This window comes from Pseudomonas sp. C2B4, assembly GCF_013359695.1.
GTDB lineage: Bacteria > Pseudomonadota > Gammaproteobacteria > Pseudomonadales > Pseudomonadaceae > Aquipseudomonas.
Genome location: NZ_JABFMU010000046.1, coordinates 1 through 53,200 on the forward strand (window position 1 = coordinate 1; position 53,200 = coordinate 53,200).

The following is a 53,200-nucleotide window of genomic DNA, read 5'->3' on the forward strand; positions in this document are numbered from 1 at the left end:
GTCTTCCAGTCAGTATTTATGGTGCCTGACACTCCGCCTTCGCGAGCAAGCCCGCTCCCACAGGGGGTAAGTGTTGTGCCGCCCCGGTTTACCAGGTCAACACCGCCCCCACCGCGAAGGTATCGGTGTCTTCGTTCTGGTCGCTGGTGTCATGGCCGTTGATTTCGAACTGGTTGTACTCGGCCACCAGCTTCAGGTTGTCGTTGACGTCATGGAACAGCGCAATGCCCCGGGTTTCGTAGTCTGCGCCGCTGCCGACCGCGCCGTTGCCATCGTCCTTGGTCTTGCCGTAGGACAGCGCCAGACGGTTCTTGCCCAGTTTGTAGGAGCCCTGCAACAGGTAACCGTCGCTGTCGACGTTACGCAGGGTCGGCTCGCCGGCGTTGTTGGTGAAAAACGGATTGATGCCCTTGGCCTGGAAGCCGGAGCCGGTCAGGGACAGGCCGCCCATTTTCGCCTGCACGCCGTAACCGACGCCTTTGGACGTCACGGTCTCCACGCTGGAATCGGTATTGTCCGACGTCTGGTAGCTGCCGTTGATCCAGCTGTAGATCTTCGCCCCGGCGACGTCGAACTGGTACGTGATCTCGCTCTCGGTACGCGGGTTTTCCTGGTAGGCCTTGCCGGTCGGGCTGCTGTCGTTGGTGTCCACCGGGTCCATGATCCCCACCGCTACGCGCAGACCGTCCATCACCGGAGTGCGGTAGGTGATTTGCGAGGTCGGGAAGGGATACGGGTAACCGGTGCCGATGTTGCCGAACGACACCCCGCCGCCATCCACCAGCCCCAGGGTATCGCTGACCTGACCGTAGCCGGCGAGCAGTTCATCGAGCAGGATGTTGGAGCGGGCAAACAGGCCGAAGTCCTTGCCGATCAACACTTCACCCCACTGCGGGTTGGCGACGGTGCCGTAGAACTGCCGCACATCGATGGCGGTGTCGGTGCCATTGGTTTCGCTGTCGTTGATCGTCACCCAGAACGAGGCGCGGGCACCGAGCTTGAGGTCGTCGACCTGCTTGCCCATGTTGAAACCCAGGTAGTTGGGCAGAAAACCCATTTTCACCCGTGACTGGCGGCGGTCGAACTGATCACCGGCACGGTCGACATCGCTGTTCACGTAGAAGGCATTGATGTAGCCGTCGGTGGAGAACGTGGTCTGGTCCTTGTCGTACAGCATGATGTCGGCCTCGGCGGTGGAACTCAGGCCAAGGGTGGTCAGGCTCGCAATCAAGGCCGGCAGGAAATGATGCGTGAAGTTCTTATTGTTGTGCATGGCGCGCTCCGCGACTGGGGACGAGTTGTCGGAGGCGATTATCGAAAGCGGACAGGCGGCGCCATACGCTGCCTTGGGGGCGGTTTCCAGGTGCTTTGGAATGGCCGGTGACGCGCGACAGTTACGGCGTAAGACCGCCGGTCTGCAGGGCGCGCCACCAAGGGTGTAAGCCCGACGGCGGATGGACCTGTAGGAGCGAGCATGCTCGCGATGGACGACAACGATAACGCTGGGTACCTGATGCCCCGCTGTGTTCTCGGGTCCATCGCGAGCAAGCTCGCTCCTACAGGAGGAATATCCGGTTTAGTGCGCGGCGTTCATCAGCATATAAACGGCAACCACCAGGCAAACGCTGGCAAACCCCACCTGCAGCGCCCGCGCCGGCACCCTTGCACAGAGCTTTCGGCCGAAGATCATGCCGGTGATGCTGGAGACGATGAAGGCGGCGCCCAGACTGTCGATGCGCACCCCGGCGTGCAAGGCACCGATCACGCCGATGGCCGAGATCAGGCTGATCACCATCAGGGACGTGGCAATGATTCCACGCATCTGCACGTCGGTCAGTTGCTTGAAGGCCGGCACGATCAGAAAGCCGCCCCCTACGCCGAGCAGGCCGGAGACCACGCCCGTCACCGCGCCCAGCGCCGCCAGGGTCGCGGTGCATTTGGCGGTCCAGGAGAAGCGCCCGGTGTGCTGATCGAGCATGCAGTTCTTCTGGCCCCAGTTGGCATGACCGTGATCGCTGGGCCCGTCGTCCTTGCGCTCACGCCGCAACATCCGCGTGGCCACCATGACCATCAGCAGGCTGAACAGAACCATCAGGACTTTTTCCGGCAACTGATGGGCGAAGTAGATGCCCACCGGCGAAAACACCGCGCCGAGCGCCGCGATCAACAGCGCCGCGCGATAGCGCACCAGGCCATGGCGCAGTCCATCGATAGCGCCAACTGCCGCCGCGCTGCCCACGGCAAACAGCGCAACGGGCGCCGCCGTGGTCATGCTCCATCCCAGGCCCAGCACCAGCGCAGGCACGGCTAGAATGCCGCCGCCGGCCCCGGTCAAGCCGAGCACCAATCCCATGACCACACCAAAAAAACTCGCCAGCAACATAGAACGCTCGTAATCCATGACAAAGGCCGGGATCGCCCGGTATCGATTGAGTGACAGGATAGCCCGCACAACTTTTTTCATTCACAGAATTGACGCGGGGCTGGTCAGCGCAGGGAAAATGAAACTAACCTCATGGCGACTCCACCAAGAAACCATCCCCATGCCTGCCCTGATTGAAGCCTTTTTCGACGACGCCTCGTCCACCTACAGTTACGTGATTTACGAAGCCGATGGCGGACAGTGCGCGATCGTCGATCCAGTGCTCGACTACAACCCCGCCGCCGGGCGAACCACCACCGTACAGGCCGACCGGATCATCGCCTTCGTGCGCGACCACCGGTTGCAGGTGCAATGGCTGCTGGAAACCCACGCCCACGCCGATCACCTCTCCGCCGCACCGTACCTGCGCCGGGAACTGGGCGGCAAGATTGCCATCGGCCAGTCGATCTGCAAGGTCCAGAACGTGTTCAAGGCGCTGTTCAATCTTGAGCCTGAATTCTGCATCGACGGTTCGCAGTTCGATCACCTGTTCGCCCCCGATGAATCGTTCCGCATTGGCAACCTCAAGGCCACCGCCCTGCATGTCCCCGGCCATACCCCGGCGGACATGGCGTACCTGATCGACGGTGATGTGATCCTGGTGGGCGATACGCTGTTCATGCCGGACGTCGGCACCGCGCGCTGCGACTTCCCCGGCGGCGATGCCCACCAGATGTTCACTTCGATCCACAAGTTGCTGGCCTTCCCCGCCGGCGTGCGCCTCTACGTCTGCCACGACTATCCACCCGAAGGCCGCGAACCGTACTGCATGACCACGGTGGGCGAACAACGCAAAAGCAATATCCATGTACGCGACGGCATCGACGAAGCCGCTTTTGTCGCCATGCGCACCCGGCGCGATGCCGGACTGGGCATGCCGACGCTGCTGCTGCCGGCGATTCAGGTCAATGTGCGGGCCGGGAATCTACCACCGGCCGAAGAGAATGGCGTGACCTACCTCAAGATTCCGCTGAACAAGTTCTAAACACGTCCCGGTAGGAGCAAAGCTTGCTCGCGATGACGGTGGATCAGGCGCCATCGTTGTTGATTGGACGAACGCCATCGCGAGCAAGCTTTGCTCCTACAGGGCTCGGGGTAATTCAGATATCCAGCGTCAAACCATTGGCCGGCAACGGCAGCGCCGTCTTGTAGCGCACCTGCTTGAGCGCAAAGCTCGAGCGGATGTTCGCCACCCCCGGCACCTTGGTCAGAAAGTCCATCATGAAACGCTCCAGCGACTGGATGCTCGGCACCAGTACCCGGATCAGGTAGTCCGGGTCGCCGGCCATCAGGTAGCACTCCATCACTTCCGGGCGATCGGAAATCGCGTCCTCGAAATGCTGCAGCGCCCTCTCCACCTGCTTTTCCAGGCTGACATGGATGAACACGTTCACATGCAGCCCCAGCATGTCGGCATCGAGCAGTGTGACCTGCTCGCGAATGACACCCAGCTCTTCCATTGCCTTGACCCGGTTAAAACAAGGCGTCGGCGACAGGTTGACCGAGCGCGCCAGGTCAGCGTTGGTGATGCGCGCATTCTCCTGGAGGCTGTTGAGAATGCCGATATCCGTACGGTCCAATTTACGCATGAGACAAAACCACCTGTTTATTTTGCTTATGCAGATTTTTTATCTCTAAATGACCTTTAGCGCAACGAAACAGAGAGAAATATTCTTCTTGGCCGGGCCTATGATTGTTGTAGGACAAGATTTCTTTTACCGAATGAAGTCTGTCAGCTCACTACAAGAAATTCACAAGATCGAGCGTAGAAGCCATGAACCAAGCGTACGAACCGCTGCGCCTGCACGTCCCGGAACCCTCGGGCCGTCCCGGCTGTAAAACCGACTTCTCCTACCTGCATCTGACCGACGCCGGCACGGTGCGCAAACCCCCAATCGACGTTGAACCCGCCGACACGGCCGACCTGGCCCGCGGCCTGATTCGCGTGCTCGACGATCAGGGTAACGCCCTGGGCCCATGGGCCGAAGGCGTGCCGGTGGAGATCCTGCGCAAGGGCATGCGCGCCATGCTCAAGACGCGGATCTACGACAACCGCATGGTGGTCGCCCAGCGCCAGAAAAAGATGTCGTTCTACATGCAGAGCCTCGGCGAAGAAGCCATCGGCAGCGCCCAGGCCCTGGCGTTGAACATCGACGACATGTGCTTCCCGACCTACCGTCAGCAAAGCATCCTGATGGCCCGCGACGTGCCACTGGTCGACCTGATCTGCCAATTGCTGTCCAACGAGCGCGACCCGCTCAAGGGACGCCAGTTGCCGATCATGTATTCGGTCAAAGAGGCAGGCTTCTTCACCATTTCCGGTAACCTCGCCACCCAATTCGTACAAGCCGTCGGCTGGGCCATGGCCTCGGCGATCAAGGGCGACACCAAAATCGCCTCGGCCTGGATCGGCGACGGCGCCACCGCTGAATCCGACTTCCACACCGCCCTGACCTTCGCCCACGTGTATCGCGCGCCAGTGATCCTCAATGTGGTCAACAACCAGTGGGCCATTTCCACCTTCCAGGCTATTGCCGGTGGTGAAGCGACCACCTTTGCCGGTCGTGGCGTGGGTTGCGGCATCGCCTCCCTGCGGGTCGACGGCAACGATTTCTACGCGGTCTACGCCGCTTCCGCCTGGGCCGCCGAGCGCGCCCGCCGCAACCTCGGCCCGACCATGATTGAATGGGTCACCTACCGCGCCGGCCCGCACTCGACCTCCGATGATCCCTCCAAATACCGCCCTGCCGACGACTGGAGCCACTTCCCGTTGGGCGATCCGATTGCGCGCCTCAAGCAGCACCTGATCAAGATCGGTCACTGGTCCGAAGAGGAACACAGCGCCGTCAGCGCCGAGCTGGAAGCCGAAGTGATCGCCGCGCAGAAAGAAGCCGAACAGTACGGCACCCTCGCCGGTGGCCAGATTCCAAGCGCCGCGACCATGTTCGAAGACGTCTACAAAGAGATGCCGGAGCACTTGAAGCGCCAGCGTCAGCAGTTGGGGATCTGACATGAACGATCACAACAACAATATCCAGTTGGAAACCGCCATGACCACGACCACCATGACCATGATCCAGGCCCTGCGCTCGGCCATGGATGTGATGCTTGAGCGTGACGACAACGTCGTGGTGTTCGGCCAGGACGTGGGCTACTTCGGTGGCGTGTTCCGTTGCACCGAAGGCCTGCAGACCAAGTACGGCACCTCGCGGGTGTTCGATGCGCCGATCTCCGAGAGCGGCATCGTCGGTGTCGCCGTAGGCATGGGTGCCTACGGTCTGCGCCCGGTGGCCGAAATCCAGTTCGCCGACTATGTCTATCCGGCGTCCGACCAGATCATTTCCGAAGCGGCACGCCTGCGTTATCGCTCGGCCGGCGAGTTCACTGCGCCGATGACCCTGCGCATGCCCTGCGGCGGCGGCATCTATGGCGGCCAGACCCACAGCCAGAGCATCGAGGCGATGTTCACCCAGGTCTGCGGCCTGCGCACGGTCATGCCGTCCAACCCCTACGACGCCAAGGGCCTGCTGATCGCCTCCATCGAAAACGATGACCCGGTGATCTTCCTGGAGCCAAAACGCCTGTACAACGGCCCGTTCGACGGCCACCACGACCGCCCGGTAACCCCGTGGTCGAAACACCCTGCCGCGCAAGTGCCGGACGGCTACTACACCGTGCCGCTGGACGTTGCCGCCATCACCCGTCCTGGCAAGGACGTGACCATCCTGACCTACGGCACCACCGTGTATGTGTCGCAAGTCGCCGCGGAAGAAAGCGGCATCGATGCCGAAGTCATCGATCTGCGCAGCCTGTGGCCGCTGGACCTGGAAACCATCACCAAGTCAGTGAAGAAAACCGGCCGCTGCGTGATCGTTCACGAAGCGACCCGCACCTGCGGCTTCGGCGCCGAATTGGCCGCGCTGGTGCAAGAGCACTGCTTCCACTACCTGGAAGCGCCGATCGAACGCGTCACTGGCTGGGACACCCCCTACCCGCACGCGCAAGAGTGGGCGTATTTCCCAGGGCCGTCCCGTGTGGGCGCGGCGTTGAAACGGGTCATGGAGGTCTGAATGGGCACGCACGTTATCAAGATGCCGGACATTGGCGAAGGCATCGCAGAAGTTGAATTGTCTCAGTGGCACGTGAAAGTCGGCGACCTGGTCGTCGAGGATCAGGTGCTGGCCGATGTCATGACCGACAAGGCGATGGTGGATATCCCGTCGCCGGTGCATGGCAAGGTGATCGCATTGGGTGGTGTACCCGGCGAAGTCATGGCGGTTGGCAGCATCCTGATCAGCATTGAAGTCGAAGGCGCGGGCAACGTTAAGGAATCGGCTGCGCCAGCGGCGGCTCCCGTTAAAGAAGCGCCCGTCGTCGCCGCACCGAAAGTCGAACCGGTTGTGGCAAGCAAACCGGTGGCGGCACCACGTCCGGCAGCGGTATGCCAGGGACCGATCGTCGCCCGCGAAGCCAACGAGCGCCCGCTGGCCTCCCCGGCCGTGCGCAAACATGCACTGGACCTCGGCATTCAGTTGCGTCTGGTACGTGGCTCCGGCCCGGCCGGGCGTGTGCTGCACGAAGACCTGGATGCCTATCTGGCTCAGGGTCAGTCCACTGCTTTGTCCGTCAGCAGCGCTTATATCCAGCGCAACGACGAAGAGCAGATCCCGGTGATCGGCATGCGCCGCAAGATCGCCCAGCGCATGCAGGACGCCACGCAACGCGCGGCCCACTTCAGTTACGTCGAAGAAATCGACGTGACTGCCGTGGAAGAGCTGCGTGCGCACCTCAACGAAAAACACGGCGCAACCCGTGGCAAGCTGACCTTGCTACCGTTCCTGGTCCGCGCTCTTGTCGTGGCCCTGCGTGATTTCCCGCAGATCAACGCCCGTTACGACGACGAAGCCCAGGTCATCACCCGCCTCGGCGCGGTGCACGTTGGCATCGCCACCCAGGCCGATATCGGTCTGATGGTACCGGTGGTACGTCACGCCGAGGCTCGCAGTCTGTGGGACAACGCCTCGGAAATTTCGCGCCTGGCCACGGCTGCCCGCAACGGCAAGGCCAGCCGCGATGAACTGTCCGGCTCCAGCATCACCCTGACCAGCCTCGGTGCGTTGGGCGGGATCGTCAGCACCCCAGTGCTGAACCTGCCGGAAGTGGCGATTGTCGGCGTGAACAAGATCGTCGAACGGCCGATGGTGATCAAAGGCCAGATCGTGATCCGCAAGATGATGAACCTCTCCAGCTCCTTCGATCACCGCGTGGTCGACGGCATGGACGCGGCGCTCTTCATCCAGGCCATCCGTGGCCTGCTCGAACAACCCGCTACCTTGTTTGTGGAGTAAGGCATGCAGACTTTGAACACCACGCTGTTGATCATCGGCGGCGGCCCTGGCGGTTATGTGACGGCTATCCGTGCCGGTCAGTTGGGCATTTCGACCATTCTGGTGGAAGGCGAATCGTTGGGCGGCACCTGCCTGAACATCGGTTGCATTCCGTCCAAGGCGCTGATTCACGTTGCCGAACAGTTTCATCAAACACAGCGCCACAGCCAGCATTCGGCATTGGGCATCAACGTGTCGGCGCCGACGCTGGACATCGGCAAAAGCGTCGAGTGGAAGGATGGCATCGTCGATCGCCTGACCACCGGTGTTGCGGCGCTGCTGAAAAAGAACAAGGTTCAGGTCATCCAGGGCTGGGCCAAAGTGGTTGACGGTAAAACCGTCGACGTCGGCGACACGCGCATTATTTGCGAACACCTGGTGCTGGCCACTGGCTCGAAAAGCGTGAACCTGCCGATACTGCCGATTGGCGGGCCGATCATTTCCTCTACCGAAGCCCTGGCGCCGAAGTCCGTGCCGAAGCGGTTGATCGTGGTCGGTGGCGGTTACATCGGCCTGGAGTTGGGGATTGCCTATCGCAAGCTCGGTGCCGACGTCAGTGTGGTCGAGGCTCAGGAGCGCATCCTGCCGGCCTACGACGCCGAATTGACCCAGCCGGTGCACGAAGAACTGAAGCGGCTTGGCGTGAAGCTTTACTTGAACCATAGCGTGCAAGGCTTTGATTCAAATGCAAATACTCTGCAAGTCAGTACACCCGACGATCGCACATTGAATCTGGAAACCGATCAGGTGCTGGTCGCCGTGGGCCGTAAACCGAACACCCAGGGCTGGAACCTCGAAGCGCTGAACCTGGACATGAACGGTTCGTCGATCAGGATCGACAACCGGTGCCAGACCAGCATGCGTAATGTGTATGCCATCGGTGACCTGAGCGGCGAGCCGATGCTCGCCCACCGGGCCATGGCCCAGGGCGAAATGGTCGCCGAGCTGATCAGCGGTAAGTCCCGCGAGTTCAACCCTACCGCCATCGCCGCCGTGTGCTTCACCGACCCGGAACTGGTGGTGGTCGGCCAGACTCCGGACGAGGCCAATGCGGCCGGCCTGGACTGCATCGTCTCCAGCTTCCCGTTCGCCGCCAATGGCCGGGCGATGACGCTGGAATCGAAAAGCGGTTTCGTGCGCGTGGTCGCCCGTCGCGACAATCATGTGATCGTCGGCTGGCAGGCGGTGGGCGTCGGGGTGTCCGAATTGTCGACGGCCTTTGCGCAGAGCCTGGAAATGGGCGCGCGGCTGGAAGACATCGGCGGCACCATCCATGCCCATCCAACGCTTGGCGAGGCAGTGCAGGAAGCGGCGTTGCGGGCGTTGGGGCATGCGCTGCATCTTTGATTCAGCGTGATTGATGGCGGTAATGCTGGCCTCTTCGCGAGCAGGCTCGCTCCCACATTGGATTTATGGCGTTCACATAACCCTGTGGGAGCGGGCTTGCTCGCGAATTCTCAAGGACAACACCATTTATCTGCCTGTCATCCGATAGTCCGGGCTGCGAAACAGCCCAAGAATGAAGTATTGTTGTCCCCATCCAAAAAAACGTCAGAAGCCTTGTACCGTTTCGGCGGTTGTTAAGTGATAGAGGGTGTCATGGGTAACGAAAGCATCAATTGGGACAAGCTGGGTTTTGACTACATCAAGACTGACAAGCGCTATCTGTCGTACTTTCGCAATGGCGAGTGGGACAAAGGCACCCTGACCGAAGACAATGTGCTGCACATCAGCGAAGGCTCCACGGCCCTTCACTATGGCCAGCAATGCTTCGAAGGCCTGAAGGCCTATCGTTGCAAGGACGGTTCGATCAACCTGTTCCGCCCGGACCAGAACGCCGCCCGCATGCAGCGCAGCTGCGCCCGCCTGCTGATGCCGCACGTGTCCACCGAGCAGTTCATCGAAGCGTGCAAGGACGTGGTCCGCGCCAACGAACGCTTCATCCCGCCTTACGGCACCGGCGGCGCGCTGTACCTGCGTCCGTTCGTGATCGGCGTGGGTGACAACATCGGCGTGCGCACGGCCCCCGAGTTCATCTTCTCGGTGTTTGCGATTCCGGTCGGCGCCTACTTCAAGGGCGGCCTGACCCCGCACAACTTCCTGATCTCCAGCTACGACCGCGCCGCGCCACAGGGCACCGGTGCGGCCAAGGTCGGTGGCAACTACGCCGCCAGCCTGATGCCGGGTTCCCAGGCCAAGAAAGCGCATTTTGCCGACGCTATCTACCTGGACCCGTTGACCCACAAGAAGATCGAGGAAGTCGGCTCGGCCAACTTCTTCGGGATCACCCACGACAACAAGTTCGTGACGCCGAACTCGCCGTCGGTCCTGCCGGGCATCACCCGCCTGTCGCTGATCGAGCTGGCGAAAACCCGTCTGGGCCTGGAAGTGGTCGAAGGCGACGTGTTCATCGACAAGCTCTCGGACTTCAAGGAAGCCGGCGCCTGCGGTACCGCCGCCGTCATCACCCCGATCGGTGGTATCAGCTACAACGATCACCTGCACGTGTTCCACAGCGAAACCGAAGTCGGCCCGATCACCCAGAAGCTCTACAAAGAGCTGACCGGCGTGCAAACCGGCGACATCGAAGCGCCAGCCGGCTGGATCGTCAAAGTTTGATCTGACGCCCATCCGCTATAAAAAATCGCCGCCCTCGACTTTCGAGGGCGGCGATTTTTTTTGCGCCTTTTGTGGGAGCGAGCCTGCTCGCGAAGGTCGTTGACGATACGCGTTGAACCGGTTGCCCAGCGGTGCACTTGGGTTTTTCGCGAGCAGGGCTCGCTCCTACAGGAACACGGCAGTCATTAAGACCATTTGATGTCCTAATGACTCCACCATTCAAGAGTCAAAAAAACTACACTCCATCTGAAACACCAATGCTTTCAGGGCTCCAGAGTTGGCCTGCTTTTTGGTACGTATCCTGCGAAAGTTCACTTATCAAAAGGGAATCAAGTGTATGAACAACGCTTTTCAGGATCGTCTGGCGGTCGTCACCGGCGCCAGTTCCGGGATTGGTCTGGCCGTCACCGAACGGTTGTTGGCCCAGGGTGCTCGCGTACTGGCGATGTCACGCCAGATCGGAGGCCTCAGTGACTTGGTGGAACGCTTCAAGACCCAGCTCTCATGGGTGCCCGGCGATGTCACCCAACCAGCCGACCTTGCACGATTGGCAAAACAGGCCTCGAGCATGGGCCCCGTGAGTTACCTGGTGCCAAACGCGGGCATTGCGGAACTGGCCGATGGCCTTGATCTGGCAGCGTTCGACCGGCAATGGGCCGTCAACGGCGCCGGCGCGCTGAACACCCTGGCCTGCCTGCGGGGGCAATTGGCGGCGCCCGCGTCGGTGGTGTTTATCGGCACCTTCCTGGCGCAGGTGACCTTTCCAGGCCTGGCCGCCTACATCGCGTCCAAAGCCGCATTGATCCACCATGCCCGTACCCTCGCGGTGGAACTGGCGCCCCACGGCATTCGCATCAACACCGTCTCCCCTGGCCCGACCGCCACGCCGATCTGGTCAACCCTGGGCTTGAAGAATGAAGAGCTGAACGAGGTCGCCAACACCGTCAATCAGCGCTTGCTGGACGGTCAGTTTCTGGAGCCTGGGGCCGTCGCCGACGTGATTGTGTTCCAACTCAGCAATGGTGCGCGAAACGTGATTGGCCAGGATTGGGTGGTCGATAGTGGATACACGTTGCGCTAACGCTGGCGTGTAGAGCAAAGGATCGCTCCCATCGGGACTTGTGAAAGACACCCAATCAATGTGGGAGCGAGCCTGCTCGCGAAGCGATCGGACAAACAACAAAAATGTCCGGTCCCTCCATCAATCATCCCGCGTCAGCACTTCCAGCAATTCAATCTCGAAAATCAGGTTCGAATTCGGCGGAATCTTGCCCATCGTGCGCTCGCCGTAGCCCAGGTGCGCGGGCACCAGCAACTTGCGCTTGCCACCGACCTGCATGCCCATGATGCCCTGGTCCCAGCCTTTGATCACACGCCCGGTGCCTATCACGCACTGGAAAGGCTTCCCTCGACTCCAGGAAGAATCGAATTCAGTACCGTCTTCCAGCCAGCCGCGGTACTGGGTGGTGATCAGCGCGCCTTTGACGGCGGCTTTTCCGTCACCCACCTGAAGATCGATTACCTGAAGGTCGTCATTCATTGTTTTCACTCGTATCCTTATTGCCCGAACGGCTTGATGGGCGTCGTTTTCCCAGATTTGCCGGCAATTGGCAACCATCGCCCCACTTGAGCACGGTTTGAAGCTGTTTGCCGAAATTGCCCTGAACTAAGCTACCCAACATCAACCTCAACGGTTTTCTCCGCCATGATGGCCATCCCGGAATGACTTTGCTCTGGACCAGCGCCGCCAGCGGCTCGGTGATGTTCATCCTGATCATCGTGCTGGTCGTTCGCGAGCGCAGGTTGCGCAAGCAGTTGGCCGAGTACCGCTCGATCATCAACAGCCTGGCCGAGGGCCAGAACATCCACCGGGACGGTGACGCCGAACGGTTCAAGCGCAGCCAGTATTTCGCCCGCATTGGCACCTGGGATTGGGATGTCGACACCGACAAGCTTTACTGGTCCGAGGCGATCTACGGCATGTTCGGTTTCAAGATTGGCGAAGTGACGCCTTCCTATGCACTGTTTTGTGCCTGCGTGCACCCGGACGACCGGGCCAAAGTCCGGGCCGGCGAGTTGCGCTGCCTGGCAACCGGCGAAAACCATGACGAGGAATACCGCGTGGTCTGGCCCGACGGCACTATCCGCTGGCTACGGGAAACCGGCAATGTGGTCAGGAACGACAACAATGAACCCCTCAAGATGATGGGCGTGGTGCGCGACATCACCGAGGAAAAAGCCTCTGCCAGTTACCTGCAACACCTGGCCCATTTCGATCCGCTGACCGGGTTGCCCAATCGCCTGGTGCTGGAAGAACGCCTGTCCGATGCGCTGGAACAGGCGCGTGTCAGTGCGACCAGGGTGGCGCTGGTGTTTGTCGACCTTAATGGTTTCAAGGCAATCAACGATCACTACGGCCACGCCGCCGGCGATCGCGTACTGATCACCACGGCCACGCGCTTGAAGAAAATTCTGGGTTCGACGGACACTGTCGCCCGGATCGGTGGCGACGAATTCGTGGTCATTCTCCAGGGCCTGCCCCCTGGCATCAGCCTGCAGGATGAAGCCCGCACGATTTGTCAGAAAATCTTCGTCGAACTCTCCCCGCCCATGACCATCGGCAACGACCAGCGTCACATCGGCACCAGCCTGGGCGTCGCGGTATTCCCCGACCATGCGCCGAGCATGGACCGTTTGATCCACATTGCCGACCTGGCGATGTATGAGGCCAAGCGCAGCGGGAATAATCAGTATCGGTTGGGAGAGCAGGCAGTGAGCCGTGTGGATTGAACGGCTTCAACATGCATGCTGGGTGACAGGGCCCTATCGCGGGTAATCCCGCTCCCACACTGGATTTGTGTCGCACAGAACATTTCCAATCAACAACAATCCCTGTGGGAGCGAACCTGTTCGCGAAAGCGGTGGGTCGGTCACCATCAATGTTGAAAGTGCCGCCGTTTTCGCGAGCAGGCTCGCTCCCACAGGTTTTGTGCCGTTCACGAATATTGCAAACGACACAAAACCTGTGGGCGCGCGTGGCTGCCCGCGATGACGTCCGCCCCCGCAACACAACGGCATTGATCCACCCCACGCATCAATACATGCCAACTATGCAATTAACATATCGCTGCCCCTGCCCCACTATCCGCCCCAATAAGATCCGTGCACCGCGTCCAGGCGATGCACGTCATAAAAGCGGTGGAGTATTTATCTATGACAGCCTCAATCCCACGCGGACGCTCCCGGGCCAGCGCGATTTTCCGGGTCACCTCGGGTAACTTCCTCGAACAGTTCGACTTCTTCCTCTTCGGCTTTTACGCCACGCAGATCGCTGCCGTGTTTTTCCCGGCCAGCAGCGAATTCGCCTCGTTGATGATGACCTTCGCCGTGTTCGGCGCAGGCTTTTTGATGCGCCCGCTGGGTGCCGTGGTGTTGGGGGCGTACATCGATGACGTGGGCCGCCGCAAAGGCCTGATCGTGACCCTGTCGATCATGGCCAGCGGCACGATCCTGATCGTGCTGGTGCCCGGTTACGAAACCATCGGCCTGTTCGCCCCTGCCCTCGTGCTCATTGGCCGCTTGCTGCAAGGCTTCTCGGCCGGCGCGGAATTGGGCGGTGTTTCGGTGTATCTCTCGGAGATCGCGACACCGGGCAATAAAGGCTTTTTCACCAGTTGGCAGTCCGGCAGCCAGCAAGTGGCGATCATCGTGGCGGCGGCGCTGGGCTATGGCCTGAACCAATGGATGGCACCGACGACCATTGCCGACTGGGGCTGGCGGATTCCGTTTTTCGTCGGCTGCATGATCGTGCCGTTCATTTTCTTCCTGCGCCGCAACCTGGAAGAGTCCGAAGAGTTCGCCGCGCGCAAGCACCGGCCGAGCATGGCCGAAGTGTTCCGCACCCTGGCGCAGAACTGGGTGATCGTGCTCGCCAGCATGCTGATGGTTGCCCTGACCACCACGGCGTTTTACCTGATCACGGTGTACGCGCCGACCTTCGGCAAAACCGTGCTGCACCTGAGCACTTCCGATGCGCTGCTGGTGACCTTGCTCGTGGGCGTCTCGAACTTCATCTGGCTGCCCATCGGTGGCGCGTTGTCGGACCGCATCGGACGGCGCCCGGTGTTGATTGCCATGGCCCTGCTGGCGCTCGCTTCGACCTGGCCGGCGCTGTCGTACCTGGTGCAAGCACCGAGCTTTATCAACATGCTGCTGGTGCTGCTGTGGCTGTCGTTCATCTATGGCCTGTACAACGGCGCGATGATCCCGGCGCTGACCGAAATCATGCCGATAGAGGTTCGGGTCGCGGGGTTCTCCCTGGCGTACAGCCTGGCGACTGCGGTATTCGGCGGCTTCACCCCGGCGATGTCGACCTTGCTGATCCAGTACACCGGCGACAAGGCCGCACCCGGCTATTGGATGAGCTTCGCGGCATTGTGCGCGCTGTGCGCGACGCTGTTTCTCTATCGCCGTGCCAGCGGCCGCCTGCAACCTGCCCTGTCGTGATCCCTGCCGTGATAGAGAACCTACCCATGAAAAAGCTGTTCAATGTAGCGGCCCTGGCGCTGGTGGCCAGCCTCGGCCTGAGCGCCGCCGCCCAGGCCGAAGAGATTCGCGTGATGACCTCCGGCGGCTTCACGGCCGCCTACAAGATCCTCGGCCCGAAGTTCGCCGCTTCCACCGGCAATACCCTCGACACCACCCTCGGCCCGTCGATGGGCAAGGCCCCTGAAGCGATCCCCAATCGCCTCGCCCGGGGCGAGCAGGCAGACGTGGTGATCATGGTCGGCTACGCACTCGACGACCTGATCAAGCAAGGCAAGGTCGACCCGGCATCACGGGTCGAGCTGGCCGACTCGCGCATCGGCCTGGTGGTGCGCGAAGGGGCGCCGAAGCCGGACATCAGCACGATCGACAACCTGAAGAAAACCTTGCTCGGCGCTACGTCAGTCGCCTATTCCGACAGCGCCAGCGGTGTGTACATCGAACAGCAGTTGTTCAAGCGCCTGGGCATCGAGGATCAGCTCAAAGCCAAATCAGCGATGGTCCCGAAAATCCCGGTGGGTTCGGTGGTTGCCACCGGCGATTATCAACTGGGGTTCCAGCAGGTCAGTGAATTGCTGCCCGTACCGGGGGTGAGTTTTGTGGCGAAGATTCCGGAAGCGGTGCAATCGGTCACCCGTTTTGCGGCGGGCATTCCGGTCGGCGCGCAACACCCGGCGGAGGCCAGGGCACTGCTCGAATACATGGCGTCGGCGCAAGCTCAGGCGGATGTGAAAGCGACGGGGCTGGACTCGATCAGTCGCTGAGGGGCGGCGGCAGGACTTTCATTTCCACTACCAAGCGTTCCAGTTCCAGTGCGGCCGGGGTCAGCGTGCGACCCCGGCGCTTGATCAGGCCGACACTGCGCATCACCTGCGGGTCGGTGAGCGGCACCCGAGTCAGGATCGGGTGATCCGCCGCCGGCATGGCCATCAACGGCACCGCCGCCACCCCCAGCCCGGCTTCCACCAGACCGATCATGGTCGTCACATGCAGGGTTTCGCAGATGCTCTGCCGCTGCGGCACCACCCGAGTCAGCGCCTGATCCAGCAGAAACCGGTTGCCCGACGTCTTGCCCAGCGAGATGTAGTCCTGCTGGTAAAACTCGTCCCAGGTCACGCTGGTGCGTCCGGCCAATGGATGATCGCGCCGGCAGGCCACCACATAACTCTCTTGCACGAGCGGTTCGAAATCCACTTCGGCCTCAAGGGTGCCCATGAAACTCAGGCCGAAATCCGCCTCGCCGTTGACCACCGCACTCAGCACTTCGTGGGCACTGGAGTCCAGCACCTTGACCTTGATCCGTGGGAACTGCCGGTGATAGTGGGCGATGACCCGTGGCATGAAGTAGTAGGCCGCCGACGGCACGCAGGCGACGGTGACGTGGCCGAGGCGGGTCGAGGCGACTTCGCTGATGCCCAGCAGGGCCACGTCCAGATCGTCCAGCAAACGCTCGACATTGGGGATGAAACCGCGACCGGCCTGGGTCAGGCTGACCTTGCGTGTCGTGCGCTCGAACAACTTCACGCCGAGGGCGTCTTCCAGTTTTTCGATCCGTCGGCTCAGGGCCGGCTGGGAAATACGCACGGCATCGGCAGCCTTGCGAAAACTGCCCTGCTCGACCACCGCGCGAAAGGCTTGCAGGTCGTTGAGGTCGAAATTGATGGCCATGGTGCGCACTCAGGGTCGGATCAGATTGATCCACTCACGCTATAAATGTAACTAATTAATGCAAAATGTAACAATTTCGCTCTGGAGCAGTCCAGCCTTTATCCTTATCGCCCCCGCCGTACCGAGTTGATGGAGTTTTTCTCATGCCCCATGAAGGCAATCTGTTGCAAGCCGCTGTCGTTTTTCTGCTCGCAGCCGTGCTCACTGTTCCCTTGGCCAAGCGCCTGCAGCTCGGAGCTGTATTGGGTTATCTGTTTGCCGGCGTGATCATCGGCCCCTCGGTGTTGGGTCTGATCCGCAACCCGAGCAGTGTCAGCCATATCTCGGAACTCGGGGTGGTCTTGCTGTTGTTCATCATTGGCCTGGAATTGTCGCCACGCCGTTTGTGGGTGATGCGCAAATCAGTGTTCGGCGTCGGCCTGGCGCAGGTGCTGCTCACCGGCTCGGTGATTGGCGTGGTGGCGCTGTTTCTGTTTGGCCAGCCCTTGAACAGCGCGATCGTCCTGGGCCTGGGACTGGCCCTGTCGTCCACCGCGTTTGGCCTGCAAAGCCTGGCCGAGCGCAAGGAACTGACCAGCCCCCATGGGCGCCTGGCGTTCGCCATCCTGCTGTTTCAGGACATCGCCGCGATCCCCTTGATCGCCATGGTCCCGCTGCTGGCCGGCGTCGATCACAACACCAGCACCGCCGAGGATGTGAACCACGGTCTGCGGGTCCTGGGCAGCATCGCCGTGGTGGTGGTCGGCGGGCGTTATCTGTTGCGTCCGGTGTTCCGCGTGGTGGCGAAAACCGGTTTGCCGGAAGTGTCCACCGCCACCGCACTGCTGGTGGTCATCGGCACCGCCTGGCTGATGGATCTGGTCGGCGTGTCCATGGCCCTCGGCGCGTTCCTCGCCGGTTTGCTGTTGGCGGACTCCGAATACCGTCATGAACTGGAAGCGCAAATCGAACCGTTCAAGGGCCTGTTGCTGGGGCTGTTTTTCATCAGCGTCGGCATGGGCGCGAACCTGAGCCTGCTGCTGAGTGCGCCGATTACGGTGTTGGGCCTGACCCTGCTGTTGATCGCCATCAAGCTGCCGTTGCTGTTTGTGGTGGGCCGGTTGGCCGGTGGTTTGAGCAAGGTCAGCGCCATCCGCCTCGGCATCGTGCTGGCGGCCGGCGGTGAATTTGCCTTTGTGGTGTTCAAGATCGGTCGAGATCAAGGGTTGTTCGAGCCGCGCCTGTACGATTTGCTGGTGCTGACCATCACCCTGTCCATGGCCCTCACTCCCTTGTTGCTGCTGTTGTGCGCACGCCTGGTCAGCCCCAGGGTACAACCGGTGGTGGTGCCGGAAAAATTCCGCGAAATCGACACCGATGCGCCTCGCGTGGTGATCGCCGGCATGGGCCGCATGGGCCAGATCGTGGCGCGTATCCTGCGGGCACAGAACATCAAGTTCGTGGCCCTCGACACCTCGGTGGAAACCATTGAGCTGTCCCGCAGCTTTGGCGGCGTGCCGGTGTTCTACGGCGACCCGATGCGCCCGGAAATCCTCAGTGCGGCGAAAGTCGAGCAGGCCGAATTCTTCGTGATCGCCACCGATGACCCGGACACCAACATCAAGACCGCCGAGCTGGTGCACAAACTCTATCCGCACATGAAGATCATCGCCCGGGCGCGTAACCGTCAGCATGTGCACCGGTTGGTGGACGTCGGTGCCCACGCCGTGCGCGAAACCTTCTATTCGAGCCTGGAAATGAGCCGCCAGACGCTGATCGGCCTGGGGTTGACCCAGGCCCAGGCCGATGCCCGGATCAAGCGCTTCAAGCACCACGACGAACAGGTGCTCGAAGCCCAGCACGCGATCTACGACGATGCGGCGAAGGTGATGCAGACCGCGCAGGAAGCGCGGGCGGAACTGGCGCGGTTGTTTGAGTCGGATCAGCTGGAAGAGCAAGCTGCCAGAAAATGAGGTGAATGGGCGGGCCTCTTCGCGAGCAGGCTCGCTCCCACATTTGAAATGCATTCCCCTGTGGGAGCGAGCCTGCTCGCGAAGAACGATAACGCGGTAGAACAGACAACCCCGACTATTAAGGACACTGCCTTGGCCGACCAATCCTCCCCCGCCCTGAAGGAAATCTTCAACGCCGAACGCCTCAACCACATCGCCACCGAGATGACCGCGGTCTATCCCGAGTTCGATGCCAAGGCGTTCCTGAAACTGGCCAAGACCGGCCTGGCGGAGCTGTCGGTGATGCAACGCATGGCCCGCGTCAGCGAATGCCTGCATGCGGTATTGCCGCTGGGTTATGAAGCGTCGCTGGAGGTTCTGCGCGCCCTCGCTCCGCGCCTCAACAGCGGCTTTGTCAGCATGTGCCTGCCGCACTACGTGGCGACTTATGGCGCTGACCGGTTCGAGCTGTCCATGGACGCGCTCAAGTACTTCACCGCGTTCGGCTCCTCGGAATTCGCCATCCGCCATTTCCTGCGCCGCGACATCGAGCGCTCGCTGGAATTGATGCACGACTGGTCGCTGGACGCCAACGAGCACGTCCGGCGCCTGGCCAGCGAAGGGTGTCGCCCGCGCCTGCCGTGGTCGTTTCGCCTGGAGCCGATTCAAGCCGACCCGACACTGGCCGCCAGGATCCTCGACAACCTCAAGGCCGACAGCAGTCTTTACGTGCGCAAGTCCGTGGCCAATCACCTCAATGACATCACCAAGGATCATCCCGAGTGGGTACTGGACCAGATCGAGGGCTGGTCGCTGGACAACAAGCACACCGCGTGGATCGCCCGGCATGCCCTGCGCAGCCTGATCAAGCAAGGCAACCCGCGAGCGCTGGCGATCATCGGTGCCGGGGGCAAACCTGAGGTCGAGATCGTCGATGTACAGGTCAACCCGCCGGTGATTGGCCTGGGGGAAAAAATCACCCTGTCCTTCGCCGTCAAATCCACGGTCGAGAACAGCCAGCGGCTGGTGATCGACTACGCCATCGATTACGTGAAAGCCAACGGCAGCACCTCGGCGAAAGTGTTCAAACTCAAGGCCCTGACCCTGCCCGGCAATGCCACCGAATCCATCGCCCGTGGCCAGCACATCAAGGAACTCACCACCCGTCGGCACTATGCGGGCAAGCATGCGGTGCACGTACTGGTGAATGGCGAGCGGCTGGCCACTACGGCGTTCGAAATCCTCCCTTGAAACACCCCTCTCCTGTAGGAGCGAGCTTGCTCGCGATGGAGTGTCAGTCAACATCACACTGACTGACACTCCCTCGCAAGCAAGTTCACACCCACCGCCCTGCCGTCTTCAGATTTCATTAAGAAAAGGCCTCGATACTGCTCCCCATCAGCCCCGGGGAGGTGCCTTTCATGGCCGATTTCAACTGGAACATTGCGCTACCGCTGCACTTCGGCCAGGCCGAGACACCGCCAATGAGCCTGGTCCGGGCGCTGCCGGACGACCCGCAACGTCCTGGTTTCGAAGCCTTTATCCAGCACCATTTCCGCCGGGTCCACGGTGCCGACATCCGTCATTTCATGCCGGAACTGTTTGGCATGAACAACCAGGCGGGCGAGCTCTGTGCGGTGGCGGGTGTGCGCGTGGCGAGCAGCGGGCAGCTGTTTCTGGAACGCTACCTCGACGAACCGATCGACCCGCTGATCAGCGCCGCTGCCGACCGCCCGGTGGACCGGGCCGGGATCGTCGAAGTCGGCAACCTGGCGGCCAGCGACACCGGCAGTGCTCGCCTGAGCATCATTACCCTCACTTACCTGCTGGCCATGGGTGGCCTGGAATGGGTGGCGTTCACCGGCAACATCGGCCTGGTCAACAGCTTCCATCGCCTGGGCTTGCAACCGGTGACCCTGTGCGCCGCCGACGCCGAACGGCTGGGCGACGACCGCCACAGCTGGGGCAGTTACTACGAGAGCAAACCCTGGGTCCACGTGGGCGATATCCGCGCCGGTTTCACTCATTTATGCAACATCGGCCTGTTCAGGCGCCTCGGTTTGCCAACGTCCACCGAGGAGTCCATCCATGTCGCCTGAAATGGACCGATTCAAACAAACCCTGCGCAGCCACGCCGAACGCACGCCCGACGCCATCGCCCTGTGGGGCGATCAATTAAAGATGGACTACGCCACGCTGTACGCCGAGGTGATGCATCGCCAGCAACGCCTGCGCGATGAACACGTCAAGGTGATCGCACTGGCGTTGGACAATGGCGTCGAAGCCATGCTCTGGGATCTGGCCACGCTCTTCGAGGGCCTGACCTGCCTGACGCTGCCGCCATTTTTCAGCCCCGCCCAGCGCAGCCACTGCCTGGAACAGAGCCAGGCTGAACGAGTGATTGCCCCGCCGGAACTTGAATGCGAACTGCAAACGGCCGGTTATGAGAAACACGGTGAATTCTGGCGCCGCCACTTCAGCGCCCCGCCCCGCCTGCCCGAAGGCACCGCCAAACTGACCTTTACCTCAGGCACCACCGGCACCCCCAAAGGTGTGTGCCTGAGCGCCGAAAGCCTCCTGCGGGTCGCTCGCGAACTGCACCAGGCCAGCCAATCCAGCGCCCCACGTCATCACATGGCCTTGCTGCCCCTGGCGGTGCTGCTGGAAAACCTCGGTTGCTATGCCGCGCTCCATGCCGGCGCGACCTTGAGTGTGCCTGGTCAGCGCACCCTGGGCATCCAGGGCGCCAGCGGTGTGGAGGTGCCGCGCCTGCTCGATTGCCTGGCCACGCGAGCGCCCGAGAGCCTGATTCTGGTGCCGCAGTTGTTGCTGCTGCTGGTCAACGCGGCGCAAAACAAGGCGTTTGACCCGCAGTCGTTACGGTTCGCCGCCGTGGGTGGCGCGCGGGTTTCCACAGAGCTGCTGCAGCGCGCGCAAGCTGCCGGCCTGCCGGTTTACGAAGGCTATGGGTTGTCTGAATGCGCGTCGGTGGTGTGCCTCAACCGTCCAGGCGCCCATCGCCCCGGCAGTGTCGGCCGGCCGCTGCCCCATGTGGAAGTGCGCCTGGCCGACGACGGCGAGGTGTTGATCAAGGGCTCGATCCTGCTGGGCTACCTGGGCCAGGCGCCGTCCCCCGATGAATGGTGGCCCAGCGGCGATCTCGGCGAGTTCGATGAACAGGGTTTTCTCTACCTCAAGGGCCGCAAGAAGCATCAATTCGTCACCAGTTTCGGCCGCAACGTGAACCCGGAATGGGTCGAGGCGGAATTGACCCAGCGACGTCACATCGCCCAAGCCTTCGTCTACGGCGAAGCCATGCCGCGCAACCATGCCTTGCTCTGGCCGCATCGCCCCGATTGCACCGACGAACAGCTGGCCGCCGCCGTCGCCGAGGCCAACGAGGCCTTGCCCGATTACGCCCGGGTCCATCGCTGGAGCCGCCTGGATCAACCGTTCACACCCGCCAATGGCTTGCTGACCGCCAATGGCCGCCCACGTCGTGACGCCATCGTCGAGCGTTACCGGGCGCAGCTCACCGACACCCGACTTTCCGAGGAACCCGCACCATGAGTTTTTTTGACACGCTGCAAACCGCGACGCACCAGGAGCGCCACGAGCTGTTCAACCTGCCGATCATTCTTGACGCACTTGAAGGTCGGGTCAGCCTGGAAAGCTACCGGGCCTTTCTGACACAAGCCTATTACCACGTGCGCCACACCGTGCCCCTGATGATGGCCTGCGGCGCGCGCCTGCCGACGCGCCTTGAGTGGCTGCGCGAAGCGGTGTGCGAATACATCGAGGACGAGTACGGCCACGAACAGTGGGTACTCGATGACATCGAGGCCTGCGGCGGCGATAAAAACGCCGTACGAGATGGCCGGCCGGCCTTGCCGATCGAACTGATGGTCAGCTTCCTCTACGACCTGATTGCCCGAGGCAACCCGGTGGGCCTGTTCGGCATGGTCAATGTGCTGGAAGGCACCAGCATTGCCCTGGCCACCCACGCCGCCGGCAGCATTCGCCAGCACCTGGGCTTGCCGGAAAGTGCCTTCAGCTACCTCGATTCCCACGGATCGCTGGATATCGAGCACATGCAAACCTATCGCCGGCTGATGAATGCACTGGACGATCCGGCCGATCAGGCTGCGGTGATTCATGCATCCAAAGTGGTCTACAAGCTGTACGCCGACATGTTCCGCGGCTTGCCGCATCACGGGGAGAACCTGCATGCGCCTGTCTGAGGCTCGTGTCGTACTGACCGGTGCCAGCGGTGGTATCGGCCTGGCCATCGCCACCGCGCTGTGTGCCAGCGGTGCTCACGTACTGGCGGTGGCCCGGCATCGGGAGCCGTTGATGCCGTTGCTCGAACGCTACCCCCGAAGCCTGTCCTGGGTGGGTGCCGACCTGACCGTGGCGCCCGACCGGCAAAACGTGCTGGTCGCCGCCGAAGCCATCGGCGGCATCAACCTGCTGATCAACGCCGCCGGGGTCAACCAGTTCGCCATGCTCGAACAACTCGACGACAGTGACATCCACGGGATGCTGGCCGTGAATGTCGACGCACCGATCTGCCTGACCAAACTGTTGCTACCGCTGCTCAAGCAAGCCGAGAGCGCCATGGTGGTGAACGTCGGCTCAACCTACGGCTCCATCGGCTACGCCGGTTACGCCAGCTATTGCGCCACCAAGTTTGCGTTGCGCGGGTTTTCCGAAGCCCTGCGCCGGGAACTGGCGGACACGCGGGTCGGGGTCCTGTATGTCGCGCCACGTGCCACCCGCACGAGTATGAACAGCCCGGCGGCGCAGGCGTTGAACGACGCGCTCAAAGCCAGTGTCGACGACCCGCAGGCCGTCGCCTCGGCAGTGATTCACGCCATCGCCGGCGAGCGCCGTGACCTGTACCTGGGCTGGCCGGAGCGTTTTTTCGTTCGCCTCAACAGCCTGCTGCCCAACCTGGTGGACCGTGGTTTGCGCAAGCAATTGCCGCTGATCCGCCGCCTGAGTCAAAAGCCCGACAACGAGAACCTCAAGCCATGAAAAAATTCGCCGCGTGTCTGCTGCTGGGAGCCCTGAGCCAAGGCGTCTGGGCCCTGGACGCTGCCGACCAGCAACGCCTGACCGGTATCCAGCAAAGCTGGGCCCATATCCAATACGAACTGCCCGCCGATCAACGCACGGCCGCGTTCGAAAAACTGGCCACCCAGACAACGAGCTTCACCCAGGAACGCCAATCGGTCGCCGAGGCGTGGATCTGGTCCGGTATTGTCACTAGCAGTTGGGCCGGTGCCCAGGGCGGGCTCAGCGCGCTGAGCAAGGTCAAGCAGGCGAAGGTCGATCTGGAAAAAGCCCTGTCCCTGGACCCCAAGGCCCTGCAAGGCTCGGCCTACACCAGCCTCGGCGCGCTGTATGACCGTGTACCGGGCTGGCCGATCGGTTTCGGCGACTCGGACAAGGCTGAACAGCTGCTCAAGCTCGCCTTGCAAATGAACCCCAACGGTATCGACAGCCTGTATTTCTGGGGCGATCACCTCTACCGCCAAAAACGCTACAGTGAAGCTAAAGCCGCACTGCAAAAAGCCCTGAACGCGCCGCCACGGCCGGGTCGTGAAACCGCCGATGCCGGGCGCCGCCAGGAAATCGAAACGCTATTGGTCGACGTCAACAAGAAACTCAACTGACAGGAGTCCGTGTGCGTTTATTACTGATCGAGGATGACGTGGCCCTGGGTGAAGGCATCCATCAAGCCCTGGGCCGCGAAGGTTACACCGTCGACTGGATACAGGACGGCAGCAGTGCCCTGCATTCACTGCTCAGCGAAGCCTTTGATCTGGCGGTGCTCGACCTGGGCCTGCCACGCATGGACGGCCTCGAAGTCCTGCGCCGCCTGCGTGACAGCGGCTCGAATGTGCCGGTGCTGATCCTGACCGCCCGGGACGCCACCGAGGACCGCATCGCCGGGCTCGATGCCGGCGCCGACGACTACCTGATCAAACCCTTCGACCTGGCCGAGCTCAAGGCGCGCCTGCGAGCCTTGCTGCGACGCAGCGCGGGGCGCGCTCAAGTGCTGATCGAACACGCCGGCATCAGCCTGAACCCCGGTACTCAGCAAGTCAGTTATCGGGGTGAGCCGGTGGCGTTGACGCCCAAGGAGTATCAGTTGCTCCACGAACTGCTCTCGCCGCCGGGTCGGGTCATGACCCGCGATCACTTGATGCAGTTGCTCTATGGCTGGAGCGAGGAAGCGGAAAGCAACACCCTGGAAGTGCATATCCATCACTTGCGCAAGAAGTTCTCCACCGACCTGATCCGCACCATCCGCGGTGTCGGCTACCTGGTGGAGGAGCGCCGATGACCTCGATCAGGCGTCGCACCCTGACGCTGATCATCGGCCTGATGCTCGCCGGTCTCGCCGTGATCAGCGTGCTCAACCTGCACGACAGCAACCACGAAATCGCCGAAGTCTACGATGCCCAACTGGCCCAGAACGCCCGGCTGCTCCAGGGTGTGATGCGCATGCCGCTGGCCAGCGAGGAACATGCTCATCTGTATCAGGCGTTCAACATGGCCTTGAGCGAAGCGGTGCCGAGGGTCGATGGCCACCCTTACGAAAGCAAAATTGCCTTTCAGGTCTGGAACCACAAGGGCGAGGTGCTGGTGCACACCGCCAGCGCGCCCTCCTTCACCGTACCGCCGTCGAGTCCCGGTTTCAGCGACGTGGTGGACCTCAACAACCGTCACTGGCGCGCATTCCTGCTGGAGGACAAGCAGAATGACCTGCGGATCTGGGTCGGCGAACGCGACGACGTTCGTGCCGACCTGGTCGACCGGATCGTGCGCCATACCCTGTGGCCGAACGTGTTGGGCAGCCTGATTCTGGCGGCGATGGTCTGGCTGGCCATCGGCTGGGGCCTCAAACCCCTGGCCGACATGGCGGCAACGCTGCGGGCACGGCACAGCGGTTCACTGGAGCCGCTGCAGTTGACGCCGCTGCCCAGCGAACTGGAACCGATGCAGGCGGCGCTCAACCGGATGCTCGCGCAGATCCAGGAAGTCCTGGGCCGCGAGCGGCGCTTCATCGCCGATGCCGCCCATGAAATGCGCACGCCCCTGGCCGTGTTGCGAGTGCACGCGCAAAACCTGCTCGAAGCCGGCACCGAAGAGGAGCGACGCGAATCCCTGGCGTTCCTGATCGCGGGTGTGGACCGCACCAGTCGCCTGGTCAATCAATTGCTGACCATGGCCCGCCTCGAACCCAAGGCCACCGCCCCTGCCCTGCGCACCATCGACCTGACCCAGACCGTGCGCGACAGCCTGGTCCAGCTCACCCCCTGGCTGCTGAGCAAGAACCTGGAACTGGCCTTCGATGCCAGCGACCAGCCGTGCAAAGTGGCCACTGACGCCGCTGCCATCGATATCGCCCTGAATAACCTGATCACCAATGCCGCGAATTTCTCGCCCGAGCACGGTGTGATCACCGTGCAGTTGAATCAGGCCGAGGGCTTTTACCACTTGAGTGTCGAAGACCAGGGACCGGGGATCGATGAAGCGGATCGCGCCCGCCTGTTCGAACGCTTCTATAGCCGTGGCAACACACAAGGCGCGGGGTTGGGGCTCACCATCGTCAACACCATCGCTACCCGACTGGGCGGACGGATTACGCTGGTCAACCGACCGGAAGGCGGATTGCGCGCCATCCTGTCGATTCCTGACGGAAAGCCGCAGGAGTAGGAGCGAGCTTGCTCGCGAAAAACCCGAGGGCGCCGCTGGGCATCTGATTCTACGCGTTATCGTTCACGTCCATCGCGAGCAAGCTCGCTCCTACAGGGGATTGGGACCGAGCAATAGACCCTGCTCACGCTCGCACAACTGCACCACGTAATCCCACATCACCCGCAACCGCACGGACTTGTGCAGCTCGCGGCGGGTGCTGATCCAGTAGCTGCGCAGGATGCTTTCGTCGGGAAACAACGGCACCAGTCCGGGGTCGGCGCTGGCCATGTAGCACGGCAGCACGGCGATGCCCAGACCGGCGCGGGCGGCCTGTTGCTGGGCGATCACGCTGGTGCTGTGGAAGACCACCCGTGGATTGCGGCAGAAGCTGTTGAGGAACATCAGTTCCTGGCTGAACAACAAATCGTCGACGTAACCGATCCAGGCGTGCCGTCCAAGATCCTCGCGACTGCTCAGGGGCGGCGAACGGTCGAGGTAGTCCTGGCTGGCATAGAGCGCCAGGCGATAGTCCGTGAGTTTGCGTGTGACCAGCATGTCGGCGGACGGGCGCTCGAGGTGAATACTGATTTCCGCTTCGCGGTTGAGGATGCTGACAAAGCGCGGCACCGCCACCAGTTCCACCTCAAGCCCCGGATAGCGTTCGAACAGCCCGTTCATGCGATTGGCCAGAAACATGATGCCCAACCCTTCCGTGACCCCGACGCGGATCTTGCCCAGTGGCGCCGTGGACTGGGTGATTTCTTCCTGGGCCAGCAGCGCGACGTTTTCCATGGCTTCGGCATGTTTGAGCAACGCTTCGCCGGCCGGAGTCAGCTCATAACCCTGGGCATGCTGCACAAACAGTGCGCTGCCGAGGCTCTTTTCGATGGCCTCGATGTGCCGTGCGACCGTGGCGTGCGTGGTGTTCAAACGGCGGGCAGCGGTGAGCAAACGCCCGCTGCGCTGTAGTTCCAGAAAAAACCGCAGGTCATTCCAGTCGAACATGAATCGTCCTTGAGCTTGGCGATGGAAGATGCTGTTTAAAAACGCACAGCCGGTGGGTAAAAACTAACATTCTTTTGACGAAAGCTAACAACTAGGATGAAGCACAACAAGAACAACAACACGAGGTCAGGGATGCAAATTTCCCTCGAAGAATACGACTACATCGTGGTCGGGGCCGGACCGGCCGGTTGTTTGCTGGCCAATCGGCTGTCGGCCAACCCGCAACACCGGGTGCTGCTGCTCGAAGCCGGTGGTCGCGATAACTATGCGTGGATTCACATCCCCGTGGGTTACCTGTTCTGCATCGGCAACCCGCGCACCGACTGGTGCTTCAAGACCGAAGCGCAAAGCGGCCTGCAAGGCCGAACCCTGAGCTATCCCCGTGGCAAAGTGCTGGGGGGTTGCTCGTCGATCAACGGCATGATCTACATGCGCGGCCAGGCCGGCGATTACGACCGCTGGGCCGCCGATGGCAACCCCGGCTGGAGTTGGCAGGACGTGCTGCCGCTGTTCAAGAAAAGCGAAAACCACTTTGCCGGCGAATCGGAATTTCACGGTGCCGCCGGCCAATGGCGCGTCGAACGCCAGCGCCTGTCGTGGCCGATTCTCGATGCCTTCCGTAGCGCCGCCGAGCAAAGCGGCATCGCCAGCATCGATGACTTCAACCAGGGCGACAACGAAGGCTGTGGTTACTTCCAGGTCAACCAGAAGGCCGGCATCCGCTGGAACGCGGCCAAGGCCTTTCTCAAGCCGATCCGCGATCGCGCCAATCTGACCGTGCTGACCGGCGTCGAAGTCGAGCGTGTAGTACTGGAAAACGCGCGGGCCTCGGCGGTCAGCGCTCGCTGGCAAGGCCAGGCGAAAACCTTCAAGGCCCGCAAGGAAATCATTCTGTGTGCCGGCTCCGTCGGCTCGCCGAGCATCCTCCAGCGTTCGGGGATCGGCCCTCGCCCGCTGCTGCGACGCCTGGGCATCGGCGTTGTCCATGAACTCTCCGGCGTGGGTGGCAACCTGCAGGATCACCTGCAACTGCGGCTGATCTACAAACTGGAAAATGCCCGCACGCTGAACCAGATCGCGGGCAGCCTGTGGGGCAAGATGGGCATGGGCCTGCGTTACCTGTATGACCGCAGCGGCCCGCTGTCGATGGCGCCGAGTCAGCTCGGGGCTTTTGCCCGCTCGGGGCCGGAACAGACCTCGGCCAATCTCGAATACCACGTGCAGCCGCTGTCGCTGGAGCGCTTCGGCGAACCGCTGCATGCCTTCCCGGCATTCACCGCATCGGTCTGCGACTTGCGTCCGCAAAGCCGTGGCAAGGTGGAAATCCGCTCTGCGAATCCACAGGAAGCGCCACTGATCCAGCCCAATTATTTGAGCCATCCCGAGGATTTGCGCGTGGCCGCCGATGCCATTCGCCTGACCCGGCGTATCGTCGCCGCGCCAGCCCTGAAACAGTTCAAGCCTGTTGAATACCTGCCCGGCGACAGCCTGCAAAGCGAAGAACAACTGCACGAAGCCGCCGCGCGAATCGGTACGACCATTTTCCATCCGGTGGGCACTTGCCGGATGGGCAACGATGCGGATGCGGTGGTCGATGCCCAACTGCGGGTTCACGGTATTCCAGGGTTGCGCATTGCCGACGCCTCGATCATGCCGAACATCACCTCGGGCAACACCTGTTCGCCTACGCTGATGATCGCCGAAAAGGCTGCAGAACTGATCCTCAATCTTGCTGTAGACACTCCCCCTGTGGGAGCGAGCCTGTGTGGCGAGGGGATTTATCCCCGTTCGGCAGCGCAGCTGTCGTAAAAACGTTGCATGCGGTTTACCTGATCCAATGTGAGTGCTGGTTTTGGGGCCGCTTCGCAGCCCAACGGGGATAAATCCCCTCGCCACACAAGCCCGCTCCCACAAGGGATTTGCATCTGATTCACGGACACGCAACACCAGTGGAACAACAAAAACAATCACTGTGAGGGATACCGATATGTCAGAACACGTTCAGTCCCTGGAGGCCGTGCGCAGCGCGGGCACCAGCCAGGAAACCCAGAAAGTCATCTTCGCCTCGTCGCTCGGCACGGTCTTCGAGTGGTATGACTTCTTCCTCTACGGCGCCCTCGCGGCGGTGATCAGCAAACAGTTTTTTGCCGGGGTCAACGACACCACCGCGTTCATTTTTGCCCTGATGGCCTTCGCCGCCGGTTTCATCGTCAGGCCGTTCGGCGCCCTGGTGTTCGGCCGGTTGGGGGACATGATCGGACGTAAATACACCTTCCTCGCCACCATCGTGCTCATGGGCCTGGCAACCTTCTGCGTCGGCTTGCTACCGAACTACGCCAGCATCGGCATCGCCGCGCCGATCATCCTCGTGGTACTGCGCATGCTCCAGGGCCTGGCCCTGGGCGGCGAGTACGGCGGCGCCGCGACCTATGTGGCAGAACACGCGCCCATCGGCAAACGCGGTTTCCACACCAGCTGGATTCAGTCCACCGCCACCCTCGGCCTGTTGCTATCGCTGCTGGTGGTGCTCGGTTGCCGCTACTTCACCGGCGATCAGTTCGAAGTCTGGGGCTGGCGCATTCCGTTCCTGTTTTCGATCATTTTGCTGGGCATCTCGACCTGGATTCGCTTGAGCCTGCACGAGTCGCCGGCTTTCGTGAAAATGAAAGAAGAAGGCAAGCTCTGCAAGTCACCGATCCGCGACTCATTCGGCAAATGGGAAAACCTCAAGGTCGTGTTGATCGCCCTGTTCAGCATCAACGCCGGGCAGGCCGTGACCTTCTACGCGGCACAGTTCTACGTGCTGTTCTTCCTCACCCAGTTCCTGAAAATGGACCCCGCCGTGGCCAACGGCCTGCTGATTGTCAGCGTGACCATTGGCGCGCCGTTCTTCATTTTCTTCGGCTGGCTGTCGGACAAGGTCGGGCGCAAACCGGTGCTGATGCTCGGCCTGTTGCTGGCCACGGCGCTGTACTTCCCGATCTTCAAGACCCTGGCCCACTACGCCAACCCGGCCATCGACCTGGCCAGCCGCCAGGCACCGATCACCGTGCTCGCCGACCCGGCCACCTGCACCTTCCAGTTCGACCCGGTGGGCAAGGCGAAATTCGACAGCCCGTGCGATAAGGTCAAGACCTTCCTCGTCAAGCAGGGCCTGCCCTACAACAGCGCCGCCGCCCCGGCCGGCAGCGGCGTGCAGGTGAGCATCGGCGATGTGAAGATCGATGGTTTCGACGAAGCCGCCCTGCGTGGCGCGGTGACCCTCGCCGGCTACCCGCAACAGGCCGACATGCAGCAGATCAACAAACCGATGATCGTGGCCTTGATTGTTGCGCTGATCATCATTTCCGCCATGTGCTACGGCCCGCTGGCGGCGCTGATGGTCGAACTGTTCCCGACCCGCATCCGCTACACCTCGATGTCCCTGCCCTACCACATCGGCAATGGCTGGTTCGGCGGTTTCCTGCCGACGGTGTCGTTCGCATTGGTGGTGTACACCGGGGACATCTTCTACGGGCTGTGGTACCCGGTGGTGATCACCGGGGTGAGCCTGGTGGTGGGGATGCTGTGCCTGCGTGAAACGCGGAATGTGGATCTGGACAAAAACTGACCTGTAGGAGCGAGCCTGCTCGCGATAGCAGTAGAACAGTCAAGATTGATGGTGACTGTTCAACCGCTTTCGCGAGCAGGCTCGCTCCCACAGTGGCTAGTGGATCATGGCTTCTCTTGTCACTCGTCCAGTTCAACAACCTCGAACTTCACCTGATCCGGATAAAACGCCATGTATTCGCGAATCTGTGCAACAGAGACTTTCGGGTTCTCGTAACTCCACACCGCATTCGCCCCTTCATGCCCCGGCACCTGCAAACTGAAATAACTGGCATCACCCTTGTACGGGCAATAGCTGGTGTGATCGGTACGGGCGTAATACTTCTCGTCGATGTCTTCTCGCGGCACGTAATACACCGGCGGGTAATTGGCCTCCAGCAGCACCAGCGCGCGTGAGGACGCGGCCACCTGGATACCGTGAAACTTCACCAACAGGCAGCCGGGCTGCTCGGCGATGGTGATGACAGGGCTAGGACCGGTGCTTTTCATGGAAAACGTTCCTCATGACAGTGTTGACCTGTGGGAGCGTGCGATGCGGCGACCCGACTTGCCCGCTATGGGCTGCGTCGCAGCCCCGAAACCTGAGACCACGATGTATCAGGTATAACCCAGATTTTGCATTCGTGACTGCGTCACAGCCGAACGGACCCGGCAACCCATCGCAACGCATCCGCTGTACATCCATACAGATAAAGATTGCCCTCGCGCCCTTCTCCCGCCATTCTGTGCACCTCCCGGACACTGATCGACGATGGTGGTTATGCGGCTGTACCTCTGTGAAAAACCTTCCCAGGCCAAAGACATTGCGGCCGTACTCGGCGCCAGGCGCCGTGGCGATGGTTGTTGGCTGGGAACGGACGTCACGGTGACCTGGTGCATCGGCCATCTGCTGGAAACGGCGCCGCCGGACGCCTATGACGCGCGCTACAAACGCTGGGTGCTGGCAGACCTGCCGATCATCCCGGACAAATGGAAGATGACCGTCAAACCGCGCACCGCCAGCCAGTACAAGGCCGTCAAGCGCCTGCTCGGCGAAGCGTCGGAACTGATCATTGCCACGGATGCCGACCGTGAGGGCGAGATGATCGCCCGGGAACTGGTGGAGCACTGCCGCTATCGTGGCCCGATCCGCCGCCTGTGGCTGTCGGCCCTGGACGACGCCTCGATCCGCAAGGCCCTCGCCGCGCTCAAGCCAGGCGCCGAGACCTTCAGCCTCTACCATTCGGCACTGGGACGCAGCCGGGCCGACTGGTTGATCGGGATGAACATGAGCCGGCTGTTCACCCTGCTCGGGCGCCAGTCCGGTTATCAGGGCGTATTGCCGGTCGGTCGGGTGCAAACGCCGACCCTGCGCCTGGTGGTGGATCGCGACCGCAGCATTGCCGATTTCGTGCCGGTCGCCTACTGGGCCATCGACGTACAACTGCTGCATGAAGGCACCGCCTTCACCGCACAATGGCGGGCGGCTTCCGAGGTTTGCGACGATCAGGATCGCTGCCTGAATCAGGCATTGGCCCAGCAGGCCGCAGCCGCGATGACGGGTGCGGCGAGCGCCCGGGTGATCAAGCTGCGCACCGAACGGATGCGCGAAGTGGCACCGCTGCCGTTCGACCTGGGCACCCTGCAGGAAGTCTGCTCGAAGAAACTCGGGTTTGGCGCCCAGGAAACCCTCGACATCGCCCAGGCGCTCTACGAAACCCACAAAGTCATCACCTACCCGCGCAGCGACTGCGGCTACCTGCCACTCAGCCAACACAGCGAAGCCCCGGCCATTCTGGCGGCATTGCAGCAGGCCGACCCGGCGCTGAATGCCTTGCACGATCACCTGGAACCTCAACGACGCTCACGGGCCTGGAACGATGCCAAGGTCAGCGCGCACCACGGCATCATCCCCACGGCAGCGGCGAAAAACCTTGAGCGCCTGACTGGCAAACACCGTGCGGTCTACACCCTGATTCGCGCGCGATACCTGGCGCAATTCCTGCCCAACCACGAATACGACCGTACCCAGGCTGACTTCGACTGCGCCGGTGAAGCCTTGCGCGCGGTCGGCAAGCAGATCGTCGAACCGGGCTGGAAACGCGCCCTGCCCGAAGCCCTCGCCCCGGCCAAGGGTCGTGAGGCTCCAGCCCCGCAAACACTGCCCAACCTCAGAGAAGGTATCGATTGCGCAGTGGCCAGTGTGCAGCTCAAGGATTTGTGGACCCAACCGCCGAAGCCCTTCACCGAGGGCGACCTGATCAAAGCCATGAAGAACGTGGCCAAGCTGGTGGACGATCCGCTGCTCAAGCAGAAACTCAAGGACACCACCGGCATCGGCACCGAAGCGACCCGCGCCTCGATCATCCAGGGCCTGCTCGACCGCGGTTATCTGGTCAAGAACGGCAAGGCACTGTCTGCCACCCCGGCCGCGTTCAGCCTGATAGATGCCGTCCCGCGGGCAATTGCCGATCCGGGCACCACGGCCATCTGGGAGCAGGCGCTGGACATGGTGCAGAACGGGGAAATGAGCCTCGAAGAGTTCGTCACTAAACAGGCGGCCTGGATGAGCAAGCAGGTGGCCCGTTGCGCCGGCCTGGGCCTGACCATCAGCGGCCCGGCCAGCCCTGCCGGCAAAGGTGCCACGCCGTGGAAAAACAAACGCAAGCCGGCCAAGCGCAAGGCATCGACCGGCGCCAAACGCACAGCAAAACCGGCGAGCAAGGCTTGAAGCAATCACACCGCACCTGTGGCGAGGGAGCTTGCTCCCGTTGGGGTGTGCAGCAATCCCTGCTCTTTCAGGGATAACGGGGCCGCTTCGCGACCCAGCGGGAGCAAGCTCCCTCGCCACAGGTTCCTCTTGGTTCGATCTATCATTGGCTGACTGGTATCGCGCCTCAGGGGCCACTTCCCATGTCGTCAATAGCACTGCATGCCGCGCAACGCGACGAGCTGGAAACCATTGAAAACCTGATGCAGTTCTACACCTATGACTTCAGCCAGTGGTTGCCGCTGAAACTCTCCGAGCACGGCTTCTTCAACGTCCAGCCAAAACCGGATTACTGGCGAAACCCCGCAACACACCCTTTTCTGATCAGGGTCGACGACGAGCTGGCCGGCTTCGTGACCGTGGATGACGACACCCACCTGCCCGGCGCCCGCTATAACATGGGCTACCTCTTTGTCGCACGACGCTTTCGTGGCCAGGGTGTCGCGAAGTTTGTCGTATCCACCCTCTTGAGCCGATTCCCCGGTCAATGGCAGATTTTCCACATCGATGCGAACCAGACAGCGCGGTGCTTCTGGACCTCGGTGATACCGACACTCAGCCCCGGCGGATTCACCCGGCACCAACACACCATCGACGGCTATCCCTGCACCCTCTACCGCTTTGAGGTTGCACCGCAGCCCTCCTGACCTGCGCTTTCCCCTCCCTTTTCCTAATTCCCCACAGCTTTGTCCGACAATATGTAGTGACTGAAAATAATCACTACAAAACCGTTGACGACTCCGTTTTGCCCTTGCATGATGCAGACGTCTCCCCGATCGGGAGTACAGGCAACACGTTTGAGCAAGCTCGTCTGACCGCCGAGCTGTTTTTTCCGGATACACGCTGCCCACAAGGCAGATTGAAGAAGCTGACCTGGCCTGAACGTCCAGTACAAGGGCGAGAAGCGCTGGCGATCCATCCTCATGAAGCTTGTGGCCGACCCTGAAAACGTCGGCAGGGCCAGAAGGTTATCGCTGCTTCTCTTCGTTGTGACGCTATTGCGTAGCAGTTATTCAACACGACTACATGCAACAGACGCGGGACCCCGTCGATTTCGACGGACGACTGCTGACGTCCTGGTTTCGGTGCCAGGGATCAACTAACCGATGGGCTACTTGTATTAGCGAACCAACTTTGAAAGATCACCAATTGGTCAAGGGGGCTTTACCATGAATCTGAACAATCAACCGACTATCGAAGAACTGGCTCGTCTGTTCGCAGCGAAAAAAGATACGCTCGACAACCATATTCTGTGGATCAGCAAATCGGGCAGCGTTCATATCGATTGCCTGTCGCCCCACGCCCATGAATCGGAGTTCGACCAGAACAACCAGAACCTGCTTGCCCGACTGAAGATGTACCGTCGCGGCCAGGGCTACGTCGGCAAGAAAGCTGCGGCCGACAAAGACTTCATCGGTAATGTTCTGCAAACGCTGAAACAGGCCTGGGCCTCGATGCAGAATCAGAACGAAGTTCGGGTGATTGATCGGTTGTACTAATTAAGTTGAGTCTTCACTGACTCATCAAATAAAAAGGCCTGCTCCTAATAAGAGCAGGCTTTTTTAATGCCTGAAGTTCAGGTTCAACCACATCCACTGTGGGAGCGAGCCTGCTCGCGAAGGCTAACTTCCAGTCGACATCCATGTTGAATGTGCTACCGCATTCGCGAGCAGGCTCGCTCCCACAAAGGGGGTTGTGGTGCTTATGAGATATTTGTACCCAACACCAGATCCACAAACGCCAACGCCGCCGCGCTGTGATAGTTGTTCTTGCGCCGAAGCAGCGCCGCCCCGCGCCTCGGCGCCTCTCCCGCCAGTGGAATCCTGCGCAAGGCACGATCGCCCGTGGCGATAGGTTCCGGAAGGATGGTCGCGATCGCGGTGTGGCGAATGACTTCCAGCAGCGTATTGACCGAATTGACCTCGATGGCCACCTTCGGTGTGATCCGCGCCTGAACGAAGTATTCGTCAATGCAGGTACGGGTGACGAAGTCCGGGGTCAACAAGGCGAACTGCAACTGCGCGACCTCTTCAGAGGTCAATGCGTCCTGGCTCTCATATAACGGGTGCGCCCGACCGACCATCAACCCCAACGTCTCGGTAAACGCCGGAATCGACTCGATCTCAGCGCTTCTCACCTGATCAAACGCAATCGCGATATCCAGTGAGTCATCCGCCAGCCCGGCCTCGATGTCGTCCATCGACAATTCGAACACTTCCAGATGGATATTCGGGTACCGCGCCACGTAATCGCGCACCAGCGGCCCCACCAGGTACGCCATGAAGGTCGGGGTCATGGCCAGGCGCAAGCTGCCGCGGGACAAGTCCTTCACGTCATGCAGCGCACGCTTGCCCGCCTCCAGTTCCACCAGCACCCGTCGGGCGCACTCGATGTAGGCCTGGCCCGCATCGGTGGGCTTGACCGTGCGCGAGGTGCGATCGAACAGGCTGACGCCGAGGGTTTCTTCCAGCTGCCGAATCTGTTGCGACAAGGTCGGCTGGGACACGTGCAAGGCTTCGGCGGCGCGAGTGAAGCCGCCGTTATCGGCGACGGCCAGCAAATAACGCAGATGACGCAGCAGCATGGGATCTCCATCTATAGGCAGTGCTTATACCTTGCATTGTATATCGATCTTGGACGCTATGAATTGATTGGCAGAAGATGAGCCCACACCCAAGCACACCCCACTGCAACAGGAGATTCACCATGCAACAGTCCCACTATTACAACGACACCAGCCTCGAACTGACCGCTAAAATCCTGGACGCCAAAGCTCGCAAGAACCTGTCCTTCGAAGACGTCGCCAAAGGCACCGGCCTCGGTCTGGCTTACGTCACCGCTGCCCTGCTCGGCCAGCACCCGCTGCCGGAAAGCGCCGCCAAGGTCATCGGCGAAAAGCTCGAGCTGGACGCCGACTCGGTGGCCCGCCTGCAAATCATCCCGCTGCGCGGAAGCTTGTCCGGTGTTCCGACCGACCCGACCATCTACCGCTTCTACGAAATGATCCAGATCTACGGCACCACCCTCAAAGCCCTGGTTCACGAACAGTTCGGCGACGGCATCATCAGCGCGATCAACTTCAAGCTGGACATGAAAAAAGTCGAAGACCCTGAAGGCGGTCACCGTGCCGTGATCACCCTCGACGGCAAGTTCCTGCCCCTGCGTCCTTTCTGACTGGACACCGGCCCGCAGCCTCTGCGGGCCTACTTCAAAAAAACTGACTCAACCCGGATTCAACACACCACCACATTCGTCTGGAGGATTCGTCATGAAAAAAATTCTGTTTTTCGCCCTGGCACTGACCGCCTCCCTGTCGGCCTTCGCCCAGAATCCCGCCGTTGCGTCAGAAGCTGTTCCTTACGCCTACGGCATGCACCTGGACATCGCCCACGTTGTAAACATCACCCCCGCCGCCGAGGTGTGCGGCCCGACGCCAGTGCAAATGACTTACCGCGATTCCCACGGTGAGACCCATGTTCTGGAATACAGCATCGTTGGCACCGGTTGCACGAACTGACGATTCCTCGATCACTCATCAACGCATTGCAGGTACACAACATGAAAGCGCTCATCGACGGTTTTTTGAAGTTCCAGAAAGAAGTCTTTCCACAACGTACCGACCTGTTCAAACACCTGGCCACCACCCAACACCCAGGCACCTTGTTCATCACCTGTTCCGACAGCCGTGTCGTGCCGGAACTGCTGACCCAACAGGAACCCGGTGAGCTGTTCGTGATCCGTAACGCCGGCAACATCGTGCCCTCCTACAGCCCCCATCCCGGTGGTGTGTCGGCCACGGTCGAATACGCCGTCGCGGTACTGGGCGTCACCGATATCGTGATCTGCGGTCATTCCGATTGCGGCGCCATGACTGCAGTCGCCAAGTGCACTTGCATGGATCACTTGCCGGCGGTCGGCAGCTGGTTGCAACACGCCGAGTCGGCGAAAGTCATCAACGAGTCACGAACTCATGCCAATGAAGCGGCGAAAGTGAGTTCGATGGTGCGGGAAAATGTTATCGCGCAACTGGCCAATATCCAGACACATCCGAGCGTGCGCCTGGCTCAGGAGAAAGGCCTGTTGAATTTGCATGGTTGGGTTTACGACATCGAAACCGGTTCGATCGATGCACTCGATGGCAGCCGCCGCCGCTTCGTATCGCTCGCCGAGCACCCGACCACCTGCGCCCTTCAAGCACGATCCGCAGAAGCAGCAGCCTGAATTTTGAATCCACTGACAGCGACACGGCCGACGCAGCGCTTCCGGCTCACGGGAGCGCTGCACTGACACGACCGACAGGGTTATTTATCGTCCACCCTTGTTGATGATTGTGACCGCTTTTCTGGGGCCTCCTCAGCGTTGGGCGCTTCTGGAATATGGCCTGGCGTGAACACGTGAGTCAGCAAGTCCCGGGCATCGACTTCGACGACGCCCTGAACCGAACGCGCCAGACCAACAGCCTGCTCACACTGTTTATGGGTGTTGACGCGGCCGCTCAACGCTACCGTGCCCGCATGGGTTTTGACATGGATTTGCAGGCCAAGGCTTGGTTCGGCCATGGCCAGGGCTGACTTCACCCTGGCGGTAATCCACGTGTCGTGAACGCCCCTTTCCAGATCCTGAGAGTAATGTTGAAACGAATGAAGTTTCATGATGCAACCCTCTACACGGAAGCAGATGCGCTGCCCGCCCCATTTGCGGTGCAGCCCTCTGCCTCTCAGGCGAGCGTATGGAACATCTGATTCGTTTTGGAGTGCTCGCCCACCACTACAGACACACATGAAAAGTATAGTGCGGCCGTCGCGCGGGGTCGGGGTGCCGACTCAACGTTTGACCGACAGATCCACCTGGGTCATGCGGCTGCGAATGGTAAAAACCCCGTCGCCCGAGAGAATCGCGCTGCGCGCAAACAGACGACCGCTCTCCCAGTTCGACAGGCCCAGTTCCGGCTTGTTGAGCGCGTACTGGCCGTCGACCCAACGGGTAATGCCGTTACCGACAAACGGTGCGTTGACCGCGTTATAGAAACGTTCCTGGGTCGCCGCATCTTCGCTGATCAACGACACGGTGAATTGCGGGCTGTAGCGATTGAACAAGGCGATGGCGCCGTCCAGGTCGTTGACGATTTTCAGGCTGACTTCCGGGGTTTCTTCCCACTCCCACTCGCGACCCAACTGCTCTTCGGGCAACGGTTCGGCCAGGGCTTCGGTCTGGTAGCCCTCGGCGCGGTATACCTCGACGGTTGCGCTCTGCCAATCCGCCGGCAGGAACCCTTCGCTACCTTCGACGATGTGCAGTTTGCAGCCCTGGCCACGTGCCTTGCCGGCCTGTTGCAGTGCGTCGAGAAACAGCGGTACCAGTTCGGCGGCACGGTCGCGATGGATCAGGCAGACGTTGAGGGTGTTACAGACCTTGCGGTCGAGGGAGTTGCGCACCACGGCGGCAAAACGCGTGGCATCGGCATCCGTATGCGCGATCAGCCAGGCACCACCGGTGCCGTGCAGGCTGACGGCGGTGCCCGCCTGTTGCGCGATGCTCCCCAACTGGCTGACAGCGCGACCCGAACCACGGGCCACGGCCAGCGACAGGCGCCGGTCGGCGAACATCGCCCAACCGGCCGCATGATTGACGCTTTCCACCAGCGACACCGCGCCACTTGGCAAACCGGCGTCAGCCAGTGCCGGGTTCAATGCATGGGTGACGATGGCCTGGGCCGTGCCCAAGGCATCGCTGCCAATGCGCAGGACGGCGGTGTTGCCGGTGCGCAACACGCCGGCGGCATCGGCAAAGACATTCGGCCGGCCTTCGAAGACGAAGGCAACGATGCCCAAGGGCGATACCACCTGCTCGACTTTCCAACCGTCGTGCTCGACGCAACTGATCACCTTGCCACGCGAGGCCGACGCATCGCGCCAGGCCCGCAGGCCGGCAATCATGTCGCGGCGCATGCGTTCATCGGCCAGCAAGCGCGTGGTCGAACGGCCCCGGGCTTTGGCCCGTTCGATGTCCGCCTGGTTGGCCGCTTCGATCAAGGCCCAGCAATCCGGGGTTTCCAGGCGTTGCGCGAACAGATCGAAGAAGGTGCTGATCGCGTGGTCGGAAACTGCCGACATGGCAGTAAACGCCGCTTCAGCGCGCTCGATCGCAACTGCCGCCGCCTGCTGGTCAGCCACCGGGATCAACAACAATTCGCCGCTGACCTGCTCCACCAACAGGTGGTCTCCGGGCTGAAAGCGCGCCGCCAGTTCGGGGCTGACCACAGTGACGCGATTACCGGCGAAAGGGATCGGCGTGCCAGCGACTAGACGTTCGAGCGCAAGAGACATGAAGCGGTTACACCATGCAATGGGCGGGCGGAAAATGTATAGCAAAAGTCCGTGAGCGTCATCTGCCGGCCAGATCCGCCCTACGCAATCTCGACGACGCCGGTGTCCTCTGTGGGAGCGAGCCTGCTCGCGAAGCGGCCCGACCAGTCGACATCGTTGTTGGATGTTGTACCGCCTTCGCGAGCAGGCTCGCTCCCACAAGGGGTCATCAGTGTCTGAGGCAACGTATCAAAGTGTGTACAGCCCCATCCCTGACACAACAAACCTTCAAACCGCTGCGCAAGGGACACATCGCAGATACACCCGCCTGATGAAATTCGTCTGTCGATTGGCCAGGCCGATCCTTGCGCTGAACGGGCACACAGTTGCCCGACACCCCTGATTTGAAGGAGATCAACATGAGCACTTCGATTTCATCGGCCGTCAAAGGCCTGCACCTGAACCTTGACCGTGCCGGCAACTGGATTGCGCCGCTGACCCTGCGGGCATTCCTCGCCTGGGAGTTCTTCGAGTCGGGACTGGAAAAATTCAATGGCGAGAACTGGTTTGCCGACATCCAGGACCGCTTCCTGTTTCCGTTCAACCACCTGCCCGCCACGCTGAACTGGGAACTGTCGATGTGGGTGGAACTGATCTGCGCCCTCGCCCTGCTGGTGGGTCTGGCCACGCGCTTTTCGGCGATCAGCCTGATCGTCGTCACCCTCGTCGCGACCGCCGCCGTGCACTGGCCCGCCGACTGGTCGAGCTTGAGTGAACTGGCCCAGGGTTATTCCATCACCAACAAAGGTTACGGCAACTTCAAACTGCCGCTGATCTACCTGGCGGCCCTGGTGCCACTGGTGTTTTCGGGGCCGGGCAAATTCAGCCTCGATGCGTTGCTGGCCCGCTTCTTCTGGCGTCGCAGCCAGCACTGATACGCAGTCCCCTTGTAGGAGCGAGCCTGCTCGCGATGGACGTGAACGATAACGCGCTGAACCAGTCAACACGCGTCATCGTTAGCGACCATCGCGAGCAGGCTCGCTCCTACAGTAGGTCAGACCTCTTCCATCGCCCCTGTTTCGGACAGCTTCGGACGCGCACTGCGCTCATGCACATGAGCCTGCGGTGTGCGGTCGATCAGCAGGCTCAGCAGTTCCGGCCGGCTGTAGTGGCCGCGGGAATCCATCATGCGTTTGCGCTTGTCGATCAGGCCCATGTCGAGGTCGACGATCACCTCGCCCTCGCCTTCGGTCAAGGCGCCCAGCACCACACCGTCCGGGCTGATGATCGCGGTGTAGCAGCCGCCGGAAATCGGTCTGATCGAGCAACCGGTGTCGGCCATGATCTGCGCCTGCTGTTCGGGGTTGAGCCAGGCGGTGGAGTTGACCACGAAGCAGGCGGCCTCCAGCGCATGCTGGCGGATGTTGACCTCCATTTGTGAAGCGAACAGCGGGCCGGCGAACGAGCCGGGATACATCGAGGCGTGGATCTGTTCGCCATCGGCCATCAAGGCGTAACGGGCCAGCGGATTGTAATGTTCCCAGCACGCCAGCTGACCGATGCGCCCTACCGCGCTGTCGGTAGCGCGCAGGCCGGAGCCGTCGCCCATGCCCCAGATCATGCGCTCGTGGTAGGTCGGGGAAATCTTGCGGCGGTGCTGGATCAAGGTGCCATCGGCATCGAACAGCAACTGCGCGTTGTACAACGAGCCGCCATCCCGTTCATTCACCCCGATGGAAACGACCATCCCCGCCTCTCTGGCGGCAGCGCCGATGGCGTCGGTAGCGGCCGAGGGCACGGTCACGGCCTGGTCCAGCAGCTTGAGATGTTCCGCGCCCATTTCGAACGGCGCCTGGACGAAAGAGAAATACGGGTAGTACGGCACGATGGTTTCCGGGAACACGGCGAATTGAACGCCCTGTTCACCCAGCTCGCGGATTTTCTCCACGACTTTGTTCACGGTGCCTTCACGGCTGTAGAGCACGGGACTGATTTGTACGGCGGCGGCTTTGATAAGGGTCATGGTGGCGATCTCATTGAGTGAAGTGGGCTTCAACGAGACTCAGATTACGACAATAATATTTAGTCTTAAATGTCGTATACACCACTTTTCAGGACATCGAAGCGTCACGTCCGATTGGCACGCTGAATCACCTGCGGCGGCTGGCCAAACGCCCGGATAAACGCCCGCCGCATGCGCTCCCGATCACCGAACCCGGTGTCGGTCGCGACTGTATCGATGGAGTGCCGGCCGGTTTCCATCATCAGGCGGGCCGACTCCACCCGCAGGCTTTCGATGGCCTTGGCCGGCGACTGTCCGGTCTCGGCATGGAAGACCCGGCTGAATTGTCGAGGGCTGAGATGGGCGGCGTTGGCTAACTCCTCCACCGATAGCGCGGACTTGAGATTCTGCTTGGCGTAGGTCAACGCGGCCTGGATGCGGTCGGTCTTGGGCGCCAGTTCGAGCATCGCCGAAAACTGCGACTGCCCCCCCGCCCGACGGTGATACACCACCAGTTGCCGAGCTACCCGCCGGGCAACCTCGGCCCCCAAATCCATTTCCACCAGGGCCAGCGCCAGGTCGACGCAAGCGCTCATGCCGGCGGCGGTCCAGATGTTTCCATCCTTGATGAAGATGCGATCTTCCTCGACTTTGATGTTCGGATACGCCCGCTGCAACGACGCGGCATGGCACCAGTGAGTCGTTGCCCTGCGACCATCGAGCAGTCCGGCCTCGGCCAGGGCGATGGCGCCGGTGCAGATCGACCCCAGGCGCCGGGTGGTCTGACTGACGCTGCGCAAAAACGCCACAAGGCCCGGTGAGACCGGGCGGATCACGTTGTCGCCCATCACCAGCAGCGTATCGAACGGGCGCTGGTCGAAGGCCGTTGTTTCCACTGAGAACCCGGCAGAGGTCGGTACCAGGCCACCCTGTTCGGACAGCAAATGGATGCTGTACAGCGGTTCGTCAGCGGCGTTGTTGTTGGCCAGTTCGAAGGTGGCGGACATTGACAGACCCAAGACCTGGAAACCGGGGTACACGATGAGGCCGATGGATAGCATAGGGGGTCCCGGATGACCTTAATGGTGGCATAAGCTTATTTCACGCCAATTAAGCGCTGCCGCCCATTAATTAGCAACGGGTAGGATTTTTTATCAGCTCAAGGCATTCCTGGACACAAAAACACTGGAACAGTGTATTGCCCGCGTTACATCTTATGGATAGAAACACACCCTAAATTATTATCAACTTTACACTTCCTCGTCATGCATTACGCCAGCACCAGGAAAGTTCAACTTTTTTATGGAATATTTCGAGATCAAGACATCCAAAAATATTGCCATAAAGCATTAACATGCCTATGCACGCAGCGTAACTTTTATCAAAAACCGCACTTCCTCAGCACTCTAAATATGCGCTACCGACAATGGAACCAGGCGTTTATGGATCCAATCATCAATGCACCATAATTTATAAAAACCACTGACAGAGGTTTTTAAAATATTCATCCCCTGATGCCTTATTCTCCATTCAACCGCACTGGTCTGGATCCAAACCGCCACATCGCAGAACAGTTGCCGACCTGCATCCTGCCAAACACGTCAAGTTTCGCTACGTTGGTTTTTTCAGCATGCGGACAGCCGGTCCACTCCTCCATGCTGCTTAAAACCGCTCAAAATCAACTGGGTAGCCTGATTGCACCGGATCGAAAGACGACAACAGCGTTTTATGGAGTTTGATATAAAACCATCCCATCCAAATCAACTCCCCACCCCTTTTCCTGACCACACAACCCCCTCCACCAAAAACTTTCGCCTACCATCGATTGCGATCATTATTCTCAAATTAAAAATCACTAAAATTCGATTCGTGGAAATCCATCACTAAACTTCCCCATAGAAACCTGAAATGAAGTTCAGCCAACAACTTTCCAGTCATTAAAAAAACATACTCAAGGCGATGCGCCGCCTTATATCAAAGCCACCCGCCAGACTCGAAAATCCAAATAAAGCCGTGAAAACCCACTCTTAACCAACTGGTTAACGAGGTCTATACATAAAGGATAAGCGCAGGCCGCCCGAGGGAAAGGCCATGGACAACAACAAGGATTCAGGCACTAACCTGGCCTTCTGGGTGCCGGGCAGTGCAGTCATCCTCAGTCTGGTGGTTTCAACGTTCGCCCTGACTCGCGATCCGTTTCTTGAGCCGCGACCCATCGGGGCACAATTTCAGGCACAGATGCCGATCGAAGCGCGGTTATGGCAAGACCCGTTCGACGCACTGGAGCGATATCGCAAGAAGCTCAACGCCATTGGCAAAGCTGAGGCCGAAAAATTGTGCATTTCCACGATTGCCAAACTGCCGGGAGAATCCACTCCCCCCGACATCATGGTGGCGCTGGTTGAAGGTGGGCCTTATGCCGACGAAGTCGAACAGAGGCGGCGTATTCGTTACGCGTTGCTGGCGGGGTTCAAAAACTCTCACAGGGTGCCCGCTCAGGAGCAATACATACATTGTTTGAAACTCAACAAGAACTTCTCAAATGACGATCCGGCACAGGACAGCTTTCTAGATATTCCCTACGAGACTTTTGTCTCCAATCCACTGGATCCCGCAGTGCCTCTCGACGGAACGCCACAAGCTGCAACCCAGACAATCGTCTTCTGGCTGAAACAGGATGCTCTCGCTTCAAAACCCCTTCAGAGTTTGGAGACGTTACGCAAAATCCTGGCATGCAAAACCGGCACGGAGCAAGAATCGACCACTGCCACTGCCACTGCCACTAACGATCCCTGCGCCAATCCTCCCGAAAGCAACGCCATCCTGAAGGTCATCGGCCCGGCAACCTCGACAGTTCTGCGCGACATGTATCAGGAACAAGCAGACAACCAGGCTAGCGCCAATGTCGAAATTTACTCACCCCTGGCGACAGCCGACAACGAAGTACTCGAAAAAAACCTGAGGCCTGCGCAGCGGGATGAAACAAAGCCGTCGATGAAACTGCTACGCACCGTCAGCGACGACGGCACCATGACGCAATTGCTGCTAGCGGAGTTGAAACTGCGCCGTGTCGATCCAGTGACTGGATTGCGATGCAGCCTACGAGAGGAATATTGCCCAGATATCGGCTGGCGCCCAAGCAATCGCATTGCCTTGATCTCTGAATGGGACAGTTTCTATAGCCGAGCGCTGATCGAAAGTTTCAAGGATACGGTTGCCCGGGACCCCACCCTGCGCGAAGGCGATGAAAAGATGGTCAATCAATGGATTCTTCGCTTCAGCTATTTACGTGGGTTGGATGGCCGACTGCCCGAGGAAGCCGCGAGCAGTGACAAAACCGCCAGCACCGATGCCAGCAAGAACAACAAAGACGCGACCAAAATCGATCTCAGCCCGTTGGAAAAAGCCGATGGTAATGCCCAGCTCGATTATCTGCGCCGCCTCGCCGACCACATAGCGAAGGTCGATGCGACCTATCGACGCAACGGCGAAGACGGAATCGGCGCCATCGGGATATTGGGTGTAGATCCCTACGACAAGCTATTGGCATTGCAGGCCCTCAAGGCGAAGATGCCGTACAAACTGTACTTCTCCACCGATCTCGAAGCACGCATGCTGCAACGAGGCCAGGCTGAAACGACCCGAAATATGGTATTGGCCGCACCCTATGGGCTGACGCTGACCCGCGCATTGCAACAGGATGTGCCGCCGTTCCGTGACAGCCTGCAAAGTTCGGTGTTCATCTCCGTCCTGGCGGCATTGGCGCCACAACCCTTCAAGACCAAGTTTGAAAAATTCCACTATTCGAGATCCACACTGCTTTCTCCTGGCATCTATGAGATTGGCATCAGCGGATTTATTCCGTTAGCAAGCCCGTTGACCATTGACAAACGCCCCACAAGTTGCGAAGCCAAAACAGTCCGACCCAGTTCGGATCGCGACATACTGTCGAACGACCTTATGTCATTGCAGTGCCTCCAGGATCCTACGCAGCCTCCCTATCCCAAACCATCCTGGGCAACCCGCGAACAATTCAAACGATTGCAATCACGATTCTTTGCCGGTCCCTTGGCCATCACGCTTATCGTTCTTGGCGGGTTCATGGTCTGGCGTGGATTCGGAGGGGAACGCGATATCCAGAACCCGACATTCAACTGGGTGCGGGGTGTGTCGACGATGCTGTACCTGCTTGCAGTGCTCTGCGCCTTTATCGCCGTACGGTACTGGCAGGTGGGATTCCTGTGGGGCACGTTCGCACTGATCCTGCTGGGCATCTCCATATCGGATCTTGCCCACCGGATCACAAAGTGGCAATCGGCGCGCAATGAATCATCTGACGATGCAAGCACCGAGGGAGATGACGCCTCGGGGTGGTACATAGCAGTTCCCCTGGTCGCGTTTATCCTCGCAATCATGTGGGCGTTTCAGATGCGCAGCACGTTGACGGAAAAGGGGCTGGGCGAGCCGATGTTTCTGTTCGAAGGCATCAGCGCGTGGCCAACAGTCGCATTGCGCCTGGCCGCGGTGCTGATATCGCTCTCGGCGCTGGTATGGGGTTGGCGCAAACTGAGGGTCAACCGAGCGCAGATCGAAGCCGGTTTCCATCTGCGCGCGCGCATGCGCAATTACCCGACGAGCTTGTGGGGACAATTGCGGCTTTTCATTAGCAGGGGAAAAGAAGGGCACTGGACGCTTCATCGGTGGTGCAACGAATTGGGTCGCGGCCTGCTGTTAATCTTTTTCCCGCTAATGAAAGCCAGCGAAGAATGGTCAAGGTCCTGCCCAGCCGATAGGGTGGCCATGGACGGGCGTCGGAAGATTTACGTCGTACCCTTCTGGCGGGAACATTGTGTATGCGGCTCGTTTGGCGCTCGAATGTTGAGGACACTCCTGACGACCTGGATTTTTGTCGTGGTTACCATTGGGCTTATGGTCGTCTGGCCAATGGAGAGGATTCCCGTTCGTGGCACCTTGGATATATGGAGGTGGAGCTGGTTGGTCCCGAACCTGACTTTCCAGGCACTGGTGTTTTGGGTCGTGGACGCCAATCTGCTGCTAACCCGATTCATTCGTCATCTCAGCGACAACTATTCAATCTGGCCCGGAACATTGCAGCGCGAACACCAGAAAATATTTGGGATGCCCCTGCATACGTGTATCGACGAGTGGGTGGATCTGCAACTGATCGCCAAACGAACATCGGCCGTGAGCCGCCTTATCTATGCACCTACGCTGGTCATGTTGATCCTGTTGGCCTCTCGCAGTAGCTACTTTGATAACTGGCCGACACCGCCCAGTATCGCCATATCATTCCTGCTGACGGCGCTGATTCTGCTGTTCTCGGCACTATCATTGCGTCGTGCTGCGGAAAAGGCACGCACGATGGCGTTGCAGCGCATCGATACCTATCTGCTGGAAGCGCCTCCCAACGACGAGGGCTACGACAAGTTCCGCATGATCCGCGAGCGCATCAAGACCCTCAATACCGGCTCATTCTCGCGCTATTCCGAGGAGCCACTCATCAGGGCGTTGCTACTTTCGCTAACGGGTATTGGTGGCTCGGCACTGGTCGATGCGTTGAATTATGCGAACTTCTGACGGCCCGTCCTGAGCGCCCTGAACAGGTGGCCAGCGGCGCTTCATTTCGCAGACACGGCCGTTGATTTCGTCAGCGGGTCTGCCCAGGAGAACCGGTAGACCCTGGCCGACTGTTCAAACTGGCATATCCCGTTATCGGCATCAACGCCAACAACCGACCATTGCGCCCGAGAGTTTTCACCCAGTTCCTTCGCAGCCTCAGGCTTAAAGCACCGGCTCAACACCTCATCCGGCACCAACGCATAATCCTCTGGATGCTCACGCAGCCATTGCGCCGCCCTCTCCACCGTGGAATCGAGCATGCCGAAGTGCACGATCGGCTGCCGTGCAAACAACCAGTGCCCTTCGCTCCAGTTGACCAGCACCAGATCCGCGCCCCGGGTCAGGGTGTTCGCCTGCGCCATGATCGTTTGATTGGGGTTGGTGCCGTCCCGGACCGGCTCGACAAAACCGCGGGCGAACCACAGCACGAACCAGCTCACCACCAGCGCCGGGAACACTCGCTGCAAACGCGGGCGCTGGCGGAACCAGCGCTGCAACAGCCACGGCACCAGCGGCGCGGCGACCAGCACCAACGCGGGCAATGCCGGGTAAATGTACAGTTTGCGCTTGCCGGTGCTGATGCAGAAAAACAGCACCACCAGCGCCACCCAGCCCAGCAACACCAGCACTCGGCCGTCGCGTTTTTGTAGCTGCCGGCGCCAAGCGGGCACCAGCCACGGCAGCACCAATACCAACGGCAGCCAATATTGCGGAATGACCTTGGTGAAGAAGTACCAGAACGGTTCGCGGTGGTGCCACGCGGCGGCGTAGCGCCCCGCGGTCTGGCGCAGGAGGATTTCCCGGGCATAGGCGATTTCGTCAGCGCTGCCATTCAGTGCAATGGACAGCGCCAGCGGCAGCAACCAGATGGCAATGGCCGCCAGCATCACCCCCACCCCCAGCAGCCATTTGCGCGTCTCACCCGGCATCGCCACGACGCCGGGCCAGCCCTTGCGCACTGCATAGATGTACGGGATGAACATCAATGCCGGCAGAAAGCCCACGCCTTTGGTGATCACGCCGATGCCCATGGCCGCGCAGCCGACGTAGAACCAGCGCCACGCAGGCCCGAGCAGCAGATGACGCGCCAGGCCATACATACCCAAGGTCGTGAACAGGATCAGGAAGCTGTCGATCTGCCCGGTACGCAGAATGCTGTAGGTCTGATAGGTCGCCAGGTACAACAACGCGGCTATTCGCCCTATGCGCTGGTTCCATAACCGGCGGCCCAGGTCGTAGACCATCGCCGTGACCGTCACCGCGGAAAACAGCCCCGGAATATACAACGCGATGTTGGGCTTGCCGGTCAGCCAGACGAAGAACGCCACGGTCCACATGAAGATCGGCGGCTTGTCACCGTAGATTTCTCCGGCGCGATGGGGAATCAGCCAAGAGCCGTTGTGCAACATCTCCAGGGCGACGCCGAGGAAACGCTCCTCATCGACGTTCTGCGCCTGACGCAACCCCAGGCCTGCGCCGATCAACAGCAAGGCAAGCAGCATCAGGCCCAGGCATTCAACCCTGGGCGATAGCGTTCGGCGCATGACTTATTCCTTGGGTTTTCGGCTTTTGGCGATCAATTGCAGGTTGCGCAAATACACGATCGAACCAAAGGCCTGGCCGGCAATAAACACCGGATCCTGTCGGTAAATGGCGTAGGCGAACAGCAAGGTGCTGCCGACGATGCTCAAGTACCAGAAACTCACCGGGATCACGCTGCGCTTTTTGTATTCGCTGTACAGCCACTGCAGGACGAATCGACCGGTAAAGGCGATCTGCCCGGCAAAACCGATCACCAGCCACAAGGCTTCACGGGTCATGATCATGCCTCGATCTCCTGGGCGAGCTCCTGGGCTTGAGCGTCCAGGCGCGTACGCTTGATCAGCCACCAGACGCCCATCAGATCGAGGATGCCCACCAGGGCGCGGTCGAGGTTGCCGTACTTGGACACCCCGGCTGTGCGTGGCCGGTGGTTGACCGGGTGGACGATCATTCGGCCGTTGTGGCGCTGGATCAACGCGGGAATGAAGCGGTGCATATGGTCGAAATACGGCAGGCGCAAAAACGCCGCCCTTTCGATCAGCTTCAATCCGCAGCCGGTGTCCGGGGTGGCGTCCTTGAGCAGTCGACGGCGCAGGTTGTTGGCGAAACGCGAGGCCCAACGCTTGCTCGCCGTATCGCGGCGGTTGACCCGGTGCCCCGCCACCAGCTGCACAGCGCCCTCTCGACCGCGTATCAAATTCAACATGCCGGGGATGTCCGCCGGATCGTTTTGCCCGTCACCATCGAGCGTGACCAGCCAGCGCCCCCGCGCCTCTCGCGCCGCGTGGTAAAGCGAGGTGCTTTGCCCCAGCGAGCGCTCATGGCGCAGGATGCGCAAGGCACTCAGGCCTCGGCTCTTGATCTGCCGCAATTCGTGCAATGTGGCATCCGTACTGCCATCGTCGACCACGATGATTTCATAGGACTCATCGGCCAGGGCCAGACGAATTTCCTCGAGCAACGGCTTGAGGTTGTTCGCTTCGTTTTTCGCTGGAATCAGTACCGATACAAAAATGTCCTGGCGCATGGAATCCCCCTCGCCTGTTGGTCGTTGTGTTATCAGAGGCGAACGCTTCATATCCGGTAAAACCCTCGATACCACTTCACAAACTCCCCAACGCCAGTGGCAACGGACACCTGGGGGCGGAAGTCGATCCACGCGGTCAGCGCCGACACATCGGCCCAGGTCTTGAGCACATCACCGGCCTGCAACGGCATGAAATGGCGCGTGGCCTGCCTGTCCAATGCCGATTCCAGGCACTCGACAAAATCCAGCAGCGCCATGGGTTCCCCGCGGCCGATGTTGAACAGCCGGTTGCAGCCACCGTCAGGTGTTGGCGGCACCGGAGGGCGCGTGCGCAGACGCGCAATGCTTTCGACGATGTCGTCGATGTAGGTGAAGTCCCGCGCCATCTCGCCCTGGTTGTAGAGGTCGATGGGTTGGTCGTTGAGGATGGCCTCGGTGAATTTGAACAGCGCCATGTCAGGCCGGCCCCAGGGCCCGTAAACCGTGAAAAAGCGCAGGCCACTGGCCTTGAGGCCGTACAGATGGCAGTAACTGTGGGCGAGCAATTCATTGGCGCGCTTGCTGGCCGCGTACAACGACACCGGGTGATCGACGGCGTCTTCGACGCAAAACGGCAATTTGCTGTTGCTGCCGTACACCGAGCTGCTCGACGCGTAGATCAAATGCTCGGGACGATGCTGTCGACAGGCTTCCAGCACATTGAGGAAACCCACCAGGTTGGATTGGCCATAGACATCGGGGTTATCCAGCGAGTAACGCACGCCGGCCTGGGCCGCCAGATGCACCACTTCGCTAAACCGGTAATCATCGAACAATGCCAGCAATGCCGGTTTATCGACGATGTCCATTTTGCGAAAACTGAAGCCCGGCAAGGATTCGAGTTCCTTGAGCCGCGCCTGCTTGAGTGCTACATCATAGTAGTGATTGAGGTTGTCGATCCCGACCACCTCATGGCCGTCCAGGCACAAGCGCCTGGCCGTGTGAAAGCCGATGAAACCGGCGGCGCCGGTGACGAGGACCGTCACGAGGCACCACGCCACGAGGGTAAAGGGTTACTGCTCGAATACCACGCCTGCTTCATGTTTCTGTTTCCCGCTCATGACGTTTCTGACGCGTTGCTCCGCCATGAAGCTTGTAAAACAGAAATATTTCAGTTTCGGTGGTCCCACGTGAGTGATGACTGATTTCTCACGTTAAAGCGGTTATTTCGCATCCCCGCCATGGGGTTTGTAGAACTTGAACATTCCGATATTCACCGTATTGGTGTACTCCTTCGACCAGTCGGGTTTTACCGTGCGGTCATGGAAATACAGCGCACCTTTCGTAAGATCCGGCAGTTCCTTGTTCAACGCCTTGCGTGCGATTTCCTTGGCTATCGCGTAACGCGTTTCCTCCTGAACTGAATCGGAGCGTCCGTCACACCACCACGAAAACTGGCAGCTCTTGGTTTCCGAGCCCTGCTTGACCACACCGCACACGGTATCCGGAAACCCCTCATGGCCCAATCGGTTCATCACAACGTTGGCGACCGCTTGCATATCCTGGGAGTCCTGGCCCTTGGCCTCCCAATAAATGGAGCGCGCCAGGCAAGTGATGGCGTCATCCAGAGGCGCTTTGCCCGCCGGGTCAACAGCCTGGACTTCAGGCTGTGTAATGGCTTCGGATTTGGGCGCCGGTGCCGGGTTACTGTTTTGCGCCGCCTTTTGCTCCAGCACTTCAGCCTTGTCTTCGGCCACTTTTTGTTTTTGTTCCTGGTCGGCGGCGAATGCCGGAGCGGCAAGCATCGTCAGTGCGAAACAGGCAGCGATCCAGTCGAGGCGCATGGTCGAAATGACTCAGTTGGAATGATCGCTTCAGTGTAGTAGTGAAATGATTGCACACACGCCCTAACATTCTGGAAAATCCGTTGCCTTAACGGGAGCAACTTCACCCATCATGGGCGCCGTCAGCCAAAGGGGATTTCCATGCGCTTCACACTGTCCGCCGTGCGCTTTGCCGGGTTATCACTGGGTTTGCTGTTCGCGGCCAGCGCCGTGGCGAGCGACGAATCACAACTGATCGAGTCGATCAACCTCTATCGCGGCCAGCTGCAACGCTGTGCCGGCCAGGTCTCATCGGAACTGCCGCCGCTGGCCGCCGATCCGCGACTGGTACTGTCCGCCGCCAGCATCGGCAATCTGCAGCAAGCCATGGCCACCGCCGGTTACCCGATGAAGAACGTGCAGGCGATCAGCCTGACCGGCCCCCGTGATGTACCGTCGGCCATGAAGGCCATCCAGGAAAGCTTTTGCCAGATCGTGCTGGACCCGCAATTCGTCGACATCGGCGTCAGCCGCCAGGACCGGGATTGGCGCATCGTCGTCGCGCGGCCTTTGTTGAGCGCACGCCTGGGCGATTGGCAGACCGAAGGCCAGAAGCTGCTGATCGAACTCAACGTCGCCCGCAGCCGACCGCGCCAATGCGGCGCGCAATCCTTCGCCGCCACCACGCCGCTGACCTGGAATGCCACCCTGGCGACCGCCGCCGAAAGCCAGTCGCGCAGCATGGCCAACAACAACTACTTCGATCACAAGGATCGCGATGGCCGCACACCGGGTGACCGCGCGGAACTGGCAGGCTACGACTTCCAGCAGATCGGCGAGATCATCGCCGCCGGACAGGACAGCGTGCGCAAGGTGGTCGACGGCTGGCTGACCAGCCCAGGCCACTGCGCCAACCTGATGAACCCGCAGTTCCGCGACATGGGTGGGGCGTATGCGGTTGATCCGAAGAGTGATGCGGGGATTTACTGGACGGTGATGTTTGGGGCGCAGTAACAACCAGTCGAGACTCACTTTGTGGCGAGGGGATTTATCCCCGTTGGGTCGCGGAGCGGCCCCCAGCGCCCATCCAGACAGATTGTATTGTCCGGTTTGGCGACTGCTTCGCAGTCGAACGGGGATGAATCCCCTCGCCACAGGTTCTTCATTCAGAGGGGGTATTGCTGGGTGACGGTTAGTGAGTACTCATCCCCGCCGCCTGCATCAACATCCGCAATCC

General features: G+C 60.5%; 47 protein-coding genes. 30 read left to right on the forward strand and 17 right to left on the reverse strand.

Annotation, left to right across the window (positions count from 1 at the left end; all coding sequences use genetic code 11):
• Positions 1–88: 88 nt before the first annotated feature.
• A complete protein-coding gene (locus HNQ83_RS23340; protein WP_175391114.1) occupies positions 89–1,273 on the reverse strand; it encodes a porin in 1,185 nt (394 codons plus the stop codon).
• 303 nt (positions 1,274–1,576) lie between these two features.
• Complete coding sequence (locus tag HNQ83_RS23345; RefSeq protein ID WP_175391159.1) at positions 1,577–2,383, reverse strand: sulfite exporter TauE/SafE family protein; 807 nt, start codon at positions 2,381–2,383, stop codon at positions 1,577–1,579.
• A 160-nt stretch (positions 2,384–2,543) separates the two neighbouring features.
• Here HNQ83_RS23345 and HNQ83_RS23350 point away from each other — a divergent pair, with 160 nt between their 5' ends.
• Positions 2,544–3,407 carry an MBL fold metallo-hydrolase gene (locus HNQ83_RS23350; protein WP_175391115.1) on the forward strand — a complete coding sequence of 288 codons (864 nt, stop codon included), beginning with the start codon at positions 2,544–2,546 and terminating at the stop codon, positions 3,405–3,407.
• A gap of 115 nt (positions 3,408–3,522) precedes the next feature.
• Here HNQ83_RS23350 and bkdR read toward each other — a convergent pair whose 3' ends face one another.
• Complete coding sequence (bkdR, locus tag HNQ83_RS23355; RefSeq protein WP_175391116.1) at positions 3,523–4,011, reverse strand: Bkd operon transcriptional regulator BkdR; 489 nt, start codon at positions 4,009–4,011, stop codon at positions 3,523–3,525.
• Between the two features lie 185 nt (positions 4,012–4,196).
• On the opposite strand from bkdR, the gene HNQ83_RS23360 reads away from it, so the two are divergent.
• The 6 genes from HNQ83_RS23360 (at position 4,197) to HNQ83_RS23385 (ending at position 11,509) form a co-directional block, all read left to right on the forward strand.
• Entirely contained in the window at positions 4,197–5,432 is a 1,236-nt protein-coding gene (locus HNQ83_RS23360) for a 3-methyl-2-oxobutanoate dehydrogenase (2-methylpropanoyl-transferring) subunit alpha (RefSeq protein WP_175391117.1), read from the forward strand.
• A gap of 1 nt (position 5,433) precedes the next feature.
• The gene (locus HNQ83_RS23365; protein WP_175391118.1) at positions 5,434–6,492 is read left to right on the forward strand and encodes an alpha-ketoacid dehydrogenase subunit beta; all 1,059 of its coding nucleotides are present in this window, start codon (positions 5,434–5,436) and stop codon (positions 6,490–6,492) included.
• Positions 6,493–7,770: a dihydrolipoamide acetyltransferase family protein gene (locus HNQ83_RS23370; protein ID WP_175391119.1), complete on the forward strand. Its 1,278-nt coding sequence runs from the start codon at positions 6,493–6,495 to the stop codon at positions 7,768–7,770.
• A 3-nt stretch (positions 7,771–7,773) separates the two neighbouring features.
• A complete protein-coding gene (gene lpdA / locus HNQ83_RS23375) occupies positions 7,774–9,156 on the forward strand; it encodes a dihydrolipoyl dehydrogenase (protein WP_175391120.1) in 1,383 nt (460 codons plus the stop codon).
• 252 nt (positions 9,157–9,408) lie between these two features.
• Positions 9,409–10,428 carry a branched-chain amino acid aminotransferase gene (locus tag HNQ83_RS23380; protein ID WP_175391121.1) on the forward strand — a complete coding sequence of 340 codons (1,020 nt, stop codon included), beginning with the start codon at positions 9,409–9,411 and terminating at the stop codon, positions 10,426–10,428.
• Between the two features lie 337 nt (positions 10,429–10,765).
• The gene (locus HNQ83_RS23385) at positions 10,766–11,509 is read left to right on the forward strand and encodes an SDR family NAD(P)-dependent oxidoreductase (protein WP_175391122.1); all 744 of its coding nucleotides are present in this window, start codon (positions 10,766–10,768) and stop codon (positions 11,507–11,509) included.
• Between the two features lie 120 nt (positions 11,510–11,629).
• On the opposite strand, the gene HNQ83_RS23390 is transcribed toward HNQ83_RS23385, so the two are convergent.
• Positions 11,630–11,968, reverse strand: a complete 339-nt coding sequence (locus HNQ83_RS23390; protein WP_175391123.1) for an FKBP-type peptidyl-prolyl cis-trans isomerase — start codon at positions 11,966–11,968, stop codon at positions 11,630–11,632.
• Between the two features lie 182 nt (positions 11,969–12,150).
• Here HNQ83_RS23390 and HNQ83_RS23395 point away from each other — a divergent pair, with 182 nt between their 5' ends.
• The 3 genes from HNQ83_RS23395 (at position 12,151) to HNQ83_RS23405 (ending at position 15,737) form a co-directional block, all read left to right on the forward strand.
• On the forward strand, positions 12,151–13,218 hold the full coding sequence (locus HNQ83_RS23395) for a sensor domain-containing diguanylate cyclase (protein ID WP_175391124.1): 1,068 nt from the start codon (positions 12,151–12,153) through the stop codon (positions 13,216–13,218).
• A 423-nt stretch (positions 13,219–13,641) separates the two neighbouring features.
• Positions 13,642–14,934 carry an MFS transporter gene (locus tag HNQ83_RS23400; protein WP_175391125.1) on the forward strand — a complete coding sequence of 431 codons (1,293 nt, stop codon included), beginning with the start codon at positions 13,642–13,644 and terminating at the stop codon, positions 14,932–14,934.
• Between the two features lie 26 nt (positions 14,935–14,960).
• Positions 14,961–15,737, forward strand: a complete 777-nt coding sequence (locus HNQ83_RS23405) for a substrate-binding domain-containing protein (RefSeq protein ID WP_175391126.1) — start codon at positions 14,961–14,963, stop codon at positions 15,735–15,737.
• Here HNQ83_RS23405 and HNQ83_RS23410 read toward each other — a convergent pair.
• Positions 15,727–16,641, reverse strand: a complete 915-nt coding sequence (locus HNQ83_RS23410; protein WP_175391127.1) for a LysR family transcriptional regulator — start codon at positions 16,639–16,641, stop codon at positions 15,727–15,729. The genes HNQ83_RS23405 and HNQ83_RS23410 overlap by 11 nt on opposite strands.
• Positions 16,642–16,784: 143 nt before the next feature.
• Between HNQ83_RS23410 and HNQ83_RS23415 the strand changes: the two genes are divergently transcribed.
• The 9 genes from HNQ83_RS23415 (at position 16,785) to HNQ83_RS23455 (ending at position 26,300) form a co-directional block, all read left to right on the forward strand.
• Positions 16,785–18,593: a monovalent cation:proton antiporter-2 (CPA2) family protein gene (locus tag HNQ83_RS23415; protein WP_175391128.1), complete on the forward strand. Its 1,809-nt coding sequence runs from the start codon at positions 16,785–16,787 to the stop codon at positions 18,591–18,593.
• A gap of 132 nt (positions 18,594–18,725) precedes the next feature.
• Positions 18,726–19,823 (forward strand): DNA alkylation repair protein, encoded by a 1,098-nt coding sequence (locus tag HNQ83_RS23420; protein ID WP_175391129.1) that lies wholly within the window; start codon positions 18,726–18,728, stop codon positions 19,821–19,823.
• Between the two features lie 170 nt (positions 19,824–19,993).
• A complete protein-coding gene (locus tag HNQ83_RS23425) occupies positions 19,994–20,671 on the forward strand; it encodes a thermostable hemolysin (protein ID WP_175391130.1) in 678 nt (225 codons plus the stop codon).
• Positions 20,661–22,142 (forward strand): AMP-binding protein, encoded by a 1,482-nt coding sequence (locus HNQ83_RS23430; protein WP_175391131.1) that lies wholly within the window; start codon positions 20,661–20,663, stop codon positions 22,140–22,142. The genes HNQ83_RS23425 and HNQ83_RS23430 overlap by 11 nt, the downstream gene beginning before the upstream one ends.
• Positions 22,139–22,813, forward strand: a complete 675-nt coding sequence (locus HNQ83_RS23435) for a TenA family transcriptional regulator (protein WP_175391132.1) — start codon at positions 22,139–22,141, stop codon at positions 22,811–22,813. The genes HNQ83_RS23430 and HNQ83_RS23435 overlap by 4 nt, the downstream gene beginning before the upstream one ends.
• Entirely contained in the window at positions 22,800–23,609 is an 810-nt protein-coding gene (locus HNQ83_RS23440; protein WP_175391133.1) for an SDR family oxidoreductase, read from the forward strand. Before HNQ83_RS23435 ends, HNQ83_RS23440 begins: the two co-directional genes overlap by 14 nt.
• On the forward strand, positions 23,606–24,250 hold the full coding sequence (locus tag HNQ83_RS23445; protein WP_175391134.1) for a tetratricopeptide repeat protein: 645 nt from the start codon (positions 23,606–23,608) through the stop codon (positions 24,248–24,250). Before HNQ83_RS23440 ends, HNQ83_RS23445 begins: the two co-directional genes overlap by 4 nt.
• An 11-nt stretch (positions 24,251–24,261) precedes the next feature.
• The gene (locus tag HNQ83_RS23450) at positions 24,262–24,924 is read left to right on the forward strand and encodes a response regulator (protein ID WP_175391135.1); all 663 of its coding nucleotides are present in this window, start codon (positions 24,262–24,264) and stop codon (positions 24,922–24,924) included.
• Positions 24,921–26,300, forward strand: coding sequence for an ATP-binding protein (locus tag HNQ83_RS23455; protein ID WP_175391136.1), 1,380 nt, complete (start codon positions 24,921–24,923; stop codon positions 26,298–26,300). The genes HNQ83_RS23450 and HNQ83_RS23455 overlap by 4 nt, the downstream gene beginning before the upstream one ends.
• Positions 26,301–26,390: 90 nt before the next feature.
• Here the strand turns inward: HNQ83_RS23455 and HNQ83_RS23460 are convergent, their stop codons facing one another.
• Positions 26,391–27,287: a LysR family transcriptional regulator gene (locus HNQ83_RS23460; protein WP_175391137.1), complete on the reverse strand. Its 897-nt coding sequence runs from the start codon at positions 27,285–27,287 to the stop codon at positions 26,391–26,393.
• 132 nt (positions 27,288–27,419) lie between these two features.
• Here HNQ83_RS23460 and HNQ83_RS23465 point away from each other — a divergent pair, with 132 nt between their 5' ends.
• Complete coding sequence (locus tag HNQ83_RS23465) at positions 27,420–29,096, forward strand: GMC family oxidoreductase (RefSeq protein ID WP_175391138.1); 1,677 nt, start codon at positions 27,420–27,422, stop codon at positions 29,094–29,096.
• A gap of 178 nt (positions 29,097–29,274) precedes the next feature.
• Positions 29,275–30,897, forward strand: a complete 1,623-nt coding sequence (locus HNQ83_RS23470) for an MFS transporter (RefSeq protein ID WP_175391139.1) — start codon at positions 29,275–29,277, stop codon at positions 30,895–30,897.
• 119 nt (positions 30,898–31,016) lie between these two features.
• On the opposite strand, the gene HNQ83_RS23475 is transcribed toward HNQ83_RS23470, so the two are convergent.
• A complete protein-coding gene (locus tag HNQ83_RS23475; protein WP_095195058.1) occupies positions 31,017–31,385 on the reverse strand; it encodes a DUF427 domain-containing protein in 369 nt (122 codons plus the stop codon).
• A gap of 271 nt (positions 31,386–31,656) precedes the next feature.
• Between HNQ83_RS23475 and HNQ83_RS23480 the strand changes: the two genes are divergently transcribed.
• From HNQ83_RS23480 to HNQ83_RS23490, 3 genes are all read left to right on the forward strand, one after another.
• A complete protein-coding gene (locus tag HNQ83_RS23480; RefSeq protein ID WP_175391140.1) occupies positions 31,657–33,606 on the forward strand; it encodes a DNA topoisomerase III in 1,950 nt (649 codons plus the stop codon).
• A gap of 182 nt (positions 33,607–33,788) precedes the next feature.
• Positions 33,789–34,292: a GNAT family N-acetyltransferase gene (locus HNQ83_RS23485; RefSeq protein WP_175391141.1), complete on the forward strand. Its 504-nt coding sequence runs from the start codon at positions 33,789–33,791 to the stop codon at positions 34,290–34,292.
• Positions 34,293–34,814: 522 nt separating this feature from the next.
• A complete protein-coding gene (locus HNQ83_RS23490) occupies positions 34,815–35,144 on the forward strand; it encodes a hypothetical protein (RefSeq protein WP_175391142.1) in 330 nt (109 codons plus the stop codon).
• 203 nt (positions 35,145–35,347) lie between these two features.
• On the opposite strand, the gene cynR is transcribed toward HNQ83_RS23490, so the two are convergent.
• Complete coding sequence (gene cynR / locus HNQ83_RS23495; RefSeq protein ID WP_175391143.1) at positions 35,348–36,229, reverse strand: transcriptional regulator CynR; 882 nt, start codon at positions 36,227–36,229, stop codon at positions 35,348–35,350.
• A 122-nt stretch (positions 36,230–36,351) separates the two neighbouring features.
• On the opposite strand from cynR, the gene cynS reads away from it, so the two are divergent.
• From cynS to HNQ83_RS23510, 3 genes are all read left to right on the forward strand, one after another.
• Entirely contained in the window at positions 36,352–36,819 is a 468-nt protein-coding gene (gene cynS, locus HNQ83_RS23500) for a cyanase (RefSeq protein ID WP_175391144.1), read from the forward strand.
• Between the two features lie 94 nt (positions 36,820–36,913).
• A complete protein-coding gene (locus tag HNQ83_RS23505; RefSeq protein WP_175391145.1) occupies positions 36,914–37,162 on the forward strand; it encodes a DUF2790 domain-containing protein in 249 nt (82 codons plus the stop codon).
• Between the two features lie 41 nt (positions 37,163–37,203).
• Positions 37,204–37,866 carry a carbonic anhydrase gene (locus HNQ83_RS23510; protein ID WP_175391146.1) on the forward strand — a complete coding sequence of 221 codons (663 nt, stop codon included), beginning with the start codon at positions 37,204–37,206 and terminating at the stop codon, positions 37,864–37,866.
• Between the two features lie 80 nt (positions 37,867–37,946).
• Here the strand turns inward: HNQ83_RS23510 and HNQ83_RS23515 are convergent, their stop codons facing one another.
• Together HNQ83_RS23515 and HNQ83_RS23520 are read right to left on the reverse strand one after the other, a co-directional pair.
• On the reverse strand, positions 37,947–38,297 hold the full coding sequence (locus tag HNQ83_RS23515) for a BON domain-containing protein (protein ID WP_175391147.1): 351 nt from the start codon (positions 38,295–38,297) through the stop codon (positions 37,947–37,949).
• A gap of 171 nt (positions 38,298–38,468) precedes the next feature.
• Positions 38,469–39,971 (reverse strand): aldehyde dehydrogenase family protein, encoded by a 1,503-nt coding sequence (locus HNQ83_RS23520; RefSeq protein WP_175391148.1) that lies wholly within the window; start codon positions 39,969–39,971, stop codon positions 38,469–38,471.
• A gap of 398 nt (positions 39,972–40,369) precedes the next feature.
• Between HNQ83_RS23520 and HNQ83_RS23525 the strand changes: the two genes are divergently transcribed.
• Positions 40,370–40,885 (forward strand): DoxX family protein, encoded by a 516-nt coding sequence (locus tag HNQ83_RS23525; protein WP_175391149.1) that lies wholly within the window; start codon positions 40,370–40,372, stop codon positions 40,883–40,885.
• 119 nt (positions 40,886–41,004) lie between these two features.
• Here HNQ83_RS23525 and HNQ83_RS23530 read toward each other — a convergent pair whose 3' ends face one another.
• The gene (locus tag HNQ83_RS23530; protein WP_175391150.1) at positions 41,005–41,973 is read right to left on the reverse strand and encodes a Nit6803 family nitrilase; all 969 of its coding nucleotides are present in this window, start codon (positions 41,971–41,973) and stop codon (positions 41,005–41,007) included.
• A 104-nt stretch (positions 41,974–42,077) separates the two neighbouring features.
• A complete protein-coding gene (locus HNQ83_RS23535) occupies positions 42,078–43,013 on the reverse strand; it encodes a GlxA family transcriptional regulator (RefSeq protein WP_175391151.1) in 936 nt (311 codons plus the stop codon).
• 1,030 nt (positions 43,014–44,043) lie between these two features.
• Here HNQ83_RS23535 and HNQ83_RS23540 point away from each other — a divergent pair.
• Positions 44,044–47,550 carry a tripartite tricarboxylate transporter TctB family protein gene (locus tag HNQ83_RS23540; protein ID WP_175391152.1) on the forward strand — a complete coding sequence of 1,169 codons (3,507 nt, stop codon included), beginning with the start codon at positions 44,044–44,046 and terminating at the stop codon, positions 47,548–47,550.
• 41 nt (positions 47,551–47,591) lie between these two features.
• Here HNQ83_RS23540 and HNQ83_RS23545 read toward each other — a convergent pair whose 3' ends face one another.
• The 5 genes from HNQ83_RS23545 to HNQ83_RS23565 form a co-directional block, all read right to left on the reverse strand.
• The gene (locus tag HNQ83_RS23545) at positions 47,592–49,136 is read right to left on the reverse strand and encodes a glycosyltransferase family 39 protein (RefSeq protein WP_175391153.1); all 1,545 of its coding nucleotides are present in this window, start codon (positions 49,134–49,136) and stop codon (positions 47,592–47,594) included.
• A 3-nt stretch (positions 49,137–49,139) separates the two neighbouring features.
• Positions 49,140–49,418, reverse strand: a complete 279-nt coding sequence (locus HNQ83_RS23550; protein ID WP_175391154.1) for a lipid-A-disaccharide synthase N-terminal domain-containing protein — start codon at positions 49,416–49,418, stop codon at positions 49,140–49,142.
• On the reverse strand, positions 49,415–50,161 hold the full coding sequence (locus tag HNQ83_RS23555) for a glycosyltransferase family 2 protein (protein ID WP_175391155.1): 747 nt from the start codon (positions 50,159–50,161) through the stop codon (positions 49,415–49,417). Before HNQ83_RS23555 ends, HNQ83_RS23550 begins: the two co-directional genes overlap by 4 nt.
• Positions 50,162–50,208: 47 nt before the next feature.
• On the reverse strand, positions 50,209–51,186 hold the full coding sequence (locus HNQ83_RS23560; protein ID WP_175391156.1) for an NAD-dependent epimerase/dehydratase family protein: 978 nt from the start codon (positions 51,184–51,186) through the stop codon (positions 50,209–50,211).
• Between the two features lie 177 nt (positions 51,187–51,363).
• On the reverse strand, positions 51,364–51,984 hold the full coding sequence (locus HNQ83_RS23565) for a cell wall hydrolase (RefSeq protein ID WP_175391157.1): 621 nt from the start codon (positions 51,982–51,984) through the stop codon (positions 51,364–51,366).
• Between the two features lie 141 nt (positions 51,985–52,125).
• On the opposite strand from HNQ83_RS23565, the gene HNQ83_RS23570 reads away from it, so the two are divergent.
• Positions 52,126–52,977: a CAP domain-containing protein gene (locus HNQ83_RS23570; RefSeq protein WP_175391158.1), complete on the forward strand. Its 852-nt coding sequence runs from the start codon at positions 52,126–52,128 to the stop codon at positions 52,975–52,977.
• The last annotated feature ends 223 nt before the right edge of the window (positions 52,978–53,200 follow it).

What these genes read in the sequence shown, in the direction of transcription:
- HNQ83_RS23340 (WP_175391114.1), bottom strand. Translation starts at nt 1,273, where the DNA reads ATGCACAACAATAAGAACTTCACGCATCATTTCCTGCCGGCCTTGATT.
- HNQ83_RS23345 (WP_175391159.1), bottom strand. Translation starts at nt 2,383, where the DNA reads ATGTTGCTGGCGAGTTTTTTTGGTGTGGTCATGGGATTGGTGCTCGGC.
- HNQ83_RS23350 (WP_175391115.1), top strand. Translation starts at nt 2,544, where the DNA reads ATGCCTGCCCTGATTGAAGCCTTTTTCGACGACGCCTCGTCCACCTAC.
- bkdR (WP_175391116.1), bottom strand. Translation starts at nt 4,011, where the DNA reads ATGCGTAAATTGGACCGTACGGATATCGGCATTCTCAACAGCCTCCAG.
- HNQ83_RS23360 (WP_175391117.1), top strand. Translation starts at nt 4,197, where the DNA reads ATGAACCAAGCGTACGAACCGCTGCGCCTGCACGTCCCGGAACCCTCG.
- HNQ83_RS23365 (WP_175391118.1), top strand. Translation starts at nt 5,434, where the DNA reads ATGAACGATCACAACAACAATATCCAGTTGGAAACCGCCATGACCACG.
- HNQ83_RS23370 (WP_175391119.1), top strand. Translation starts at nt 6,493, where the DNA reads ATGGGCACGCACGTTATCAAGATGCCGGACATTGGCGAAGGCATCGCA.
- lpdA (WP_175391120.1), top strand. Translation starts at nt 7,774, where the DNA reads ATGCAGACTTTGAACACCACGCTGTTGATCATCGGCGGCGGCCCTGGC.
- HNQ83_RS23380 (WP_175391121.1), top strand. Translation starts at nt 9,409, where the DNA reads ATGGGTAACGAAAGCATCAATTGGGACAAGCTGGGTTTTGACTACATC.
- HNQ83_RS23385 (WP_175391122.1), top strand. Translation starts at nt 10,766, where the DNA reads ATGAACAACGCTTTTCAGGATCGTCTGGCGGTCGTCACCGGCGCCAGT.
- HNQ83_RS23390 (WP_175391123.1), bottom strand. Translation starts at nt 11,968, where the DNA reads ATGAATGACGACCTTCAGGTAATCGATCTTCAGGTGGGTGACGGAAAA.
- HNQ83_RS23395 (WP_175391124.1), top strand. Translation starts at nt 12,151, where the DNA reads ATGACTTTGCTCTGGACCAGCGCCGCCAGCGGCTCGGTGATGTTCATC.
- HNQ83_RS23400 (WP_175391125.1), top strand. Translation starts at nt 13,642, where the DNA reads ATGACAGCCTCAATCCCACGCGGACGCTCCCGGGCCAGCGCGATTTTC.
- HNQ83_RS23405 (WP_175391126.1), top strand. Translation starts at nt 14,961, where the DNA reads ATGAAAAAGCTGTTCAATGTAGCGGCCCTGGCGCTGGTGGCCAGCCTC.
- HNQ83_RS23410 (WP_175391127.1), bottom strand. Translation starts at nt 16,641, where the DNA reads ATGGCCATCAATTTCGACCTCAACGACCTGCAAGCCTTTCGCGCGGTG.
- HNQ83_RS23415 (WP_175391128.1), top strand. Translation starts at nt 16,785, where the DNA reads ATGCCCCATGAAGGCAATCTGTTGCAAGCCGCTGTCGTTTTTCTGCTC.
- HNQ83_RS23425 (WP_175391130.1), top strand. Translation starts at nt 19,994, where the DNA reads ATGGCCGATTTCAACTGGAACATTGCGCTACCGCTGCACTTCGGCCAG.
- HNQ83_RS23430 (WP_175391131.1), top strand. Translation starts at nt 20,661, where the DNA reads ATGTCGCCTGAAATGGACCGATTCAAACAAACCCTGCGCAGCCACGCC.
- HNQ83_RS23435 (WP_175391132.1), top strand. Translation starts at nt 22,139, where the DNA reads ATGAGTTTTTTTGACACGCTGCAAACCGCGACGCACCAGGAGCGCCAC.
- HNQ83_RS23440 (WP_175391133.1), top strand. Translation starts at nt 22,800, where the DNA reads ATGCGCCTGTCTGAGGCTCGTGTCGTACTGACCGGTGCCAGCGGTGGT.
- HNQ83_RS23445 (WP_175391134.1), top strand. Translation starts at nt 23,606, where the DNA reads ATGAAAAAATTCGCCGCGTGTCTGCTGCTGGGAGCCCTGAGCCAAGGC.
- HNQ83_RS23455 (WP_175391136.1), top strand. Translation starts at nt 24,921, where the DNA reads ATGACCTCGATCAGGCGTCGCACCCTGACGCTGATCATCGGCCTGATG.
- HNQ83_RS23460 (WP_175391137.1), bottom strand. Translation starts at nt 27,287, where the DNA reads ATGTTCGACTGGAATGACCTGCGGTTTTTTCTGGAACTACAGCGCAGC.
- HNQ83_RS23465 (WP_175391138.1), top strand. Translation starts at nt 27,420, where the DNA reads ATGCAAATTTCCCTCGAAGAATACGACTACATCGTGGTCGGGGCCGGA.
- HNQ83_RS23470 (WP_175391139.1), top strand. Translation starts at nt 29,275, where the DNA reads ATGTCAGAACACGTTCAGTCCCTGGAGGCCGTGCGCAGCGCGGGCACC.
- HNQ83_RS23475 (WP_095195058.1), bottom strand. Translation starts at nt 31,385, where the DNA reads ATGAAAAGCACCGGTCCTAGCCCTGTCATCACCATCGCCGAGCAGCCC.
- HNQ83_RS23480 (WP_175391140.1), top strand. Translation starts at nt 31,657, where the DNA reads ATGCGGCTGTACCTCTGTGAAAAACCTTCCCAGGCCAAAGACATTGCG.
- HNQ83_RS23485 (WP_175391141.1), top strand. Translation starts at nt 33,789, where the DNA reads ATGTCGTCAATAGCACTGCATGCCGCGCAACGCGACGAGCTGGAAACC.
- HNQ83_RS23490 (WP_175391142.1), top strand. Translation starts at nt 34,815, where the DNA reads ATGAATCTGAACAATCAACCGACTATCGAAGAACTGGCTCGTCTGTTC.
- cynR (WP_175391143.1), bottom strand. Translation starts at nt 36,229, where the DNA reads ATGCTGCTGCGTCATCTGCGTTATTTGCTGGCCGTCGCCGATAACGGC.
- cynS (WP_175391144.1), top strand. Translation starts at nt 36,352, where the DNA reads ATGCAACAGTCCCACTATTACAACGACACCAGCCTCGAACTGACCGCT.
- HNQ83_RS23505 (WP_175391145.1), top strand. Translation starts at nt 36,914, where the DNA reads ATGAAAAAAATTCTGTTTTTCGCCCTGGCACTGACCGCCTCCCTGTCG.
- HNQ83_RS23510 (WP_175391146.1), top strand. Translation starts at nt 37,204, where the DNA reads ATGAAAGCGCTCATCGACGGTTTTTTGAAGTTCCAGAAAGAAGTCTTT.
- HNQ83_RS23515 (WP_175391147.1), bottom strand. Translation starts at nt 38,297, where the DNA reads ATGAAACTTCATTCGTTTCAACATTACTCTCAGGATCTGGAAAGGGGC.
- HNQ83_RS23520 (WP_175391148.1), bottom strand. Translation starts at nt 39,971, where the DNA reads ATGTCTCTTGCGCTCGAACGTCTAGTCGCTGGCACGCCGATCCCTTTC.
- HNQ83_RS23525 (WP_175391149.1), top strand. Translation starts at nt 40,370, where the DNA reads ATGAGCACTTCGATTTCATCGGCCGTCAAAGGCCTGCACCTGAACCTT.
- HNQ83_RS23530 (WP_175391150.1), bottom strand. Translation starts at nt 41,973, where the DNA reads ATGACCCTTATCAAAGCCGCCGCCGTACAAATCAGTCCCGTGCTCTAC.
- HNQ83_RS23535 (WP_175391151.1), bottom strand. Translation starts at nt 43,013, where the DNA reads ATGCTATCCATCGGCCTCATCGTGTACCCCGGTTTCCAGGTCTTGGGT.
- HNQ83_RS23540 (WP_175391152.1), top strand. Translation starts at nt 44,044, where the DNA reads ATGGACAACAACAAGGATTCAGGCACTAACCTGGCCTTCTGGGTGCCG.
- HNQ83_RS23545 (WP_175391153.1), bottom strand. Translation starts at nt 49,136, where the DNA reads ATGCGCCGAACGCTATCGCCCAGGGTTGAATGCCTGGGCCTGATGCTG.
- HNQ83_RS23550 (WP_175391154.1), bottom strand. Translation starts at nt 49,418, where the DNA reads ATGATCATGACCCGTGAAGCCTTGTGGCTGGTGATCGGTTTTGCCGGG.
- HNQ83_RS23555 (WP_175391155.1), bottom strand. Translation starts at nt 50,161, where the DNA reads ATGCGCCAGGACATTTTTGTATCGGTACTGATTCCAGCGAAAAACGAA.
- HNQ83_RS23565 (WP_175391157.1), bottom strand. Translation starts at nt 51,984, where the DNA reads ATGCGCCTCGACTGGATCGCTGCCTGTTTCGCACTGACGATGCTTGCC.
- HNQ83_RS23570 (WP_175391158.1), top strand. Translation starts at nt 52,126, where the DNA reads ATGCGCTTCACACTGTCCGCCGTGCGCTTTGCCGGGTTATCACTGGGT.